The organism is Capnocytophaga bilenii, from assembly GCF_017565765.1.
Classification (GTDB): domain Bacteria; phylum Bacteroidota; class Bacteroidia; order Flavobacteriales; family Flavobacteriaceae; genus Capnocytophaga; species Capnocytophaga bilenii.
This window is the reverse complement of sequence record NZ_JAGDYP010000006.1, coordinates 1-57,671: the sequence shown is the minus strand read 5'-3', so window position 1 is coordinate 57,671 and position 57,671 is coordinate 1. Positions and strand designations below refer to the sequence as shown.

Here is a 57,671-nt window from a genome sequence, read left to right as displayed (position 1 = left end):
GCTCGTGGTTGGGTAATTTCACTGCAGAATACGCACTGAGCAAAAATCTGTTAGCATCGTATTATTTGCAGTACAATTTCTCAAAATCAGCGATATCTACAGCCTTCCCAATGACCACCCTCAGATCGGGAATATCTGTAAAATATACGTTTAATTAGTAGTTACACTAACACCTTGGATACCTACAAAACAATAACAACAGCCATAGAAGAAGTAATTTTTAAGGAAAAGAGTAGCAAGTTTTTAGGCTACGCTTTTCCTATTACTACCGAAGACGAGGTAAAAATACATCTGGAGGCTGTTAAAAAGAAACATTTCTCAGCACGACACTGGTGCTATGCTTGGCAATTAGGCTATGGCAGAAATGAACGCTATCGCGCTAATGACGATGGCGAGCCCAATAACACGGCTGGTATCCCTATTCACGGACAAATACTATCATTTGGGCTTACCAATGTATTGGTAATTGTGGTGCGCTATTTTGGAGGTATCAAATTAGGTGTTGGCGGACTGGTACAGGCTTACAAAACTACAGCCCAACTCACTCTGCAAGAGGCTGAAATTGAAGAACGCCTCATTACCGAAACTTTAATCCTAACTTTTGACTATCCGCTGATGAACAAGGTAATGCGAGTAGTAAAAGAACAAAACCTTACTATCACAACACAACACCTCACCGAGCAATGTGAGCTCCACTTGGCTATACGCACTACCGACTATCCCAGAGTAAAAGAAATCTTCCAAAATATATATGAGGTAAAAGTAGCTGATTAGCATTTATATAACTATGATACACGTAGCATTAGCAAGTTTTGGTATGAGCGGGAAGGTATTCCACGCTCCTTTTATTACCCATCATCCTCATTTTCAGCTTTCGGCTGTAGTAGAGCGTCATTGCAACGAATCTAGACAATTATACCCGCAAAGTAGGCTTTATCGTAGCGTAGAAGAAATGCTACAAGACCCTATTATTGATTTGGTAGTGGTAAATACCCCTGTACAAACACACTACGAATATGCTTACAAGGCACTGCTAGCAGGCAAAAATGTATTGGTAGAAAAACCTTTTACAGTTAGTGTTTCAGAAGCCGAACAGCTCACCCGCTTAGCGAAAGAGCAAGGAAAACTACTCATAGTATTCCAAAACAGACGTTATGATGGCGATTACCTAAAAGTAAAAGAAATAGTGCAAAGTGGCGTACTTGGGGAACTCAAAGAGGTAGAAATACGTTTCGACCGCTTTCGTAGCCAAATCAGTGCCAAAAAGCACAAAGAAACTGCCGAAGCTGGCGGTGGAGCTCTCTATGATTTAGGCGCTCACCTCATCGACCAAGCCTTGCAGCTATTTGGCAAACCTAATAAGGTATATGCCGATTTGGGGTATTTGCGCCCCAATACGCAAACTGATGATTATTTTGAACTCCTGCTACACTACGACCAACAGCTGCGCGTACGCCTTAAATCATCTACTTATGCCTTAGAGCGCCAATGGGAATACATACTGCACGGCACACACGGCTCATTCTTACAACAGCGTTTTGATGCTCAAGAAGCAGCACTTGTTGCCGGAGCTATCCCTGCTACCACAGCTTGGCTAGAACCTGTCACCCAGCCTAATGGCATTCTTCACACTCTCGAGGACGGACGCCTACCCACCACTGCCCAACACGGCAATTATATGCAGCTATACGAGGCTATTTATTTAGCACTCACCCAGCAAGCCCCCAACCCCATCCCCGCCGATGAAGTAATCGGTGTAATCGAGCTGATTACCCAACAACAAACCTGCACTGTATAATCACACTTTTAAAGAATTTTAGGAACACTCCCCCGCTGGCGCAAGCTTGCAGCTTGTGCCCAATTCAAAATTCAAAATTCCCCTCTGCTTCATTAACTTCATAAAACACCGAAAACTTTCCTTTAAAAAAACTTTCATAGTAGGCTTTTGCTTCTTCAAATACTTGTTCACTACTTTTAACTCTTCCTTGCTTTACATCTTCGCGTGCTAAGGCAATAGCACGTATATCCTCTTCTGTTATCTCATAAGGATTATGAGGTTCAGCCACTTCTACTCCTACACTAGCTAAGGCTTTAACTGCCAATTGATAATGCTGAAAATCTAAATTCTGTTTTAATACTATAGTGTTCATACGCTCTATTTTTTGGCAAAGATACAAAATAATTATGATTAATGCTTAATACTTAATAATACAATTACACACGGCGTTCCCCAATTCAAAATTCAAAACTCAAAATTCATAATTACAAAAAGTGCCCAAGAGATCGTCTCTTGAGCACTTTTTTATTGTTTTTGCCGATTGCACTAATTTCTCTTCAAGTATAACCAGCCTGCTTGTTTTTGTTTTTGGTTGTTCTCATCTACGTATTCTATAGTGTAGAAATAAGTACCTTGTGGCAGTTTATCACCAGCTTCTATAGTTACACGTCCGTCAGAACGACCTGTAAATACGTTGCGTACGTTGTCGTAGCCTTCCACTTCAAACACTTGTACGCCCCAACGGTTGAATATACGCACCACATTCTTAGGATAGTTCTCTATACCTGCTATATGGAAGTGTCTATTCCTATCATTACCGTCTACTGATACCCCGTTGTAAACAATCAAGTTGTTTTCTACCTTTATTCTTACAGTAGCCGTTACACACGCTCCGTTATTATTGCAAAGCTCATATACAAAAGCATCGTTGCCTATAAAGCTGCTATTAGGTGTGTATTCTATTGTGCCGTCTGGTTTCACGGTAGTGGTACCATTTAGCGGCACTGTTACCACGTTAGGCATTGCGCCGTGAGGTGTATCGTTAGCCAATACAGCTATAGTTACAGGCGTATTGCGTACGGTAGTAGCCTCATCATCAGCAGCTACAGGCACAGGAGTAGGGGTAGGCGTAGCTGCAGGTACTATTACCACTACGGTAGCGGTACCGCATATAGTAGTTGCTGGCACACACACATTATAAGGTATTTCGTAGCTACCTGCTGGCGTACCTGGCAATACCATCACCTCGCCCGAAGTGAGTTTTATATAAGGCTTGCCTGTTTCTGGCACTGGTGCTGTAAGCGTTACGCTAGTTATCAATGGGTTGCTGATGTTGTTCAGCTTGTCATTAGTAAGCACGTTGCCCACTACCATATTACCGGTATAAGTAAAGGTTTCGCCGTTCACTTCTATAGTAGGAGTAGCGGTAGGTGTTACCACGTTCACGTTTATAAGTGAAGTAGCACAAGCGCGGTCGCTACCACGGGTAGCACAAATAGTGTAAGATATCGTATAGAAGCCTACGGTAGTATTTGAAGCTACATCTATCGTACCATCACTATTGAGTGTAAAGCCTGTAGGGGTAGCTGTCGTCCAAGTAAACGACACAGTACCTGTGGTTACTGGCTGACCTTCCAATGTATCGTTTGCCAATACACTTGCTATATGTCCGCCTGTTTCAGCATTGATATTAACGGTACCATCAGGCACGGCTACTATGTTGATAGGCGTTGTAGGCGTAGCCGTAACACTTGTTACATTCACCGTTACGGTGGTTACGCTGCTGCAACCTGTAAGCGGAGCAATACCACACAAGCTATAGTTGATAGTATACGTACCCGTAGCCACACCACTTGGTATTACTACAAAACCTGTATTAGTATCTATATAAGGCTTATCGGTAGCAGTAGGTGTAGTTTGTATGGTTACACTTCCTACAGTAGCCGTAGCGGTACCAATGCGGTCATTAGTCAATACATTGCTTGTAGTAGTATAAGTAGTACTACTTACCGTAAGGGTAAAGGTATCAGCATTAGCGGTAATTGTTGGAGTTGCCGTTGGCGAACTTACGCTGGTTACCACTATGGTAGCCGTTGCTACCGAGCAGTTAGTACTATTTATATTTTCACAAAGCTGATAACTTACTTCATAAGTACCCGAAGATGTTCCTGCAGGTATAGTAATCGTACCATCAGTATGAGTTTGAACACCTGCTGGCACAGTAAGCCAAGTAAGCGTTACAGAAGCCGTATTAGGTGGTGTTACTCCATTATAGCTATCGTTAGCAAGTACGCTGCTAGTAGTACCACCTGCAACATTCGTTACTGTAAAGGTATCAGCTGCGGCTGTTAGAGTCGCTTGTCCCACTACTACAGTGGCAGTGGCTATACCCGAACAGTTAGTTGGGTTTAGTGCCTCGCAAATACTATAAGTTACTATATAAGTACCCGAAGCGGTGCCTGCTGGTACGGTAATAGTACCATCAGTATTGGTGCGGATACCCGTAGGAACGTTATGCCAATGAAGCGTTATAGAGGCTGTATTAGGAGGGGTAACCCCGTTGAGTGTATCGTTTGCCAATACACTACTTGTTGTTCCTCCATTAGCACCATTAGCAATATGGAAATTATCATTATTATCGCCACGTGCTATTATTAGCGAAACTCCTACAGCTACCGTTACCGTTGCCGATGAACAGTTGTTGCTATTCAAGACTTCGCAAATATGGTATGTAAGCGTATAAATACCCGATGGCGTTCCTGCTGGTATGGTAATCGTACCATTGGTATGAGTTTGTATACCTGTAGGTACAGTATCCCAAGCAAAAGTTATGGATGTATTACCCGATAAGCCAATAATACCATTATATTTATCGTTGTCAAGTACACTACCTGTAGTTGTTGCTACAGAACCATTAGCAACTGCAAAGTCGTTATCTACGGCTTCGATAAGCGCTTGTCCCACTACTATAGTAGCAGTCGCTACCGAGCAGTTGCTGCCATTCAAGTTTTCGCAAAGTTTGTAACCTACTTCATATGTACCCGAACGTGTTCCTGCTGGTATAGTAATCGTACCGTCTGTATTAGTTTGTATACCCGTTGGTACATTCGTCCAAGTAAGCGTTACCGAAGCATTACCTACCAAATTGATAGTGCCGTTGTACCTGTCGTTTTCAAGTACGCTGCTGGTAGTACCGCCGTTAGCTCCGTTGGTTACTGTAAAGGTATCAGCTGCGGCTGTCAAACTTGCTTGTCCCACTACAAGGGTAACTGTAGCTGCCGAGCAGTTGCTGCCATTCAAGTTTTCGCAAAGTTTGTAACCTACTTCATAAGTACCCGAACGTGTTCCTGCTGGTACAGTAATCGTACCGTCTGTATGGGTTTGTACCCCTGCTGGTACGTTTGTCCAAGTAAGGGTTACCGAAGCATTACCTACCAAATTGATAGTGCCGTTGTACCTGTCGTTTTCAAGTACGCTGCTGGTAGTACCGCCGTTAGCTCCGTTGGTTACTGTAAAGGTATCAGTGCTTGCTGTCAAACTTGCTTGTCCCACTACAAGGGTAACTGTAGCTGCCGAGCAGTTAGTACCATTCAACTGTTCGCAAATGCGGTAAGTGAGGGTATAAGTGCCTGCGGGTGTGCCTGCAGGTGCAGTAATCGTACCGTCTGTATTAGTTTGTATACCCGTTGGTACATTCGTCCACGTAAGCGTTACCGAGCTGGTGCTTGGGTTCGCATTTCCGTTGAGGGTATCGTTTGCCAATACACTACTTGTTGTTCCACCATTAGCTCCATTAGGTATGCTGAAGGAAGCACCTTCATCTTTATGCGCTACGATAAGCGAAACTCCTACAGCTATGGTTACAGTTGCTGCCGAACAGTTGCTGCTATTTAGGTTTTCGCAAATATGATATGTAAGCGTATAAATACCCGATGGCGTTCCTGCTGGTACGGTAATCGTACCATTGGTATGAGTTTGTATACCTGTAGGTACACTATCCCACGTAAGCGTTACCGAAGCATTGCCTACCAAACCTGTCGTGCCGTTGTAGCTGTCGTCTTCAAGTACGCTGCTGGTAGTACCTCCATTGGCTCCATTGCTTATTACATAGTCATTATCTGTAGCTTGTAGCGGTGCTTGTCCCACTACTATCGTAGCCGTTGCTACCGAGCAGTTGTTATTACCTACTATGTTTTCACAAAGCTTATAACCTACTTCGTAAGTACCCGAACGTGTTCCTGCAGGTATAGTAATCGTACCGTCTGTATGGGTTTGCACCCCTGCTGGTACGTTTGTCCAAGTAAGCGTTACCGAAGCATTGCCTACCAAATTGTTAGTGCCGTTGTAGCTGTCGTTTTCAAGTACGCTGCTCGTAGTACCTCCGTTAGCTCCGTTGGTTACTGTAAAGGTATCAGTGCTTGCTGTCAAACTTGCTTGTCCTACTACTATGGTAGCCGTTGCTACAGAGCAGTTGTTATTACCTACTATGTTTTCACAAAGCTGATAACCTACTTCATAAGTACCCGAACGTGTTCCTGCTGGTATGGTGATAGTACCGTCAGTATGGGTTTGTACCCCTGCTGGTACGTTTGTCCAAGTAAGCGTTACCGAAGCATTGCCTGCTAAACCTGTCGTGCCGTTGTAGCTGTCGTTTTCAAGTACGCTGCTCGTAGTACCTCCGTTAGCTCCGTTGCTTATGGTAAAGGTTTCCGATACCACCGAAAGACTTGCTTGTCCTACTACTATAGTAGCAGTTGCTACAGCACAATGGTTGTTGTTTAGGTTTTCGCAAAGTTTGTAACCTACTTCATATGTACCCGAACGTGTTCCTGCTGGTATAGTAATCCTACCGTCAGTATGGGTTTGTACCCCTGCTGGTACGTTTGTCCAAGTAAGCGTTACCGAAGCATTGCCCGCTAAACCTGTCGTGCCGTTATAGCTGTCGTTTTCAAGTACGCTGCTGGTAGTACCGCCGTTAGCTCCATTGCTTATGGTAAAGGTTTCCGATACCACCGAAAGACTTGCTTGCCCTACTACTATCGTAGCAGTCGCTACAGCACAATGGTTGTTGTTTAAGTTTTCGCAAAGCTTATAACCTACTTCATAAGTACCCGAACGTGTTCCTGCGGGTATGGTGATAGTACCGTCAGTATGGGTTTGCACCCCTGCTGGTACGTTTGTCCAAGTAAGCGTTACCGAAGCATTACCCGCTAAACCTGTAGTGCCGTTATAGCTGTCGTTTTCAAGTACGCTGCTGGTAGTACCGCCGTTAGCGCCATTGCTTATGGTAAAGGTTTCCGATACCACCGAAAGACTTGCTTGTCCCACTACTATGGTGATAGTAGCATTGTCGCAAACAGTGATTGATACTACATCGGCACATATTTTATACCCTATAGTATATGTACCCGATTTTGTACCTGCTGGTACTGTTACGGTACCATCGGCGTTGAGGGTAGGCGTTGCGCTGCCCGCTGCTCCTGTTGCTGGAGTGGTTACCGTCATACTTACGGTAGAAGCCGTAGCCGTTTGCGTACCTATCTGATCATTATCAAATATAGTTATAGTACTACTGCCTCCATTAGCCCCATTAGCGATGGTCACACTATCAGTATTAGCTTTTATATGTGCCAAAGTAATAGTGCGGGTTTCACTTACCGCATTGCCAAAGAGGTCGGTAGCGGTAAAGGTAACGGTTACTACCCCGCTGTGGTTGCACAAGTTGGCAGGTTTTACTGCGTTGTAATTATTGGTGATGCTCACCGTACCACAGCTATCAGTAGCTGTAGCGGTGCCCAACCACTCGGTGATGCTGGCAGTAGCGTTTTTGCAATCTATTACCAAAGGTGCTGGTGCTGTAAGGGTAGGCGTAGCAGTATCATCTACCGTTACGGTTACTACAGCACGCGGACTTTCGCAGCCGTTGCTATTTACATATACCACATAACCCGATACCGTTGTTTTAGTAGTTACGTGTGTATTGATAGTAGGTACCGTGCGGGTAGTAGTAGCCGTAGCGGTATCGTACCACTGCAAGGTGTGCCCTGCCAATGGCGCTACATAAGTAGTAAGCGATACCACCGTGCTGGTAGCAGTAGGGCAAAGGGTAACCGTAGCACTTACCGTAGGGGTAGCGGTAGGTCTATCGAGTAAGTTTACAATGAGTGGTGTTTTCTCACTTGGGCACTTACCTGTAGCCTGCAACGTATAGAAATACGAGTAACCTGTATTTACATTATCAGTATCTGCTTGCAAGTACCATTGGTTATTGTTACGGATAAATATCCTTACATCACCACCGGTTATCACACTCTTAAGCGCTGACACTTTAGGCGTTTCGCTTGGCATTCTGCACACCTCAAAGGTTTTAGCAGTAGCAGTAGTAACGTTAGTGTTTTTGATAAGCACCAAAGGTACTTTGATACTGCGGCATTTGCCTGAGTCTTTACTACTAAAGTAAAGCGCACTATTCCAATCTACAAAAACGTTTGTTCCAAGCGGTCTATTTTCATCATTCTTATAAATATATACATCTTGGTAATTATAGGCTGTTTGCAATTGATCTGCCAACTCGCCTACGGTTACCTCCTCACATATCGTAATAGACTTTGTTTCAGCAAGAGTTATCGTACTTTGCGCCCATCTTACCGAATATACCATAGAGTCGCACCAACTTGGTTTTTGCAACTTAAAGTATAAATCTGTATATGTATATACTTCACTATCGTTATTAGTATACTCATCTGCTGTAGTAGCCTCTCGTTTGTTATAAAGTTTTATTGTAAGAGAGGTATCGGTATATATCGCTCCCAAGGCATCTTTTACATTGCCCGCAGTAGTTACCAAATTGTTACGATAACCTAAAGAAGTACATACTTTTACTAACTCATTTTTCGCTTGCAAACGATTGCTAAGATTAAAGCTAAGAGTAGCCGATTCCGTTACACATTCATATACGTTTTTAGCATATCTATAGCCTGTATTAGTTTCTACTAAGGCATTATCGGCTTGCTCTACACCATCTTTATAAATCACTACTTTAGCGGCATCTACAGGGTCTACCAAAGCTTTCAAACTTGCTATTGTAGTAATATCACAACCATTATTAGCAAGCGTTTTGTTAGTTACAGCTTGTTCTCCTTGTATGGTAATAGTATAAACTTTGGTAGAACAATACGCTGCTTTGCTAAAGCGCAAATAGCGCACTTCAGTTTTTCCATTTGAAGTATCAAGCGAGGTACTACCCGGTAGTTCTGAGCTTTCAGTTAAAGCATTTGCATACGATGTATACCAATGAAACTCTGGCTGTATAGTCGTAATAGTAGGAGTCCCCTCAGTGATAAGAGTTTTTACCTCATTTAAAGTTACATTAGGATTACATATCTTTACAACGTCTTTAGGGTTGTAATTTATATAAGGTTTTACTGTTAGTTTAGCTTCCTGATGAGTTGCTACCGTACCACAAGGGTAAAGTATTTCATAGCGGAAAGTGTGAGTACCCCAGCCCATAGGACCTGGTAAGCACCTTGATAGCGTATCTTTATTTTATCATTGCTCATCACAGGTATCTCACCAGTAGTTTCTACCACACGAGTAGTTACATTAGCTGGCAAGGTCATCGATGGAATATTGAAGATACTCATTATATCAAAGTCTTCATTTGCTTCCACACATTTTATCGTTTCGGCATTTGTAGGCGAAATAGAAGGTATCACAACCGCTGGATCCTGAAACTGGTAAGGCTGAATCGCATCTGATATACAGCCTTGTACTACTGTTTGCAAAGGTATCTTAAGGCGTACTTTATAGCTATGGGTAAAGTCGTCATTGGTAAGTGCATTAATAGTATAGGTAGTACCTGTTCCTCTAAACGTATTAGGTGCATCATCAGAACGATACCATTCTATAGTTACATTAGGTCCCAAATCTGGAACAGTAAGTTGTGCCGATTGCCCCACACAATAGAACCTTTGATTTGCCTCTATTGTAGGAGTACGCACATTGGCAATAGTAATCTCACGTTCTTTAGCTGCCGGACAGCTATCGGTTACCTTAAATTTATAGGCATCATTAGGATTGTTTACATCCAAATCTAAGAAGAAACTATCTCCTGATTGTACTCGATTTATAGGAATAGTAACACCCGACCCCGAATCAACACGGTGTACAAGCTCATAGGTATAGGATGGCGTTCCCCCTTGTGGAATAACAACCAAGTGGTATTTACCATTTGAGCAGCCAAAGCCTACAATCTTAGGTTCTTCCAAATCGCCTTTAAATTCTTTTTCGGCAAGTACTTGCAAGCATATATTGTTACCATCCAAGTCATTCACACGGCGTATCACACGGAATTTCCCTTTTTTACCTAAGCCCCAATCTGTTGTTTTTGTAGTATAGGTACCAAAGTTCATTCGAGGACGAACGAACTCAATCCATTCTTGTCTTGATTCGTCATAACGTTGTATTACAAAAGAAGTATCTTGTCCATCTGTATTATACGCTCTATAATCACCAATAGTTGCTGATACAGTAGGCTCACAACCCGGTAAAAACGTAACCGAATAAGTTTGCCCTTTTAGTGTTACACTTGGTGTAATTGTTTTACCACACGCATTGGTAACGGTAAGTGAATAGTTTCCAAAAGGTAAATCACGCACATACCAATTATTCTCTTTTTCGTGATGACTTGCATTAAGCGTATAGGGCAGCGCAAGCGAAGTGCTTCCTATATTACCTGTATCACTACCGTTATAACGCACTATCTTTATTTGGGTAATAGGGCTTCCGTAGTTTCTTATTATGTGTATCGATCCCTTAGTAGTGCCTGTAAGCGTAAAACCATCACAACTACCTGATTCATAAACACCTAAATTAGTAGCTTGTGGATTAGCATTATTAACGGTAACAGCTGGCATTAGGTAGCTACGAGTACTGCTACAAGTAGCATCTACCAAGCGAAAACGGAAAGTATCGCCATTGCGCAAAAATCGGGGTTCTACTACCGTTATAAACGAATCGGAGTTATAACGTATAGCTTTTAAGTATTTGCCTTGTAGCAAAGTATTGGTAGTAGTACCCAATTGGTAAAAGCCTGCTCCTGCATAATCAAAACCTGATGGTGCAGTATCTACTACCAAATAGGTATCAAGCGTAGGAGTGTCTTCTCGAGAATAACCATCTCTATATCTTATCCTAAGCTGGGTTGTATGGCAAGAAGATGGATCATTCCCTCCTGTATCTATCTCTGTTTGTACATTTTCTATAGGATTATAAAGATCACTGCTAACAGCAGGGTAAGTTGTTATTACCCCACACATATCCAACTCTGCTCCTATTTGCCAAGTACCGTATTCTTTTGCAATACGATGTTCTCTAAGGCTGTTAGCTATGGTAAAACCTTCTCCTCCCCAACCTGGTAGCAATGATAGATAAGTATCGAAGTCTTCTTTATTTGTAATAGTATAAGTAGGAGTATAGTGTTTTCCTGAAGGAGAAGTAAGCAATACCTTAAAAGTAAAAGGATAAGAAAATGCATTAGAATTATAAGCATCTGTCACACTTGTACCCATAAACCAAAGACGGAAAAAGTCTACATAATCACAATTGTACTCTCTAGGTTTTATATAGGTACTAACGTGTGTAATACTAAAAGAACTGCTGTTAATAGTAATAGGCTGAGGATTTTCGTATCTTCCACAAAAATTCTCTACTTTCACGAAATAAGTACCAGGAGCTAAGCCTGTAAAAACATTAGAAGTTTGCTTTATTTTCCCTGGTATATCTACTCCTGCATTATCTTTCAACGTATAGTATACAGGATAGTTAGCTTGTGTAACATTCACTTTTATACCCAAGCCCGAAGAAGCACAAGTAGCAGGTAATTGTGTTGTTGTGAAAGCTATTGTTTTAATATCCTTATCAACTTTAATATCTACTGGATTAGTAGTAATAGTAACACCTCCCCGAACTGCTATAAGATTATATATACCAGCTTCTAATGATATAGCCCCTGAAAGAGAACGAGGTGCGCCATAGTTAGTTTCATCTTTCTTTTTGCAAAAGAAGTTATATTGGCTATTATCAGCACCAGGACCTACAAGGGTAAATCGTATCGCTCCACTGCTACCACACCATTCGTGTTCTACCCTATAGGCAAGCTGCAAGGTAGTAACAGGATTGATAGTATAGTCAAACCCTGTTTGGTAAGTACAGCCCCCATTAATAGCTTTTAGGGCAAACCTACGAGTGGTATTTACCGCTCCTACATTGATATAAACAAAGTCCTGCCCTGTTGCTGTATACGTATAAGAATACGTAGCCCCAAGGTTATCGGAAAAAATGTAGGTAGTGCCCTGCAAAGGGTACTTAATTGTAAAAGTAGCCGTTGCCCCTTGTGTTACTTTATCAAAGTACGACACGTGGGTTTCTTTTAAGGCTTTTTGTGTATTGGGGTCGCACGTTTGGGCATATACGCCGCTCGTTGCGAGTGCCAATACCATCAGCAGGGCTATCAAAAGCCCTTTAAAAGTTCCGTTTTTTAGTTTCTGTATCATTTATTTTATTTTTACAACAAGAATACAGTAAAGAATACACTATATTCCGCCGCAAAGATACAACATTTTCTCTCACCACCATAAAATTTTAACATTCTTTGTGATTTCGCCAATTCCTCCCACCAAACAATAGTCTGCTAAGGCTTCCAAACTCATTAACTCTTTAAGCAATTTCTTTTGAGGTGCTTCTAATGCTTTGTTGTTTTTCAGTAACATATTTATAAATGTATTGGTAGTAATTTTTACAAACAGCATCTGCTTCAGGAGAACGTTCTACAGCTTTTAAAATATCTTCTAATGAAAAATGTGTTTCTATAAAATCTATTTCTTTGTCTGTTCCTCGCATCAGTGTACGTGCTATCATAAAATATTTGCTATCTTTCAGGCTTAATTCTTCAAAACGACAATCCCAAAACACACGTGGGTGTATATGGGCTTTAAATTCTTTATCTAAATCGGTGCTATTCATAAATATATTTTTTTGCAAAGATAAGAAATAATATTTAATGAGGCTAATCGTTATTAGGTAGAGCCCCCGCTGGCGCAAGCTTGCAGCTTGTGCCAATTCAAAATTCAAAATTCATAATTCATAATTCATCTGATAATCAATCACTTTTATTCAAATTGTAGGGGCGATTTGCAAATCGCCCTCACAAAACAAAACTTTTCGGACACCCTCAATTCAAAATTCATAATTCAAAATTCATAATTCCTCACCCCCGCTCCCCCCTCTCTTTTGGAGCGGGGGAACGGGGGTGAGGATTAAAAAAAGTATAAAAGTATTTTAGTAACCCTATTCCAAGTTCAGAATAGATTAGCGGTCAGCTAAAGGCACGAAGGTTCTTTCTTTGGCACCCACATACACTTGGCGTGGTCGTCCTATAGGTTCGCCGCCTTGTCGCATTTCTTTCCATTGTGCAATCCACCCTGGTAGCCTGCCTATAGCAAAGAGTACGGTAAACATTTCCAACTGCATTCCTAAGGCTTTGTAAATAATGCCTGAATAGAAATCTACATTAGGGTACAAGTTGCGTGATTTGAAGTAGTCATCTTCAAGAGCTACTTTTTCCAAATGTTTAGCGATGTCCAGCATAGGGTCGGAGATACCCAAGGCGTGTAGTACCTCATCGGCAGCTACTTTAATGATTTTGGCACGAGGGTCAAAATTTTTATACACACGGTGTCCGAAGCCCATTAAGCGGAAGGGGTCGTTTTTATCTTTAGCTTTGCGTATAAATTTATCTACATCGCCACCATCGTCTTTTATTTCTTGTAGCATTTCTATCACAGCTTGGTTGGCGCCGCCGTGTAGTCGCCCCCAAAGGGCTGATACCCCAGAGGATATACTTGCAAAAAGTCCAGCTTCTGACGAACCTACGAGGCGTACAGTAGAGGTAGAGCAGTTTTGTTCGTGGTCGCCGTGAAGGATAAGAAGTTTGTTAAGCGACCTTACCACAGTAGGGTTAATTTTATAATCTTCGGTAGGGATAGCAAAGAAGAGCTGCAAGAGGTTTTCTATATATCCCATAGAGTTGTTGTAGTAATTTACAGGCAAGCCTTCGCGCTTGCGGTACACCCACGTAGCCACGATTGTAACTTTAGCAATAGCCTTACAAACAGCCTGATAGACATCTTTGGGGCAATTAACATCTACAGGAACAGGGTTGAAGGCAGTAAGGGCGCTGGTGAGCGAAGAAAGTACGCCCATAGGGTGTGCCGAGCGTGGGAAACCGTCCAAAATATGGCGAATATCCTCGTGAATGAGGGTATATTTGTGGATAGTTTTCTTAAAGTCCGCATATTGTTCGGCAGTGGGCAGTTCGCCGAAGATGAGCAGGTAAGCCACCTCTAAGAATTCGGCGTGAGCGGCAAGGTCTTCTATATTATAGCCACGATAGCGCAGGATACCGCGTTCGCCATCAAGGAAAGTAATTGCGCTTTTGCAGGCACCTGTGTTTTTAAAGCCAGAGTCTAAAGTTATAAAGCCCGTCAAGGCACGTAACTTTTCAATATTGATAGCTTTTTCGTTTTCAGAACCTACTTCAATAGGGAAAGCGTATTCTTTGCCATCAAGAATTAATTTTGCTGTATTTTCCATAGTGGTAATGTTTTTTGGGGTTATTTACTATTTTTTAATTTTCATTCGCAAAGGTACGAAAATATTTTGAAAGAAAAAATAATAAATAAAAATATTTTTTTCAGCTAAAAAGTTACGTTTTTAGTATTTTATAATAAATATAGCATAAATATTTAGAAAAATATAATATCAATAATTTAAGAGGGTTGTTGTTGCATTATTCGCAAAAAAGAAGGTATTATTTTTTTATTGCAATCGCAAAATTTAAAACCATTCTAAGTTACTACCCCCCCCGCTGGCACAAGCTTCCCCCCCCACTGCTTATCCTTCGCTCAACCTTCGCTCAACCTTCGCTCAACCTTCGCTCAACCTTCGCTCAAGGTTCACTCAAGGTTCGATGAGAAGAATTTTGAATTTTGAATTGATGGGACTTTTGGGACTTGTAGGACTTTGGGGAGTGCGAGCCGCACAGGCAGATTTTTGGGACTTGGAGAGGTGATGTTCTAGAAAAAGAGGCTGTCCGAAAAGTTTTGTTTCGTAAGGGCGATTTGCCAATCGCCCCTACAATGTGAATAAAAGTGATTGATTATCAGAGTGATTAATTAACATCCCCCCTTAACACATACTCCGCTGCGCCAGCTCGCGGACTTCCTTCAAAAGGGGGAGGTGTGGCGCAAGTGTGGTGCAATTATAAGAGCAATTAACTTTGGCAAACTCTGAAAGTTTGCCAAAGTGTGTGGCGTAATCGTGCTTTTAAAACTTTTCGGACAGCCTCAGTGTAGCGCATTAAACATTATTTTGTATCTTTGCAAAAAATATAAATATGTTATGAATAACACCGATTTAGATAAAGAATTTAAAGCTCACATACACCCACGAGTGTTTTGGGATTGTCGTTTTGAAGAATTGGATATAGAAAAGGACAAAATTTTCATCATTGGTAGAGTTTTAATGAGAGGAACAGATAAAGAAATACGTTTTATAGAAGATAATTTTTCATTACAAGAAATAAAAGAAGCAGTTGAAAGATCAACGGAAGTAGATGATATATGTGTGAACTATTATACAAAATTGTATTTGTATGAGAGTAGAAGAAAACAAAGCAGTAGAAGCACCTCAAAAGAAATTGCCCCGCTGGCGCAAGCTTGCAGCTTGTGCCCAATTCAAAATTCATAATTCATAATTCATAATTCTCCCCCACTCACCCCTTATCTTCCCCTTATCTTCCCTGAAGGTTTGGCGAATTTTGAATTTTAAATTAGCAAAAAACTAACAACTAATTTTTATCATTTGTCATTTATGATTATTTTCGTACCTTTGCGGTGTTCAATTAAAAAATATCATTGATGAAATACATTACTTTTCTGCTAGTGGCTATCGCTACAAGTGTATCTGCACAAAATATGCACTACCCTACTACCGACCTACAACTTAGCAACCTCAAAGGCAAAGTAAAAAGCTTGCGCGCTATCCCCTATACTGTGGCTAACGGCAAAAAGGCTGCTATAGAAACCGACCTTGATACGGTAGCTAAAATTGCAAACCTCGATAACCTCCAAAAAGACTACAACCCCGAAGGTTATACTACCCAAACTCGCTTCTTCTTACAAAACGGCGAACTTTATGGGCGTATGGAAAACCACTATATTCACGAAGGCAAACAGCTTATCGTGTCTCGCTATAACTCCGACAAAACAATGTATGCTTATTCGCCCGAAGGCTACCTCACTAAAGAAGCTACTTACTCACCTGGGGGCTTTCTAAAAAGCCACTACAACTACCAACGTGACGAAAATGGCAACGTTACCCAAGAAGATACCTACCGTATGAACTCTTTAGAAGGTAGTATTGTATATGCTTACGACAAAAAAGGAGACGCTATTGAAAAAAAATACCTTGCTAATGACGGCTCTTTGCTACAAGCTGAAAAAAACAAATACAACAAACAACATTTAGTAGTACAAACACGCAATTACAACAGCAAAAACGACCTTTTAAGCACCGTAAAACGCAAATACAACGAAAATAACGACTGTATCAGCTTAGAAGCTCATATAAAAATCCCTAAAAAAGAGAAAAATATAGTTACTTATAGCTATGTATATGACGCTCACGGCAATTGGACAAGCAAAACTACTTACATCAACGGCACTCCGCTGCAAATTATAGAACGTACTTTAGAATATTATGAGTAACATTCACTATTTTGGGGTACGACACCTTTCCCCCAGTGCCGCATACCACCTCATAGAATTTTTAGAAAAACACAAGCCTAAATGTATCTTGATAGAAGGTCCCAGCGATGCGACCCCTCTAATGGCACAAATCGCTCAAAAAAACGTAAAACCGCCTATCGCTATGCTGGGTTATACTACCGAACTGCCTATAGAAACGGTACTATACCCCTTTGCGTCATATTCGCCGGAATACCAAGCGATATGCTGGGGGGTAAAAAAGAAGGTTACACTGCGTTTTATAGACCTTCCTTCGGAAAATATGCTCAAACTGCGCCAAGAACAACCTAAAAATGAAGAGGAAAACCTAAAAGCTCATAATTTTTACCGCTATCACAACCAACTTTACAAAGAAGTAGCCGAACAAAGTGGCGAAACCGACTACGAAAACTATTGGGAACGCAACTACGAGCACAATCTACAACCTAATACCTTTGCCCCTACCCTCGCCTTGCAATCTGAAGAAATGCGAAAAATGGTAGTGGATAAAGAACAAGAAGAAGCTCCTTTTGACTTTTCGTATAACCTTATCCGTGAGGCTTATATGAAACGTGAAATACAAAAAGCTCTAAAAGAGTTTAAACCTGAAGAAATAGTGGTAATCGTGGGGGCTTATCACCTGATGGGGGTACAAAATGAATTGCCCCCAATGAGTGATGACGAACTTAAAAAGTTGCCCAAAGCTACTTCGCAACTTACCTTAATGCCTTATTCGTATTTACGCCTAAGCAGCCGCACGGGCTACGGAGCGGGCAACAATGCTCCTTACTACTACGAACTGATGTGGCGGGCTATGCAAAATGACTCTTTTGACGATTTGGCAGCTACCTACCTCACCAAAGTAGCACAACACCTACGCGCTCAGGGGCAAAATGCCTCTTCGGCAAGTGTTATTGAAGCGGTACGCCTTGCCAATGTGCTCTCGGCAATGAAAGGGGGCGCTTACCCTGTGCTGGAAGACCTTCACGATGCTGTGGTTACCTGCTTTGGCGGAGGCGGGCTATCGGGGGTGGCAGAAGCTATCAACAAAGTAGATATAGGTACGGCTATTGGTAGCTTGCCCGAAGGCGTAAGTCAGACTCCTGTGCAGGAAGATGTAAACCAAGAACTGAAACGCCTAAAACTTACTAACTACAAATCGGCAGTAGCACAAGACCTCACCCTCGACCTTCGCGAAAACATCAAAGTAAAAACTAAAGAAGCAGCGTTTATAGACCTGAATCGCTCTACTTTCTTACACCGCTTAGAGGCTTTGGGTATTCACTTTGCCTCTAAAAAACAAATTACACAAGATAAAGCTTCGTGGGCAGAACAATGGGTACTACAATGGTCGCCCGAAGTAGAAATAGAAATTGTAGAAGCCAACCTAAAAGGTGAAACCTTAGAAATTGCAGCTGCTTATTCTTTAAAAGAACAGCTAAACGAGTGCGAAAATATAGCACTTGTAGCCAAAATCATACGCCAAACGTGCCAATGCCAGCTCAGCGATATTTTTACCAATGCTCTCACTACCTTACAACGCCTTTTGGTAGATACCAACAGCTTTAGCGAAACGGCTCTTGCTGCCCAAGAGCTATCGGTACTAATACAATACGGCGACCTTCGTCAGTTTAACCTCGAACCGCTAAAACCGATACTACAACAGCTTTTCTTGCGCGCTGCTCTCTTGCTATGCGATGCGGCTACTTGCGATGATAAAGCTTCAAAACCTATTGTTGAGGCTATGAATGTAATGGAAGTTATCGCTGAACAACAATACGAAATAGTAGATACCGAAACTTGGCAAAAAGAACTCACCCACCTTGCATGGCGTGATGACCTGAATACCAAACTATCGGGTACTGCCTTTGCTATTCTTTTAGAACACAACCTTGCTACTGAAGAGGATTGCGCTCGTGAGGTATCATGCCGCCTATCGGCAGGTACGCCCGCCGACTTGGGGGCTGCTTGGTTTGAGGGCTTTTCGGGGCGTAACCGCTATGCGCTGCTATCGCGCACTGTAATATGGCGCGAATTGGATAATTACATCAAACAATTAGACGAGGAACAATTTATGCGCTCGGTAGTGTTCTTGCGCCGTGCCTTTGCGAGCTTTGAGCCTAACCAAAAAAACAGCATTGGCGAACTGCTGGCTGAACTATGGGGCACTAACAAAGAGACTACAGCTGAACGACTTCAAGAAATACTTAACGAAACAGAAACCTCAAAATTAGACGAGCTGAACGACTTTGACTTTGATTTTTAACTCATAACCAAAAAATAACTATAAAATGAAAGAAGTATTTGTACTCTACAGAAAACTACGCGAGCGACAGCTCAAGCTGCTCAATAGTTTTACCCCCGAAGAATTGGCTATTATCCCTGCGGGCTTTAAAAATAATATTCTTTGGAACTTGGCGCATTGTGTGGTTACCCAGCAGCTGTATTGCTATGGCAATAGTGGTTTGCCTACGCACATAAGTGCCGAATTTACAGAGCGTTACCGCAAAGGAACTGTTCCCGATGGGCATATCCCTACCCAAGAGGAGATTGACGAGGTAAAAACGTTGCTTATCAGTACCGTTACTCAGCTGGAAACCGACTACAATAAAGGGATTTTTCAGCACTATAACCACTATGTAACGGGCATAGAATACGAACTGAACAACATAGAAGAAGCTATTTACTTCAACATCTCACACGAAGGGGTACACTTGGGCAGTGTATTGGCACTGAAGTGTGCTATCTCACAACATAAGAGAGCGTAACAAATGGTAAAAATAAAAGTATGCGGAATGAGGCAACCGCAAAACATCGGCGATATAGCGGCACTTAACCCTGACTATATGGGGTTTATCTTCTATCCGCCCTCACCGCGCTTTTGCAGTGGCAGCCTCCCTACTCTACCCGATACTATACAAAAAGTAGGCGTTTTTGTGAATGCTTCCTTGCAATATATAGAGGAGAAGATAAATACTTATCAGCTCAATGCCTTGCAACTACACGGCGATGAGTCTGCTGCGTTTTGCCAACAGCTGAAACAGGCATACCCACAACTTGCAATTATTAAGGCTTTTGCCATAGGCGATAAGGCTCATTTTGAACCGCTTGCGCCTTACCTATCTGTTACCGATTACTTCCTATTTGATACCAAAGGAGCAAACTACGGGGGCAACGGCACTGTATTTAACTGGGATTTGCTAAGTAACTATCCTTATAAGCAGCCTATTTTCCTGAGTGGTGGCATCGGATTGAGCGAAATTAAGCCAATAAAAGCCTTGTTGTCTACAAAAATTCCTATCTTTGCACTCGATATCAACAGCAAATTTGAAACCTCACCTGGTGAGAAGGAGGTGGCACGTGTGAGGGAATTTATAAAGCACTTTCAATAAACAAAAAATACAAACCCAAATGAAAAAAAGTACTATCTTAAACCTGCTACTAATTCTGTTTGTTATTTCATTTTTCGTTACTCCCTTAGGCTACGAAAGCAAGATATTGCTACAGCGTATTTTTGCCAGTGGGGTAGATATTATTCCTGCCAACGAGGCAAAACAGTACAACTTCAACTGGAAACTCAAAGAACGCAATAATGAGGAATTTTACTTTGCAAGCAAAGGTAGCAAACCTGCTTTTGTGTATTACTTTGCTTCTTGGCGAGCTATCAGTATCGCCGACCTTTACGCAGTGGAAAAACTGTACGATTCTTATAAAGACAAAGTAGATTTCTATATCATTACCAACGAGCTACCCGCACCTGTAGAGGAGATGATGCAAAAACGCAATTTCCACTTTAAGGTTACTTACCTAATTATGCAAGAAAAAAACATTCCTTTCGACCCTGAAGAGATACCATCGGGGTATATCTTAGACAAAAACGGCTACTTACGTGCTGAAAAACAAGGGATTGCTCGCTGGAACAGCGATAAGGTACACGAGCTGATAGATAGCCTAATAGTGCAGTAATATTAGTTTTTTCAATCTTTTATCAAAAAAAATAAGCGTATAGATATTTTAAATTCAATCTAAAATATTACCTTTGCACCCAATAATAGACATTATAGTCGTTTTTATTACGCAACACAAGGCTGTCTATTTTAATTAATAACATACTACAGAGAAATGGCTAAATACACAGAAGAGGAACTTAAACAAGAATTAGAAAATAACGAATATAAATACGGCTTTTACACTGATATAGAATCGGATACCTTTCCCAAAGGGCTTAGTGAAGAGGTGGTAATAGCCTTATCTAAAAAGAAAAATGAACCTGAATGGATGACCGAATGGCGCTTGCAGGCTTACCGAGCTTGGAAGGCTATGGATGTACCCCCACATTGGGCTAATGTTAGCTTTGAAACTCCTGACTTTCAGGATATTGCTTACTACTCTGCCCCTAAACAAAAACCAAAGCTCAACAGTCTTGACGAGGTAGACCCTCAGCTGCTGGACACTTTTAAAAAATTGGGTATTTCACTAGAAGAGCAAAAGCGATTGGCAGGTGTAGAAGAGGAAAAACCTGCGGTAGCGATGGACGTGGTTATGGACTCGGTATCGGTAGCTACTACGTTCCAAAAAACATTGGCAGAGCGTGGTATTATCTTCTGCTCAATGTCGGAAGCTATCCAAAAACACCCTGATTTGGTGCGTAAATATTTGGGTACGGTTGTACCTCAAACTGATAATTTTTATGCGGCACTAAACTCGGCAGTCTTCTCGGATGGTTCTTTTTGTTATGTGCCTAAAGGAGTGCGATGCCCTATGGAGCTATCTACTTATTTCCGTATCAATCAGGCTGGTACTGGTCAGTTTGAGCGCACGTTGCTTATCGTAGATGAAGGCTCGTACGTGTCGTACTTAGAAGGTTGTACAGCCCCCAAGCGCGATGAAAACCAACTACACGCGGCTGTGGTAGAACTCATTGCTATGGAAGGTGGCGAAATAAAATATTCTACCGTACAAAACTGGTTCCCTGGTGATAAAGATGGTAAAGGTGGGGTGTACAACTTCGTTACTAAACGCGCCTTAGCCGAGAAAAACGCTAAAATATCTTGGACACAAGTAGAAACTGGGTCGGCTATTACGTGGAAATACCCTTCGGTAGTGCTAAAAGGGGATAATTCTATAGGCGAATTTTACTCTATAGCGGTTACAAACCACTTTCAGCAAGCTGATACAGGTACTAAAATGATACATTTGGGCAATAATACCAAATCTACTATTATTTCTAAAGGTATTTCAGCCGGAAAATCACAAAATAGCTATCGCGGACTGGTAAAAGTTATTCCACGTGCCCAAAATGCACGTAACTTCTCACAATGCGATTCTTTGCTTATGGGTAACGATTGTGGTGCTCATACATTTCCTTACATAGAGGCTCAAAACCCTACTGCCCAAATAGAACACGAAGCTACTACTTCTAAAATAGGTGAAGACCAGATTTTTTACTGCAACCAACGTGGTATTGATACCGAAAAAGCTATTTCGCTTATCGTAAATGGTTTTGGTAAGGAGGTACTGAACAAACTTCCTATGGAATTTGCTGTAGAAGCTCAAAAACTTTTAGAGATTTCATTGGAAGGAAGTGTAGGATAACAACTTATTAATCATTAATTATCAAAATATGATACTCTCACCCTCATTATTAGCCGCCGACTTTGGCAACCTACAGCAGGCTATTGAAATGGTAAACAATAGCGAAGCTGATTGGTTTCATATAGATATTATGGACGGCGTATTTGTGCCTAATATCTCGTATGGTATGCCTGTGCTTGAAGTTATCAAAAAACATGCTAAAAAGCCTTTAGATGTGCATCTTATGATTATTGACCCCGATCGCTATATCAGTACTTTTGCCAAGCTGGGTAGTGACATTCTTACGGTTCATTACGAGGCTTGTACGCACCTGCACCGCACATTGCAGGCTATTAAGGCTGAAGGTATGAAAGCTGGGGTAGCTCTTAACCCTCATACCCCTGTAGCGGTATTGGAAGATATTATTGAAGATGTAGATGAAGTGCTCCTAATGAGTGTAAACCCAGGCTTTGGCGGACAGAAGTTTATAGAAAACACCTATAAAAAGGTGCAACAAGCTAAAAAACTCATAGTAGAATCGGGCTCTAATGCACTTATAGAAATCGATGGAGGTGTTACCCTCAATAATGCACAAGCCCTCATCAAAGCAGGTGCTGATGCCTTAGTAGCTGGTAGTTTTATTTTTAGTGCGCCCAACCCTGCACTCACCATCAGCGAGCTTAAAAAGATAGGACTATAGTTCTTCTTGTATAATATCTTTATACTCTGCCCAAAAGGCTTCAAATTGCAGCATTGTATCGTACAAAAATACCATTGTTTGTTGCCAAGTAGCCTTATTATGAATACTTACCCCTTCTAACTCTACATACACACCACTGATTTCTTTACCATTATCTAACACCAAATGAGAATCATAAACAACTTTGGGGAGGTAATCATTGGTAAGAATAGCTTGTAATGACAACAATTTGTTATAATAAAAATCACGGGTATCTACATTGCTATCTTCAATAGCAAGTAGTACCCGCGCTTTTTTAGTATCAAATAAAAACTTAAAACTAAAATCCTTGATTTTAGTATCGTAGAGTGTCCATTTATAAGGAAAAGACTTTCCAAAAGAAATCCAGAAGTCTTCTCGTAGTTTTTTTGCTTCGGCTTTACTATACAAAGTAGTACTTGTTAAATATTTATTATTTTAATTTGCTCACACTTATTCCGTATCAAATACAGCTCTTATTCACTACTATTGGCTCTTGCTTCCAATTCAGCTTGAAATTCCTCTATCACAGGCTTCATTGTACTCTCTGGCAAGTCTGAAATCCGAATATACATAAGTCCGTCTACAGAGTTATTAAACATCGGATCTACATTAAAGGCTATAACCTTAGCATTCTGTTTGATATATTTCTTTATCAGTACAGGTAAGCGCAAGCTACCAGGTTCTAATTCATCTATGATTTTATCAAACTTATTCAAATCGGCTTTGGTTTCGTCAAAAATAAAGTCTTTATCCTCGTCCTTCAGTTTCACTTTAAACGCCTTTTTAGGTCGCACGTATTGTGCTATATAAGGGTCGTAAAAGTTCGATTTCATAAACTCTATCATCAATGACTTTGAAAAGTTTGAAAACTGATTGCTAATACTCACACTTCCCAACAAAAACGAATGTTCGGGATAGCGCAAAGTAGTATGTGCAATACCTTTCCAAAGCAAGAAAAGCGGCATAGGCTTTTGCTGATATTCCGATACGATAAAAGCACGCCCCATTTCTATGGTTTTGCTCATCATATCGTATAGTTCAGGCTCAAAGCGGAATAAATCGTGGGTATAAAAGCCTTCTATGCCATATTTAGGAAAAATCTCGGCACCCAACCCCATTCGGTAAGCCCCTACCAAGCGTTTAGCATCGTTATCCCACAAAAAAAGATGATGGTAATAGGTATCAAACTTATCTAAATCCGAAGAAGCATTAGTCCCCTCCCCTACTTCACGGAAGGTAATTTCCCTAAGCCTACCAATCTCTTTTATTATATTCGGAATTTCGGCATAAGGAGCTAAAAACACCTCATAATTGTTATTTTTTAGCAAGCGATAGTCTTTCTTGGTAATATAGGCTATTTCCTGTTCTATTAGTGTAGGTGCTATAGGTGCTTCTATCTGCTTAGGAGTTGCTGCAGACTTATTTACTTTTAGCACTTTTGGTAATGGCAAAAGCTTTTTATCCTGCTGAAAAGCATTTGCTAAAATATATGTTTTTTTACGTAGGAAATCAGTAAATGCATCTAATTGCTTATACTCTTCCTGCATAGCTACCGTAATAGGTTTCCCTATTCTTACGTTTATAGTACGTTGTTTTTGTGTAAGCAATTCCGAAGGCAATTTAGCTGTGCGTAAAGTACCGCTCAAGTTTGCCAAAAAGTAAAATAATTTACTGTTTTTAGCGTGAAAGTAGATAGGTATTATAGGTACTTTAGCCTTTTGAGCTAATTTCATTGCAGCCTCTTCCCAAGGCTTATCTACCACTATATCCTTATTTTTAATCACCGATACCTCACCCGCAGGAAAAATTCCTAACGGTTTACCTTCACGCAAGTGCATTATTGCCTGTTTAAAGCCCATTACGCTATTTTTCACATCTTTTCTATCCTCAAAAGGATTCACAGGCAATACATAAGGAGAGAGAGGCTTAATGCGCTGTAATAAGAAGTTAGCAATTATCTTAAAATCAGGGCGCTTTTCTGCCAATAATTTCAATAATAGTATACCATCTATTCCCCCTAATGGGTGGTTGGATATAGTAATAAAAGCACCCTCTTTAGGAATGTTCTTAAAGTCCTCTTCGGGTATTTCAAATTTTATTTCAAATTCATCAAGTAAAGCATTCAGAAAATCAACACCTTCCAGCTGCTTATTACGGTTGTAAATAGCATTTAGCTTATCCAGCTTAAGCATTTTCATCAGCACCCAGCCACCCAAAGTGCCAAGTGCCCCCATTTTATTCATATTAATGGCAGTAGCAAGGTCTTTCGCACTTACCAATCCTTTATCTTTCTGCATCTTATCTTCGGTTTATTCAGGTAGTATTCGTTTTATCTATTTCTTTGCTGACGCATTTTTATTCTCCTCAGTCTTGCCATCACCTCATCTCTGTACAACGCCTTAGAAGCTACCTTACCCACAGTAAGCCCCTGTACCAAAATAGAAAACAATACTACTATATAAGTTACCTGCAATAGTGTTTCTTTTATTGCAAAATTATCTGATTTCATAGAGAGCACCAATGCAATAGAAACACCGCCTCTGATGCCCCCCCACACCATTGTAATCAATGAGCCACGAGAGTAGGTACTCACTTTGCGCAAAATAGTTTTTGCAGGAATATAAATAGCCAGCGCACGCCCCAATAAGCAAACAATAATAGCCACTGCTCCCAGCAAAAACTGCCCTACTAAATTGTTTATCAACAACATCTCGAAACCTATAAATAAAAACAATATAGCATTCATTATCTCGTCCACTATCGCCCAAAACTTCTCTAAGTAATCCTTATTTTCTTCGCTACTTTCCTTTTTACCTACATTTCCTATAAAAAGCCCTGCTATCACCATTGCCAAAGGTGCCGATACGTGCGAAGCCTTTGCTATTAAAAAACCACCCATTACCACGGCAAGTGTGAGTAACACGCTCACGTGATAGTCGTTGGCAGCTTTCATCATTTGAGAAGCTATCCAGCCTAATAGTACCCCCAAGAAGATACCCCCTCCAGCTTCTAATAAAAACAACTTAGTAATTGCATTGAAAGAAGGTTCAAAAGTCGCATCGGTAGCCAAGCGGTGTACTACAGCAAACATTACTACCGCTACCCCATCGTTAAAGAGCGATTCACCCGTAATTTTTGCCTCAATACGTTTGGGTACTTTGGCTTGTTTTAATACACCAAGCACCACAATAGGGTCAGTAGGAGAAATAAGTGTTCCGAAGAGCAAGCAGTATAAGTAAGGAATTTCAATCCCCACCAAAGGAGCTATATAGTAAAGCAAAAGCGATATAAAGATAGCCGATAGCACTACACTCACTGTAGCATAAGTAATAATAGGCAATTTAAACGCTTTCAAATCTGATATATTAATGTGTAACGCCCCTGCAAAAAGTAAGAAGTTAAGCATCGCACCCATCAATATTTCGGTAAAATCAAAGCCCTGTAATAATGATTCCAATCTATGAGTAAGTCCTGCAAAAATATCACCTCCAAAAAGTCGTATTCCCACCGATACTATCATAGCAATCACCATAATACCTATCGTCATTGGCAATTTCACATAACGCACATTTACATACGAAAACACAGCCGCCAATACTATAATCACCGAAAAAGCGTAATATAACTCCATTGTCTCTTTATTTTTGGCAAAGTTACAAAAAAACTCAATACAAAAAAATCAAATGTTAAAAAACTTTTTTCAATTACGCCTTGCCCTTTGCTTATAAAGTTTCCAAAGGTCGTATTTCACAAATGGTTCTTGAGATGCCAATCTTCCTTTGCCTACCATTGTTTGTACTATAAGTTCCAGCCAAAAATCTTCTTCATTTTGTTCGGGATTATATTCTGCAAGGAGTGATATATCAAACATCGTTACCACTTTTTCTACACTAAAAGCATACCAATGGCTACGGAATTTTTCTATAATTTGATATGCTGTATTTCCCGTTTGGCGGTGTATTAATTTCAGAAGAATACGCCCCTCTGCAGGAGTAAGATTTTTTATTTGTTCTGTAAATTGCAACTCTATATGTTGTTGCATTTGCTGAAGATATTGCTCTTTTTCTTTTTTTGTACGAAGCGAGTCTAATGCCATTTCAATTACTCGCATTTTATCAGCCGCTATTACAGCGTAAGGATACACTTTGTACACCCTTTTCATCTGTCTTATAATATACGGCTTTTTCTCTAATAATTCTACTTTGAATTTTGCCCTTAGCAAGCTATCTACAATCTTTTTCAGCTTCTTTTCTTGCTCCAAAAGGCGTTTACTCGTTGCTCTTGCTTCTTCACTAGCGTCTTTTAGTGAAGGCACAACGCTATCTCGCACCTTTGTAGTATAAAATTCGGTGTCAAAATTCACAGATTTCCCAAAAGCAGAAAATGTGATGGCAAAAAATAAAATGAAGAAAGTAAAGGTTCTCATATTTTGGTGGTTTTTTTAATGTTTTTCTCAGCAACTAATGACTGTTTTCTTTTAGTCGTTGCCAACGGCGTTGTGTAAGTTCTGTAAAATCATAGCGCAAGGCAGGGACTTGCTCTTCCAATTCACCCGAACTAATAGCACGCAGCAGAATTTCCTCTATCCAATAATCTTCTTCTACATTCATTGGGTCGTAGCCTTTTTTCAGTGACAAGTCGTACAACCAAGCCGTTTTATTATACCAATAAGCATTCCAGCCATTACGCAAATCACGCACAAGGTCATAAGCCGTACGCCCTGTTTGTCTATGAATCAATTTTATGAGGATACGCCCTTGTGAGCGCGATAATTTTTTTAGCTCATCTGTAAAATGTTCCTCTATATAACGTTGTGTGCGCTTTACATACACTTTTTTCTGACGAGCACGCTGCATCGTATCCATAGTATGCTGCATTACACTCAGTCTATCAGCAGCCATTTTGGCATAAGGATATACCTTCTTTACACGGCGTTGCAATAGCAAGTAACGTTTTTGAGCCTCTAAATCGCTAAAAGAACGTTCTTTGCCAAACAGATTCACCTCTGTAAGCCGTATTGTATCGCCTGTATAAAACTCCTTATCAAATACAAATAACGTATCACGAGGCTGAGCAATTACTAAGGTAAAAGGCAATAGCAACAGATAAAACAATATCAATAGTCGTCCCATATAGTCTTTTTCCTTATATATCCTCAAAAATTATTCCATTTTTTTACCTAAAACGGACATTTTTATAGCTGTAATAGCTGCTTCTACCCCTTTATTTCCCAGCTTACCGCCACTCCTGTCAAGCGATTGTTGCATAGTGTTATCGGTAAGAACACAAAAAATAATAGGCACTTCACTTTGTGCAGCATTCAGCTGAGCAATACCCTGAGTAACACCCTGACATACAAAATCAAAGTGTTTGGTTTCGCCTTGTATTACGCAGCCTATCACAATGATAGCATCAACGGCAAGCGTACTGAGCATTCGTTTAGCCCCGTGCACCAGCTCAAAGCTACCGGGTACTTCCCAGCAGGTAATGTGCTCCTCTATTGCTCCACAATCTTTTAGGGTAGCAATAGCACCATCGCGCATACCATAGGTTACGCGTTCATTCCACTGCGAAGTAATAATCCCAAAGCGAAGTGCTTTCGCATTTGGGATTACTGTTTTATCGTAATTTGATAAATTTTTATTTTCTGTTGCCACTACGGTCTTATTTCTTTAATTATTCACTTATTTTTCCGATGAATATATCAATAGTACGAGCTTCTTCAGAAGCAGGAAATTCGTCTTTTATACGCTCGTAATATTTAAGCGCATCCTCTTTTTTACCTGAAAGAGTTGCTACAATACCAGCCTTTTTCAAGTACAAAGGAGTAATAAAGTCGTTATTGCTATGTTCAAAAGCTTTTTTATAGTAGTTCAATGCTTCAGCATTATTTTTCTGTTGCAAATATGCATCGCCTATATTTCCGTAAGCAAAAGCACCCAGCACATCATCATCGGCATCAAAAGCTTTTAGGTGTGTAATAGCGTTATTATAGTCTGCCAAGCGCATATAAGCCATACCCATACCATATTGAGCAAGGTTGGCAGCTTTGGTACCGCTGTAGTTTTCGGCAATTTGCTTATAGCCATATTTACCACCACCGCCATTGATAGATACTTTGAAAAGAGAGTCGCGCTCTTTGGCATTGGTAGCTTGCATAGCTTCGTCAAAAAACTGTTGAGCAAAGAAGAACTCATTAGCCGCTTTTTGTTCGTTAGGCGCTTTTACAAATTGTTGATAAAGCAAATAGCCTAATCCTATAACTGCAATCCCTATCAGTACCCCGATAATTGTTTTTTGGTTATTACGAACAAAATCTTCTGATTTTGAAGCACCTAAATCAAGAGCATCAAACACCTCCGCAGTAGTACTTTCAGTATGCAATTGTTGTTCTTGTTCTTCGTCTAAGTTTTCAACTTGTCTGTTTCTATTAGGTCTGTTGTTGTTTTTCTTATAAGTTGCCATATTTATAATTTTCATTAAAAGTTCGGCAAAAATACAACTTTTATTTTAATTAAAAAGAAAAAAAGTTTTTTTTTTGCTCACACTCGCATATTTCCTAATACTTGCACAAATACACCCATAACTATAAGCACTTTTATAGCCACATATAGCCAAGCGTAATGCACTTGTTTTTGGCTACTCCACAGCACTATTACAAATAGTAGTAGGTAAAGCACCATAAACTCAAAAAAATACACCAGCCTACCTACACTCATATAGTTAATAAGCACATACACAGGAATAAAGCAAAGCAATACCATCAGGGTTATCATTCCTTTTGCATAGCGTTCTCCATATACTACGGCTATGGTAGCGTAGTTGTGCGTTAAATCGCCTTTGATGTTTTGCAAATCTTTTGTAAATTCTCGTATCAGCATTAGCAGGTAAATTACCATAGCGTGGAAGAAAATAACAGTATCAAACTGGCGATAGTAAATAAACACTGCAAAAAAGGGAATTATAGAAAGTACTGCCGAAGTAATATTTCCTAAAAACAGTAACTTTTTAATGCGATGTGAATATAGCCACATTGCAAATATATAGCCCGAGAAGAACAATACAGCTCTAAAAGATACGTAGCTCGCTACAATTACTGAAAGAAAATTTAGCAAGAAATAAAGCGTTAGGCGTGTGTTTTGGCTTACGAGCAGGTCTATCATTGTTTTCAGTGGCTTATTTATCAGGTCTTTATCTTTATCGTAAAAACCATTAATAATATAACCTCCTGCTATTGCCAAAGCTCCTGCTATTACAAGCATCAGTAGAGAGTCATCAAACACTACCTCACGCCAACTCTTGTGCGACAGTACAAAGATAGCTGCTAAATACTGCGCTACACACACAAATGCTATATTATACCCTCGCACCAGCGAAAACACTCCTAAGAGTTTTAGCAAGGCACGTTTTTTTTTCATTATTTATAAATTAGGAGGCGTTGTCCTACTCGTACACTCTTTCCTTTAATCCTATTCCAACGCTTGATACTTGAAACACTCACCCCATAGCGAGTAGCTATTTTACCTAAATTGTCACTTTTCTTAACTGTATAAGTGATTTTTTTAGATGATGATTTGTATTGGTCGCCTGTTAAGACTTCGGGAAGTGGTTTTTCGCGTTTTGCTTTTTCTTCGTTCAAATAAGCATAAATAGTCTCTTCATTAGCAACAAACTTTCCTACCTCCGAAATAGGCAATCTCAAAGCGTAATTACGCCCTTCTACGTAAGGCACCACATCCAACTGGTACGAAGGATTAAAAAACTGAATATCTTGGATACTCATCCCTGTAATATCGGCAATACTTTTAAAAGGTATAGCTTGTTTTACCCTAATAGTATCGGTTTCAAACAAGTGATTAGTGCGCTTTTGGGGTTTAAAGCCGTGTTCTTTGGCATATTCAAAAATATAAAGCGTTGCCAAGAAAGCGGGTACATAACCTGCTGTTTCCTTAGGAAGATAGGGTCGCAGATTCCAATAATTTGTTTTCCCGTTGGAACGGCGCATAGCCTTGGTTACATTACCAGGACCTGAGTTATAGGCAGCCAATACCAAATCCCAATCGCCGAATATTTTGTAAAGCTCATTGAGGTAGCGTACTGCGGCTTTGGTAGCACGTAAAGGGTCACAACGCTCATCTACATAGTTATTCACTTCCAGTCCGTAACTTCTGCCTGTAGCATACATAAACTGCCATAAGCCCGTAGCTCCTGCTCTTGAACGTGCTTTAGGATTTAAAGCCGACTCTATTATTGCTAAATATTTAATTTCCAACGGAATTCTTTGGTTACTCATTTCCTGTTCAAACATAGGAAAGTAGTAATCACTCAAGCTCATTAGGCGTTCCAATGAGGAGCGTCTGTTTTTCAAAAACGACTTTATAACTTGTTCCAATACGGGGTTGTATTCAATGTTAAAAGGTGTTTTTTCATTGAGTTTCTCCAATCGTTCTTTTAGCACCTCGGTAGGAAGTTCGTTATAATCCACATCAGTAGGTACAGCCGCTACATCTTCACTCATTTGGAAGAAAAGATCGGAATTTGACAACTCTTGTAGCCATTTTTCATCGTATTTTTTAGCTTTTGGGTTGTCATTCAGCTTATTAAGCCCTTCTGTTTTATTTGTTATTGAAATATTTTTATTCCTGATGGTGTCTTTATGGGCTCCTTCGGCATTTTGTGCTATAACTGTATTAAAAGTTGATACACAAACCGTTAATGAAGCAATAATATATTTTTTTAAATCCATATCAAATATGTTTTTTAGCCTTTCAAGGGTACAAAGCTAATGATTTTTTCTAAGATATACAAATTTATTTTTCACCGTTGTTCCACATACAGTCCGCAGAAGTCTTATTTTGTAGAGGCAAATAGCAATTTACTCCTACAATGTAGAAAGTATTTGGCAAAGGGTGAGGTATATATAAAAAACTTTGGCAAAGCTTAAAGTTTTGCCAAAGTGTATGGTGTAATTGTACTTTCTAAAAACTTTCTTTAGGAACAGTAGTTTTTTTGTGACCGCAAGAGGATTCGAACCCCTAACCCTCAGAGCCGAAATCTGATGTTCTATCCAGTTGAACTATGCGGCCGCTCTATATTTTTACGCTAAAAGCTTTTTCACGATTTCCGAGATAAGCTTGCCATCGGCTTTTCCTGCCAATGCTTTACTTGCTACTCCCATTACTTTACCCATATCTTTAGCACTTGTAGCTCCTACATCGGCTATAAAGCCTTTTACAGCAGCTGTAATTTCTTCTTCGGTAAGCTGTTTTGGTAAGAATTTTTCTATCACTGCCATTTGTGCCAATTCAGGCTGCGCCAAATCTTCACGCCCTTGCTGGCTGTAAAGTGCGGCACTATCTTTGCGTTGTTTTACTAACTTTTGCAATAACTTCAGCTCATCAGCTTCTGTCAATTCTTCTGTAGCACCTGCCTCAGTTTTGGCTAATAATATTGCAGATTTGATAGCTCGTAAAGACTCTAAAGCAACTGTATTTTTCGCTTTCATAGCCTCTTTTAGCTCTTCCATTACTTTAGCTTGTAAACTCATCTTTTTATTATTTTTTTAGGTTGCAAATATACAACAATATTTTTAAATCACAATATTCACAGTTTTTTATTTCCACTGTAGGCTTTCCATTATTTTTCTGACATCTTTTTCTAAATAAGCACTTGCGGGCTGTATAGAGTCGTAATTGGGAATTGCCCTGAAATAAACAGAGCCTGATATAAAGTGTTTTACGCTATCGGTGGCATAGAATTGTGCTTGTGAAGCAGCATTGCCATACACTTGATAAAAACGCCCATATACACGAGTGGTGTCGTTTTCAAAAACGTTGGAGGCGATGTTATCTGCTTTTATGGTATGTCCGTAGGTGAAATTCTGTGCATCGGTAAGCAGTTTGCGTATGTTGTTATCTACGTTTTTATAGGTTAGATAGATAGTAGCGCGCATTGTGGGGTATTCTATATTCAAATCGCAGGAGTGGGGTTTGTATTTTAGTTCGGAAATGTCATTTGCCTGAAAGCTGAAGGGGCAGTTTGCCAGCTGTGTAATAGAGTGATAGGTAGCGGGGGCATAATCTAAGCGCAAAACGCCTTTGGGTTTTGGCAAAGTATCATTGCTACAGCCTATTAGTAAGCTTGTTGTAAGTATCAGTAAACAGGTAAATATCTTCATCGTTAATTTTGCGATTTGCTAATTTGTCAATTTTCTAATTTGCTAATTTTCTAATTTTCTCATTATGTAAGGTTAGTATAAAACCACACAACAAAAATAATACTTTTCTCATTATACTTTTATACTAAAAGGTTAATTAATGGGGCAAAGATACGAAAAAGTTGGTTATAACCAACTTTGGCAAACTTTTGAAGTTTGCCAAAGTGTGTGTTGTGATTATTTTTGTTCAGCTGCTTTTTTGTCGCAAGATTTTTTATCTTTAGCATCTTTTTTGCAGCAAGATTTTTTCTCACCGTCTTTTTTGCAGCAAGACTTTTTTTCACCGTCTTTTTTGCATTCTTTTTTCTCGCCGTCTTTATCGCAAGATTTTTTCACTGTTGCGTTTGCATTACCGTCTTGGTCGTAAGCTACGCTCATAGTTGTATTAGCTGAAAAAGTTGCGGCAGTTGCGCTTGCTCCAAAAGCAAACATTGCTGCCATTGCCATAAGTTTCAATGTGTTTTTCATATGTTTGAATTTATTAAAGTTACTGTTTTACAATATGGCACAAGCCATAGAGGCTACGCTTATATGTACTCCTTCTATATGACAAAGCTGTTCGTAACAACGTTCTATAGTAGAGCCTGTGGTGATAACATCATCTACCAGCAATAGGTGTTTCCCTTCAAGTTGTTCTTGCTGTTGCAAGGCAAATATATGATTGCTATCGTTATAGCGTTTCCAAACGAATTTATGGGTTTGGGTGGTATTGGAGGTTTGTTTTATCAGTACTTGTGCGTTATACGCTATGCCCATTGTTTTTGCTAATGTTTTGGCAAATAGGGTTACTTGGTTATAACCTCGCTTGCGGAGCTTGTGGGGGTGCATAGGCACGGGTACAACTACTTGGCAGGAAGCAAAGGCGGGAGTTTGTTGCAGGCGTAGTGCAAGCCATTTTCCTATATATTCGCCTATATATTCTTTGCCGTAGTACTTCAATTGATGTATCAAATGTTGTGCCAAATTGCCTTGTTCGAAGAAAAACAATGCAGTAGCTGCCTGTAACTTGCAATGTGAAGAAAGGAGCTGATACAAGGGGTTTTGGGGTGCTTGGTGATAATTGGTTTCGTGTAGCATTTCGCGGCAATGGAGGCAGAGGAAGTGTTCGTTATCGCGGAGCATACGTCCGCAGCCTATGCAGTATGTTGCCCAAAAAACAGATTTTATAAGCATAATGGTAATGTAATGATTAATGGTTATCCTTCGCTTATCCTTCGCTCATCCTTCGCTCAAGGTTCGCTCAAGGTTCGTTGTATTAGTAGTGACATTTGGCACACTCCAAACCGCCAATTTGTGCAACTGTTAGCTTGGCTACTTTCATTTTTTGGGCTAATTCTTTATGCACTTGCTCGTATTGGGTGTAATAGGCACTTTGGGTGGGCATTGTCTTGCGGTGGCATTCTATGCACCATCCCATCGTCAGGGGTGCGTGTTGCTGCATACGTTCCATTTGCTGTACCTCTCCGTGACACTGTTGGCAATCTATTTTGGCTACTTGTACGTGTTGTGAGTGGTTGAAGTAAGTAAAATCGGGGAGGTTGTGTATGCGTACCCACGTAAATTCATCAGTTTTATCGGTATAGCGAAAACGTTGTTCGTCCCAGCCTACGGCTTTGTATAGTTTTTTTATTTCGGCTGTATAAAAAGCTTTTGTATAGCCTTTGGTAGTATCTTCAGCACCTTCATATTGGGATATTACTTTGTGACACCCCATACAGGTGCGCAAGGCGGGAACTCCTGCTACCCTACCCTGTCGTGCGCCTGCGTGGCAGTATTGGCAGGCTATTTGGTTGTCGCCTGCGTGTATTTTATGGGAGAAGTGTATGGGCTGCACGGGTTCGTAGCCTTCATCTACGCCTATTTGCATCAAATAGGTATAGAGCAGGCAGGCGGCTGCTATGAATATTGCTATTAAAAGGGATATGATGAGGTATTTTTTCTGAATAAATTTCATAATTCACATTTCACAATTCTCTCTACTTGTTGTTTTGCTTTTTCTAAATCTATGTTTTCTATTACGGCATTAGATAGGGCTATGCGTTGTGCATCTGTCCATTGTTGTGCCATACGGGCTTTTACTTGGGCTTCGGTGCAATGGTCGCGTGCTATAACTCGTGCTATGCGTAGGTCTTCGGGAGCTACAACTGAGATGATAAAATCACAATCTTTATAGCTGCCACTTTCAAAAAGTATGGCTGCTTCTTTAATCACATAAGGTGTGTTTTGTTGCTGTACCCACTCCCTAAAATGAACTGCTAAGGCAGGATGTACTATTGCGTTTAGTTGCGCTAATTGATTGGCATCATTGAAGACGATTTGTGCGATATAGGCTTTGTTGTATTGCCCATTGATATAAGCGTTTTCGCCAAAGGTTTCTGTAATGCGCTGGCGCAGCTGAGCATTGGTAGCTATGAGTTTTTTAGCTTCGTCATCAGAATTATATACGGGGATACCTCTTGCTGCAAATTCTTTGGCTATGGTGCTTTTGCCGCTACCTATACCGCCTGTAAGTCCTATTATTTTCATTCTTTCCGTATTAAAAAATCTACTGTAGTTTCATTGAAGAAGGATATTTTTACTCTTTTTGCCTTGGTAGTGAGGCGCAAGGGGATACGATTGTCTCCTGAGGCTTCGGCTACATTGGCAGTTACGCTAACGTCATTGGGGGTAAGTGTTTTTAGCAGTTCTAAATCACCTGTACAGAGGAGTGTAATTTCATTGGGAAAGACCTTTATCTGACTGCCTGCGGGGGCATTTATTACCTGCACGGGCACTCGCAGGAGTTGCTCGCTCACTTTATCTACAAAAGCTTGCATAGCTACTTTGTGAGTATTGTAATGCAGCAATGGGGTGTTTTTCAGCGGATAGTCTTTTCTGAAATTTTCTTTGGCAATACGCCTTTGGTGGTAGGTGAAAGTAATTGCCCTGAGGGTATCAATGACCGCTTTGCTTCCCGATACGGTTACCGAGTCGGGCTCTATGCGCAGTTCTGTAAGTTGGTATTCTTTGGCGTACTCTACGTTTAGCTGTACTTGTACGGGCACGCGCTTGGTGTGCTTAGGAGATAGGTTTAGCTGTAGGGTGTCATTAACTACTGTGCGTATTCTGAAGTTGGACAAGTAGCTGTTATTGAGTTTGTCTTTACCGTTTTTGGTGAGGCAGTAGGAATGAGTATCTATGGGCTGCAAGTCCTGAAAGTCTATATGAAGTACAGGATTTTGGCTATAGGCTTTAAGCAAGGCAAAGCCATTGCCTTCGGCAAGGAGTTTCATATAATTGTTTTCGGGGGAGGGTATTAGGACTTTATCTGCTGGTAAGTTTGTGATTACCACAGGCACTGATAGCTCACGCAATAGGTTTTTAGAGAGTTTCATTGGTGTCCATAGGAACAAGGTAACTACCAAACAAACCACAAAAGTGAGTGTTCTGCTATCTCTCAAAAAAACGACTATTCTCTTCATTTTTTATCTAATGGCTAAGGGGTGAAAGTTGTTTTATTTCAGTATTTTTCTGATATAGTTTATATCGTGTATTGTTTTGTAGATTGCTTCGGCTTGCTCGTCGGCTATCATTGTTCTGAACTCTTGCAAGTTTTTTATATATTCATCAAGAGCCTTTAGTACGTTTGTTTTGTTTTCTAAAAATATAGGGCACCACATATGCGCATCACTTTTTGCCAGTCGCACAGTTGAGGCAAAACCTGTACTTGCCAAATCGAATATTTGTGATTCGTCTTTCTCTATTTCCAATACTGTTTTTCCCAGCATAAAGGAACTCACGTGTGAAAGGTGCGATACATAGGCTGTGTGCAGGTCGTGATTCTCGGCGTGCATTATCTTCACTCTCATATTCAGGGTTTTGGCTATATCTATAGCGCGGTCATAGAACTGCCATCCACTATCATCTATTTCACACAAAGCCATTACTTTGCCGTCAAAAAGGTCGTAAATAGCAGCTTCAGGACCTGAATGTTCTGTTCCTGCCATAGGGTGTGCGGCTACAAAGTGCTTGCGGTGTGGGTGTGCGGCTACTGCCTTGCATATACTATTTTTTACTGAGCCTACATCCATCACTAAGGTATTTTCGCCTACATAGTCTAACGCCTTGCAAACTACTGCTGCTATATGATTTACAGGCACTGCTACTATCACAAGTTCTGCAGTAGCGATAGCCTCATAGGTAGCTTCGTCATCTATTATGCCCAACTCTATTGCTTTTTGCAAGTGGGCAGCATTGTTGTCTATACCTAAAATTTTATAGTTCAATCGTTTTTTTAGTTCTAAACCCAATGAGCCTCCTATAAGCCCTAATCCTATAATAACTGCTGTTTTCATTTTTCTTAAAATGTATATACTACTATTTCAGTAGGCGTTTTTTCGGTTACTATCCACATTTGTTTATCGGTATTGATGTCTATAGCTATTTGGTTTGCTGATTCTACGGGGAAGTCTTTCACCAATTCGCCTTTTTCGTCATACAGATAGGTTTTTTGGATATTAGCATCGGTTACGGCTATATAATTCATTCCTCGCAAGCGGAAGAGCTGAGGACGCATATACTTGCCGTCCAACAGTTCTATTTTGCGCCAACCGAAGATGAGTAGGTTTCCTGTAAGTGCATAGCGCGTATAGCGATTAGCACCCCAATAGAACGGCGCTACATAGCCTTTTCGTTCTTTTTTTACCCCACCTTTTTCGTCTATAGATACCAAATAGCCGTCTTCGGTAGCAAAGGTAAAGAGATTGTTTATTACCGCTGGTGGGTTTTTAGAAAATTCATAACGGTCTTTCACTGTAATGCGATTCTCGCCATTGCGGTGCAGAATGTTGAACACTCCGTTTTTGGAGGGATATATGAGGTAATCTCTATCGCCTATGCGGTAATGCTGGGGTGTAAATAGTGGCAGCCCATTACTGCGCTGGAAGAAGCCTTTCACGGGCTGTCCTTTTCTATCTAAAAGGTGAAGCGTTTGGTTTTCGGCAAATAGGAAGCGGTATTCTCTATTTTGGTCATAGTCAAATACTTCTACTGGCGTGATATTGTTTTTATAGTATAATGGGAAAGGAGGTACTACATTGCCATTGCGGTCTAATACCCACACGGTTTTTTCAGTAGAGAATATCATCTGCAAGAATCCGTTTTTAAACAAATCTACCTGCTGTATCTCACCTTGTATTTTGCCGTCTAATTTTTTCTTCCAAAGTAGAGATCCCTTATTGTCTATGAGGTAAAGTTCGTTATTCACATCTTGCACTGCTATTTCAAGCTGTTTGGTGCGGTGGTTGGTGAGCAACATTGGGGGGGTAACCAATTGGTCATCTACAGTAAAGCGGAATTGCTCTCGCATTTCGTTGGTGAGTGTTTGCTGGGTTTGCTGTTGGCATACGAAGTTCAGCACGTAATAATCATTTTGTATGGTTTGCTGAAATAGAGCCCATCGATAATGTTCGGCTACAAAAGGATGTTTATTAGCAAAAGAAGTTTGGTCGTAAAGGTTTGCTACCTTAGTAATACTTGCTGAAGAAGCACTGCTTTCTGCCAGCAGCTGGTAAGCCTTGTTTGCCGACAACACATAGCCCCGCTGCATATCATTCACTACCGATACCAAAAGTTCTTTGGTAGGGGCAAATACCAAATGTTTTTCATATACTCCCACGTATTTTGGACTAAAATGGGGGTTGAAAATCCTAAAGAACACCAAAGGTTGTTCGCCAAGGTCATATATAGGAAAGTTATATTTGAAGTCTTCCGAGAGTATGGGCAGCCCATCCAAGGCTTGATCGGTATCATAAGTAGGAACGATAGCAAATTCACCATCTATTGTTTTGGCAAAAGCAACGCCATTAATAGCTTCCTCAAAGATACCATTTTGAGCCAAACTATCGTTTTGTACTATACGATTGGCATCTTCAAAAGAATAAATAGTAAGAGCCAGTGTACGCGCAGGGATTAGATCGGCGAGGCTATTAGGGTAAGGCGTTGTATGTTGCAAAGGGTGTGATTCGGTTGGGTTGCCCATACTGGTAATGCCACTATACCTGAAGCTATTATCATCTAAATACAAATCAAAAGCTACCCATTGGGGTAAGGTGGTAAGTATGTTCTGTTCAAAATACTGACTGAAATAGTGATTTGCAAGGGTAGTAGGTACAAACCAATTTGCTACACAATCGGTAGAAGCAAGAGCCTGTAGCTGTTGAAGTTCTTGTTGTTTAGTACTTTTTGGAGTTTTGGCAGGCTGCGTATAGTCGGTTATTTTATCGCTATCGCTTATGATAAGGTAATTATTAGCAAGTGTGTAGAACCATTCCTTGCCAAACTGCGCCTGCTTCTGTAGAGTGTTATTAGCGCCTTTCCACACGGTTATAGTATCTTTTTCTGTTATAGGTGTGATTGCTACAAACCGCTGATGGTTATCAATTGCTACCCAAATATCTACATCAGAGGGCATACTCTCTATAAGCTTCATTTCGTGCAAGTGAAATGTATGAGGGGGGAGTTGTTTCCAAAGTGTATTATTGGTAATAGCACTTAAAAAATTATCTTTGTGATTGATATGAAAAATCAGCTCGGCATTGTCAGGAAAAGAAAAGGGCTTTACTTTATTTTTCTTTTCCTGCCAATTACAAGCTGTAAAAGTGATAATAACAAGTATATATGTAATAAAATACCTCAAAATTATTATTATTTTATCTTGCCGCAAAGGTACAAATTATTTTAGGCAAATGCACTTTTTTTGGCAAAATTCTTTAGTAATATTAGGTGTAAAGCAGTTAGTAAATGTTCAGGGGGGTATGTGAGAGATTTGTTGTTGTTTAAAATCGTATATTACAACCAAAGCCAATGCCTCTGTATTCTATTGTATTATTGTTATACCGTCCTGTTGTTTCATATTCTATAAAAGAAGTATGCATAGAAAGGCTCATACTATAATACTTTCTTATCATAATGGGTACATTCACCCCAAATCGCAACTCAGCAGGCTCTTTTAAGCCATCAAAAGAGGCTATGGGCAACAAACTATTTAGCTGCAAAAACAAACCACCTGGATTTTCTTTTATAAAGTTAAAGCGCACAATTCCACCGTATTTTAAACCTATTGCCATAGGGTTATTGAAATGCCCTATGCCTATTACGGCACCCAAACTCAGCTTCTTTAGTAGTTGATAGTTCACACTAAAATCATTGTAGAGAATAGGAGTTTCCTCAATATTTCTAGAGGTATAGAAATATTCATCGGGCTTGAGAGGATTTTGCAGATAGTAGTATTCTTTAGCGGCTCCTTTTACAGGCATAACCCAGCCCATTTCACCTTGATAAAACAAACGCTTGCGTTTTCTCACGTATTCAGTATTTTCGGCTTTAGCAGGTTCGGTTGTGGACGTTACATTTTCAGTAGTTGCAGTAACTACTTCATTTTGGTTGGACTCATTTTTCTCTACTTCTTGAGCTGTAGCGAAATAGCTGCCAAATAGCAGCGTTAGATAAAGTACTTTTTTCATACAAATATTTTTTTTGAGGGCAAAGATAGTAAAAATTAGTAAATTAGCAAATTGGAGAATTAGCAAAAATGACAGGTTACATATTTCTGAGTGGGAGCATTTTTACTCTCTACAAAAGTCATTTGTAAAATATCACCTACTTAAGTATCGCAACTTCCTGATGCGCGTAATATAGCTCTGCTGGGCTACAGCACGCTTGTAGTCGTCTTCAATGATAGTAGTTATTTCGCGTTCGGGGTGGGTAATCAGAAGCAAGAAATCCACTTGCCCGTAGTCATCAGCGTGTCGCACTATGGCACCTTTGGTGGGCAAACTTCGGCTCAGCTGGTAGTATTCTTCTTTGTGTAGTTCGTAATCAGCTTTTACGGCAGCCACTACAGCGGGGTCTTTATATAAGTAGTTCAATAATAGTTTTTCTTTCAGATAGTCAACCCCCTCTAATCGCTTGCGCAAGGCGGCAAATTGCTCACGAAAATAGGCACCTATGCGCTTGGCTTGTTCGCGTGTTGTGTCGCCCCATTCTGGCGCATTGGGGTTTATAGGCGCTCCCACTACTACCGTAATAGCACCATCGTAAATAACAAAATCGCCCTTAGGCTGCACTTCCGAAGCCCCGTGTATATAAATAGGCACTATAGGCGTATGGCATTGCTGAGCAATATAAAAAGCCCCCTGATGAAACCGGTGTATCTGGTTGCTTTCTGAGCGTTTGCCTTCAGGGAATATCATTACCGAAATACCTCCTTTAAGATTAGCTTCTACCTGCGGCATCACACGTTCTATGCCTTCAGTAGCAGGAAAAAAGCCCATAGCACGCACATATTTTCCAAAAACTAACGAATTATATACCCACTTGTTCACCATATAACTTATTTTGTAAGTAAATAAGCCTATCGCGAGCGTATCAAGCCACGAACTATGGTTGGCTATCACTACAGAAGCCTCTTTTAATGTTACTTTATGAGGGTTTTCTACTCGTTTTCGTACAAAAATATTGCTGTAAAGCACCGAAGTAGTGAGCCAAGCAGCACAACGCCGCAACCACAAAGTGCGTTTGGGTGTGAAAAGTAATAACAATCTGCCTATATTAGATAGTACAACCGATAACACTACATAGTACAACATAGAGCAGATGCTGTAAAGCAACAAACGCAAACTGATAGGAGAAAGCCCCTTGCGAGGTCTATTACTGATGAAAAACCCAAAAATAGTAGGATAGAATACAAAAGTAATTACCAATGCTGTAAAAATACCTATCACCGATACCCCTGCTATTGATTTTAGTGCGGGGTGTTTGGCAAAAATAAGCGTACCTATAGCCAAAAAAGTAGTGATAGAAGCCAATACTACCGATAATTTATATACAGGCAATTCATTTTTGCCATCAGTATAGTCTTTTTGCAGTGCACAAGTCATAAAAATACTAAAATCAACCGAATGACCCAGCACAAGCGTACAAACAATCATACTGAATACGTTGAACTCTATTCCTACCCAACTCATTATTGCCGAAGTTACAACCCCTGTAATTGCAATAGGGATAAGGGTGAGTAATGCCAACTCTATACGCCTAAAAAACAATAGCAAAATCAAAAAAATAGCAACAGATGAATAATTTACGAGTAGCAATATATCGTCTTTTAGCTTACCTAAAAAAGTCTCACTTAGGTTCTTGCGGTCAATAGCGATCGCACTTCCTTTAGCCTCTACGCCTCGTATAAATGCAGAACGTTGGGCATCAGTAACTTTTATGAGGTTGGCGATAGTGTAAAAACCATCTTTCTCAGTAATAAAGTCCTCAAAAGGGATAGCCGTCAGTGCTTTGTAATCAGCAAGTGTGTGTAAAGTAGAGGGAACAACCTCTAAATGCTCCAAAAAAGGCTCGTAAGTATGTTCTTTGAAACCCAATGCACGCCCATAAGCAACCAGATTGTCACGCAATTGTGCTTTGCGCTCTGCACTCCAGAACGATTGCCAGCGGTCAATACGCCTTTGTTGCTCTGCCAATGGCAATACTACACTTCCTACCGAGCTAAATTGCTTTAGGCTGTCCTGTGCTTTGTATTGTTGTAGCTGTTGGTATAGCTCGTAATTGCGGGCAGCAGCCTCATCAAAACTATTGCCATAAGCCGCTGCGTATACCGATTTGTAACCACTATCCGTAATAGCCTCCAATTGTTGCTGCGCCTCCTTGTAGGACTTATTTATATAATTGATAGCAGCAATATCGCCGTTAAAACGTACTTTGTTGAAGAAGAAAAAACTCAGCACAATCAGCAGTAGGCAACTTGCTACAATCCATCGGTTGCGATGTAATGGGTAAGCCGCTACCTTGTCTAAAAAAGTAGTGCGTACAGCTACTGCGTTGTTACTTCGGTAAAAGTGCGGCACTAATACCAATGATAATAATGCCGATACCATAATGCCTACAAAAGCAAATACCCCCAAATCGCGCATTATTTCAGAGTCGACAAATAGCAAACACAAAAATGAAATAGCCGTAGTGATACTACTTAGCAAAATAGGTACAGTTACCGCACGATAAAGGCTACCTATGTCCCTACTTACCTTGTAGTGTGTCAGTATATGCAACGAGTAGTCAATAGTTACCCCCAATAGCACTGCCCCCAAACTGATAGAAATAGCCGAAATACTCCCCTTTAGCACATACAGCACCGATAGGGCTGTTAGCACCCCAAATACTGAAGGGATAAAAGCTATAAAAGGAATATATACACTGCGGTAGAAGAATACCAGCAGCAAGTAAAGCACCGATAATGAAATCAGTACAGTTGTAAGTATATCAGTTTTTATTTGCGTAGCATTGCCCACCGATATAAAAGGAGCACCAAAAAAATAAGTTTTTACCTTGCCCGAATATTCTTTGTTAAATTGTTGTTGAAGTTGTTCCAATAAAGCTACAAAGGCAGCATTGTGTTCAGTGTCATTGCCCTCATAGGTAGGATTGATAAAAAAAAGAAGATGTTTGCGGTCGGTAGTTGTAAGATAACCATCAGTAATAGTAAAGTTATCGTCTATATTTAGATTTTTCAGTTGAGCAAGTCCTCTGAAACTAAGCCCAAAAGGGTCATTGCGAAAATATTTTTGGGTTACCATACCCGCAGGTGTAAGCATTGTTTTGTAATGCAATTGCACCATTGCTTGCACGCTGTCAGCGGCTAACTTTTGTTCCAAGTAGTGGTAATCCTCATCGGTAAGAAATAGCGGTAAGTGAGCGTGTACAAATTGCCAAGTGTTATCTATGTCTTCTTCGTCTATAATACCTTGTACGCTCGCTATATAGCGGCTAAAAGAGGTAGTAGCAAGGCTATCGTTCAGCGCCTGTGCTACCTCCTGCATATCATCTAGAAGCGTACTGTCTTTAGCCGTCAGTACTACCGATATTTTATCCGAAAAATTGAGCTGTTTCAGTATTTTTGAAGTAAGCGTTGTTTTAGCATTTTGAGGAAGTACTTTGGTAATATCTTCCTCAAAATGCAATTGGGTAGCAGCATAAACCGCAATCAGTAGCCACGCCACAAAAAACGACACCGCAGCCCATTTATACGCTCTAATACTTTGATACAGACGATACAGCATAACGTATTTATCAATACCTTTTTCTTATTTTCCGCTCAATTGTTGTATACTCTTTTCAATAGTCGCTATTTTAGCCAATGCATCAGCTTCCTTTTTGCGTTCGTTATCCACTACCGCTGCAGGTGCCGAACTTACAAACTTCTCATTAGAAAGTTTCTTGCGCACTGAATTTAAAAAGCCCTGAGTATACACAAGCTCCTCCTGTAGTTTCTTTAACTCTTCTTCTACATTCACAGCCCCTTCCATCGGAATAAAGTACTCATTAGCCTTCACACGGAACGACATAGCCCCTTCTATAGCAGCCTTCACCTCCGTAATAGCCTCAAGACCTCCCATTTTAGTTATAACAACATTAAAACGAGAAGAGGTTTGTTCCTTATTCAATACCGAAACACTCAGCGGCGTTTTAAAAGGAATGTTTTTCTCTTTGCGTACCGTGCGGATACCCGCTATCACCTCAGCAGCAAAATCAAATTCGGCTAACAATTTTTCGTCATACGGCTGTACAGCAGGATAAGTAGCTACGATAAGAGCCTGCTCAGGAGTACGAGTTGCCAAGTTCTGCCATATCTCCTCTGTAAGGAATGGCATAAAAGGATGCAACAGCTTCAGTAAATTCTCAAAAGCCGCTACCACGCCCTCGTAAGTCGCCTTGTCCATAGGCTTGCCATATTCAGGTTTCACCATTTCTAAAAGCCACGCACAAAAGTCGTCCCAAGCAAGTTTATAAATAGCCATCAAGGCATCCGAAATACGATATTTCTCAAAATGGTCTTCCACCTCAGTGAGTACTGCATTAAATTTAGCGTCAAACCATTGCAAAGCAAGCCCAGCCGCAGCAGGTTGTGCTACGCTGTTATCCACCTGCCAACCTTTCACCAATTGAAAAGCATTCCAAAGTTTATTGCCGAAGCCTTTCCCTTGCTGGCAAAGCGCCTCGTCAAATAGCAAGTCATTACCCGCTGCCGATGAAAGCAACAAACCTACACGCACCCCATCAGCGCCATAGTCAGCTATCAGTTTAAGCGCATCAGGCGAGTTACCCAACGATTTCGACATCTTGCGGCGTTGCTTGTCGCGCACCAATCCCGTCAAATATACATTGCTAAACGGACGCGCCCCTTTGTACTCATAGCCAGCCACTATCATTCGTGTTACCCAGAAGAAAAGAATATCAGGACCCGTTACCAAATCGTTGGTAGGGTAGTAGTAGTTTATTTCAGGATTGTTAGGCTCTAAAATGCCATTAAAAACACTCATAGGCCATAACCAAGACGAAAACCACGTGTCAAGCGCATCCTCATCTTGTCGCAAATCATCTTCAGTAAGCTGTGCATTGCCACTCTTTTCTTTAGCCAAAACAAGTGCTTCAGCTTTCGTTTCAGCCACTACAAATTGGCTCTTACCCTCGCCGTAGTAGTAAGCAGGTATCTGTTGCCCCCACCATAGCTGACGCGAAATGTTCCAATCGCGTACGTTTTCTACCCAATGGCGATAAGTATTCTCAAATTTTTTAGGATATAATTTGATGCTCTCATCCTCCAATACCGCTTTTATAGCAGGCTGAATCAGCTTGTCCATTTTTAGGAACCACTGGTCAGAAAGGCGAGGTTCTATCACAGCCTTAGTGCGTTCTGAGGTGCCTACTTTATTTGTATAACTCTCTTTTTTAGCCAACAAACCCTTCTCTTCCAGTTCAGCAACTATTTCCTTGCGCACCACAAAGCGGTCTTTGCCAGCGTAGTGCAAACCATACTGATTCAGGCTTGCATCGTCATTAAAAATATCAATCACTTCCAGTTGGTGCTTGTCGCCCAACACCTTGTCGTTAGGGTCGTGAGCAGGAGTAACCTTTAGGCAGCCCGTACCAAATTCAGTGTCCACATATTCATCTTCAATAATCGGAATCACACGATTGCAGATAGGCACAATAGCCTTTTTGCCTTTCAGGTGCTGCCAACGCTCATCATTAGGGTTGATACAGATAGCTGTATCTCCAAAAATCGTCTCCGGACGTGTAGTAGCAATAATCAAGTAATCGTTTGTACCCTCAATTTGGTATTTCAAATGATACAAAAATCCTTGACGCTCTTCGTAAATCACCTCCTCGTCCGATAACGTAGTTTTAGCCTCAGGATCCCAGTTCACCATACGATGCCCACGATATATTTCACCTTTGTTGTACAAATCCACAAACACCTTTATTACCGAAGCCGACAAAGGAGCATCCATAGTAAATTTAGTGCGCTCCCAGTCGCACGAGCAACCCAATTTTTTGAGTTGTTCAAGAATAACGCCCCCATATTGGTGCGTCCATTCCCAAGCGTGTACGAGAAACTCCTCGCGAGTAAGGTCAGATTTTTTTATACCCTGTTCTTTTAGTTTTGCCACCACCTTAGCTTCTGTAGCTATCGAAGCGTGGTCAGTACCAGGCACCCAGCAAGCATTGAAACCTTTAAGGCGTGCACGGCGTATGAGCACATCCTGAATAGTATTGTTAAGCATATGTCCCATATGCAATACCCCCGTAACATTAGGAGGCGGAATTACAATAGTGTAAGGAGTACGATCATCGGGCGTAGAGTGAAAGTAATTATGGGTAAGCCAATAAGCATACCATTTTTCCTCTAAATCAGTAGGGTTATATTTCGTAGGTTCTGTCATATGTTAATTTATCTATTTGTCTTTAATTATCAAGATTTGTCAAATCAAGAAACATCTGCCGAATCTCTTCCTGTTCATCTTTTTCAGTTAGAAACTCAAATCCTGATTTCTGATAAAAAGGTAAAGCAGCTTTGTAAGCATCTACTGTAATTAATCTACAGGCTATCGTTTTGTTAAGCTCTATACAATCATCAACTATATTGTCAACAAGTATTCTGCCTAACCCCATCCCCTTATAAGTCTTGTCAATAGCCAAACGCCCTATTTTCACAGCAGGAACACTCTTCAAATGGCGTTTAGGATGAGGTATCAAATAGCTTAAGAACTTTTTGTATTTGCTTTTAGAAGGAAAATCTTCCTCTTTGAGTTGCAAACTATCATTTAGTATACTATAGTAGCCTAAAGTGCGTTCCTCATTTTCAACAATAAAAGTGGTAGCAAGTAATTCTTTTTGGTATAATAATGCTTTATTGAACAAAAAATCATTCAAATCATCATCTCCACAGTCAAAAGGTTTGATTGGGTAATTTTCTTTTAGTTGAAAGAAAGATAAACCCTCTAAGCTATTTCTTTTCAACATCAGGTCTTTCTTTAAAAATTGATTTTAAACGTTTTGCATTTTCACGAATACTTTCTCGTGTAATCCCTTTTTTCTCTAAGTTCTCTTTAAAGTTCGCCAACTTGTTGTAGAACTGAATCACTTCTTCACCCTCAAGCACAGGGGTAGGTAAAATATCTCTAGCCATAATATTTATTTGTCATTAATTATCAAGATTTGTCAAATCAAGAAACATCTGCCGAATCTCTTCCTGTTCATCTTTTTCAGTTAGAAACTCAAATCCTGATTTTATATAAAAAGGTAAAGCAGCTTTGTAAGCATCTACTGTAATTAATCTACAGGCTATCGTTTTGTTAAGTTCTATACAATCATCAACTATATTGTCAACAAGTATTCTGCCTAACCCCATCCCCTTATAAGTCTTGTCAATAGCCAAACGCCCTATTTTCACAGCAGGAACACTCTTCAAATGGCGTTTAGGATGAGGTATCAAATAGCTTAAGAACTTTTTGTATTTGCTTTTAGAAGGAAAATCTTCCTCTTTGAGTTGCAAACTATCACTTAGCACACTATAGTAGCCTAAAGTGCGTTCCTCATTTTCAACAATAAAAGTGGTAGCAAGTAATTCTTTTTGGTATAATAATGCTTTATTGAACAAAAAATCATTCAAATCATCATCGCCACAGTCAAAAGGTTTGATTGGGTAATTTTCTTTTAGTTGAAAGAAAGATAAACCCTCTAAGTTATTTTTTCTCAACATCAGGTCTTTCTTTAAAAATTGATTTTAAACGTTTTGCATTTTCACGAATACTTTCTCGTGTAATCCCTTTTTTCTCTAAGTTCTCTTTAAAGTTCGCCAACTTGTTGTAGAACTCAATCACATCATTTCCCTCCAAAATAGGAGTAGGTAAAATATCTCTAGCCATAGTATCTCTAAATTATTTTTGTTTGTCATCTTCTTTTTCTTCTTTCTTAAACAAAGCTTTTAAACGTTTTGCATCTTCTTGAATTACTTCCCAAGTAATCCCTTTTTTCTCTAAGTTCTCTTTAAAGTTCGCCAACTTGTTGTAGAACTCAATCACTTCTTCACCCTCAAGCACAGGGGTAGGTAAAATATCTCTAGCCATAATATCAAATAATTAATTCGTTAATCTCTTTTCAAACCACAAAAGTACTACTTTTTTCCAAACCACCCCAATTTTTATAAGGATTTTTACTAAGCATCGCATTGTAGTAGCGAGCATCGCCAGTAACCTCTTCTCCCAGCCATTCAGGGCGTTCAAAAGCAGTGTCTTTAGTAGCCAATTCTATTTCAGCAACTACAAGCCCCTCGTTATCTTTGTGAAACACATCCACCTCTATACAAGTATTTCCATTAGGCACCACATACCGAGTTTTGTCTATTACCCCCTCTTCACATAGTGCCAATAGTTGCACAGCCTCTTCAGCCTCTATAGGTTTTTCCCATTCAAAGCGAGTCGTCCCATCGCAGCTACTAGCCCCCTTAATGGTTATAAAACCTACATCACCTTTCAGTCGTACCCGCACAGTACGTTCAGGAGCCGAGCACAAATACCCCTGAGTAATACGCATCTTTTTAGTAGCCAATGTTTTAAAAACATCACCACACACCCTAAATTTCCTTTCAATCTCCTCCATATCCATTTATATTTTAAAACACACCCATTTTCTAATTTTCTAATTCCCTAATTTGCCAATTCCCCATTAAACTGCACCTCATATAAGTTCTTGTAGTAACCATTAGGCAGCTGCAGCAACTCATCGTGAGTGCCCACCTCCACAATTTCACCCTTGTCAAGTACAATTATTTTGTCAGCTTTTTTTATTGTTGTAAGGCGGTGAGCAATGATAATAGAAGTCCTTCCCTGAGTGATTTTCTCCGTAGCCTCCTGTATAAGTTGTTCCGAGTGCGAATCTACCGATGAAGTAGCCTCATCAAGTATCAATATTTCAGGGCTATGCACATACGCCCTCAAAAAAGCAATCAGCTGTCGTTGTCCTGCCGAAAGCATCGCACCCCGTTCCTTCACGTTGTAGTGGTATCCATTAGGGAGGCTACACAAGAAGTCGTGTACCCCAATACGTTTAGCAGCTTCCACTACCGCCTCCTCGCTGATAGCAGGATTTTTCAGCGTAATATTGTTCAAAATACTGTCTGCAAACAAAAATACATCTTGTAGTACAGTCGCAATATGATGGCGTAGCGAATCCAAAGTAAACTCCTTGATGTCCACCCCATCAATATAGATAGTCCCCCCTGTAAGGTCGTAAAAGCGATTCAGCAAATTCACTATCGTTGTTTTTCCAGCACCCGTAGCCCCCACTATAGCCACTGTTTCACCGCGTTTCACCGTAAAGCTAACCCCGTGCAATATCTCCTCATTGTCAATATATGCAAACCTCACATTTTCAAACCTTATACAATCTTTCAAGGGCAACAATTCTTTGGTGCCACCCTTTTCCATATCCTCTTTGCTTTCCAGTATGGCAAACACACGGTTCGAAGCGATAATCCCCATTTGTAAAGTGTTAAATTTATCTGCTATATGCCTAATAGGGCGAAACAATTGCTGCGAAAATTGTATGTATAAGAAAATATTACCAAGGTCATACAGCGAATTATTCACCAGCTGCATACCCCCAAACCACACAATCAGCGCAATAGTTACCGAGACCGCTAAGTCACTAATCGGAAAGAAAATAGAGTTATACCATATCGTTTTCAGCCACGCACGTTTGTGTTTTTCGTTTATTTGCCGAAAACGCTCCTGTTCGTGCTGTTCTTCAGCAAATAGCTGCAACACCTTCATCCCCGATATACGCTCTTGTACAAACGAGTTCAAGTTAGCCACCTCGTGGCGCACCTCCACAAAAGCTGCTTTCATCGAACGCTGAAACCACCGTGTCGCCAGCAATATCAGCGGAAGCACTGCAAAGCTGATAAGTGCCAATCGCCAGTCTATCACAAGCATCACCACTGCTATTACCAACATTTTCAGCAAGTCGCTCACCATTTCAAACAAACCCGAACTGAAAATCTCCCCAATCCGTTCCATATCATTCACCGCCCGTGTTACAAGCACCCCCACCGATGAGCGGTCAAAATAGCGCATCTTAAAGCGTAGCAAGTGGTTAAAAAGCCCAGCTCTGATGTCTCGTACCACTGTTTGTCCAAGCCAATTCGAGTAGTATGAAAACAAAAACTGCATCAGCACCTCAGCGCATAGCAAAGCCACCAGCCAATAAATAATCCGTACCAAACCCTCATAGTTCTTAGGTGTGATATAATTATCTATGGCAACCTTTATCAAATAAGGCTGAGCGGTCGAAAATAAAGATGATAAAATAACAAATGAAGCCACCGCCAAAAACACCCATTTATAAGGTTTTACAAAGTGCCAAAGCTGCTGAAAGGTTCCCTTCGCCGATTGTTTCTGAGTCATAAGCAATGTTTTAGGCTGCAAATATACAAAAATAAATAATTACCCACCCCACTCCAATTTGTCATTAGTCATTTGTTATTTAAAAAAAAATCCTACCTTTGCACTCATTATAAGCAAATTATTATGATGAATAAGAATACAGTATTAGGCTGGGCAGCTCTGGCAATGGTAGTGATAGCCCTTGTACTATTTGCTCTCGCCGCTTTCAAGTACAACGAAGTCGCAGGCTGGGGCTTTGGCACAGTAGGCGTGGGCTTTCTTGCTATAGCGTGGGTTTTCAACGCCCTCAAAGGAAGAGTGTAAAATAAGCAAACATTAAGAAGTAACTCCTTCAGATAAATCAGAAAAAAATAAATATATAAAAAATTTATGAATAAAATACCAGAAGAACACTATGTGAAACCATTCCAACAACAAACCTACCTCATCAATGGCAAATTACGCACTTGGAACGGCGATTTTACCAATATATACTCCACAATTTCCTCTACCGAGCAGTATGCACCCACATTGTTGGGGAGTGTACCCAATCTCGGCAAGGAACAAGCACTCGAAGCCCTACAATCAGCCTGCGATGCCTACAACAAAGGTAAAGGACTATGGCCTACAATGAAAGTCAAAGACCGCATCGCTGCACTCCTCAAGTTTGTCAAACTGATGGAAAAAAAACGCGATGAAGTGGTAAAACTAATGATGTGGGAAATCGGTAAAAGCCTCGCCGACTCTCGTAAAGAGTTCGACCGTACCACCGAATACATCTACGACACCATCGAAGCCTATAAAAAATTAGACAACGAATCTTCTAAGTTCCAACAACGCGATGGCGTATATGCCCTCATTCGCCGTGGTCCATTAGGCGTTGTCCTATGCCTCGGACCCTACAACTACCCACTCAACGAAACCTTTGCACTCATCATTCCTGCCCTCGTAATGGGCAACACCGTCATTTTCAAACCTGCCAAACACGGCGTACTACTTTTCTCTCCTATATTAGAAGCCTTCCAAGAAGCCTTCCCGCAAGGTGTTATCAATATTCTATACGGAAGAGGACGTACAGTAGCTCCCCCTATTATGCAAACCGGACGAATCGATGTGCTCGCCCTTATCGGAAATAGCAAAACAGCTATCGCCCTACAAGACGAACACCCCAACAAAAACCGACTCCGTTTAGTATTCGGATTAGAAGCCAAAAACCCAGGGGTTGTCCTCCCCGATGCCAACCTCGACTTTGCCGTAAGCGAATGCATCAAAGGAGCGCTATCATTCAACGGTCAGCGATGTACAGCACTCAAAATCCTATACGTACACCAAGATATTAAAGATGAATTTATCAAACGTTTCGCTGAAAAAGTAGATGAACTTAAATTCGGAAACCCTTGGGAAGACAACGTAATGCTCACACCACTACCCGAAGTAGAAAAACCAGCCTACATACAAGAGCTCATAGACGATGCCCTTGCCAAAGGTGCTACCATACAAAATAAAAAAGGAGGACAACGCACCGAGAATTTCATCTTCCCAGCAGTGTTGTACCCTGTAACCAAAGAAATGAGAGTCTATTCCGAAGAACAATTCGGGCCACTCGTGCCTATCAAATCTTTCACCCATAGCAGTGAGATTATCAACGAAATTGCCGACTCCAAATACGGGCAACAAATAAGCCTCTTTGGCGAAGACCCTAACACCTTAGCACCTCTTATTGATACCCTTGTCAATTTGGTATGCCGTGTCAATCTCAACAGCTTATGCCAACGAGGGCCTGATGTGTTCCCTTTCACTGGGCGAAAAGACTCTGCTGTAGGAACACTTAGCGTACACGATGCCCTACGCTCGTTTTCTATACGCACATTCGTATCCTTCCAAAACAACGATTACAATAGGCAAATAGTCGATAACCTACTAAATACCAACACCTCCAATTTCATCAATACCGACTATATATTGTAATCCCAATAACAAAAAACAACCTTCCCCCTTTATAACATACAAAAGCACCGCAAGCATAAAGGCAAGCGGTGCTTTTGTATAAGGTTATTATAGGTTATTTAGCAGTTATATAACTTTGATAAGTAGGAAGCAATGCTTTATAAGCCGCTACACTACTTGCAGGCACATAGATATGCTGAATCCTATTTTCCTCAAAAATAGTTTTACTATTCTTATCACTTTTTATCGGAGGTGTAGTCCCTTCAAAAGTAATGGTAGTGAGACGATTATCCTGAAAAGCCCGTTCTTTTACTTCTTTAATAGTAGCAGGGATAGTAAGAGTAGCTAATTTATTGTGATCGAAAGCACTTTTTCCAATTACCTGTACACTATTAGGAATGTTAACTGAAGTTAATTCACCAACAAGAAAAGCTTCATCTTCTATAGTAACCACCGAATTAGGTATGGTAATCGTAGTAAATGCGTTTGCTTGAAAAGCATTCTTAGGAATAATAGTAATACTATTAGAAATAACTACGGATTTCAAAGCATTAAATGCAAAAGCTCCTTCGCCTATACTCACTACACTATTAGGTAATATAAGAGAACTTATCCCTCTATTCATAAAGGCTTCTTTCCCTATATGAGTTACTTTATTAGGGATTGGAATTATTATTTCATTCAGTATAGACTCTGCTGTGAAGAAATCGGTAGCAAAAGCTCTATCGCCAATAGTAAGTAGGTTTTCAGGCAAAACAACAGTTATCAAACTTTTCTTATCCTCAAAAGCATAGTTACCAATAGCGGTTACATTTTTCAGCACTGGGTCAGCCTGCATATCAAGGTTTTTAGTCTTATTATTTTTCCACTTCACCAATGTTTTACCGTCAGGGCTTAGTTCATAGTCAGCAGCGGTGATAGGTTGGTCAGGTTCTTCCTCTTCCTTATTACCCCCTAAACCAATATAAGTAGTAGGCCATCCAGTAGCGGTTTTAGGCCCGTAAAGGCGTTTGTTGACGGTATCTATATACCAGTCACCTTCTTTACCTTTGTCAGCGGCAGGAGCACCATTGCCAGAATGTATTTTAGTGCCTGCCTCACCAGCAGCACCATTATTACCGGGCGCACCTTTTAGGCTTACAGGAGTGCCCCAGCCCTCAGCGGTCTTAGGCCCATAAAAATCATAGACAGGAAGTCTCAAATAATAATCACCTACATTACCCAAAGTAGCGGTAGGAGTTTCAGTACCCGAAAGAATAGTATTCCCTTTTTGTACTTCTACAATTGTTTTTTCTTTAGTGCAGTTCACCAATGCCATAGGAGCTGCTATCGCCATCACGATATAAATAAAATTCTTCATTTTTCTAATATTTAATATTTTCTTCTTCTGATTCAAAAAGAATACTTAATGACTGGATCATTGTAATAAGTTCTTCAAATAGCTTTCTAATATCGTCTGGCTCAGAAATTGAAAGGTTCTTTCTTGGAATCCCTAATCTTGTAGCGAGCTCATCTAAATCAATCCCCTCTCCACCATTAGTTGCAGGTAAAATGATTAAAGCAACAAAATAATTTTCAGGAGTAACACCCGAAGCTTCCATTTTTGCCTTAATTTTTGCCACAAGTTCATCAAGAGTGATTGCAGGAAATTCTGCTTCTCTATTCTGAATAAAATCAGAATTAAATAGTGGGAATAACCATAGTTCTGCAAATAAATCAATAACAATGGTTCTAAGTTTTTGTTTCCTTTTAGGGGTATTTTCACCCGTTTGAGGAAGTTCTTTTTCAACTAACCTAATATCGTGAACAACCCCATTTATTGGTTTCTTAAAAAGAAGATTCCATCGTTCTTTATCTAACCGGCTACGTAGATACTTTGCTACATAGTACTCTATGAGAGTTTGGGGAGGAGTAAATGTATAAGGACTGGTCTCAAAAATATCAGGTTCGTTATATTGGTCTGCAATCTCTATACTTTTTTTCAGCAACTCGTAAATATCCATTATAAAGTTACTTAAACTTTTTTTCATTCCCTCCTCTATACCATTAAAAACTTGGGTATAACCTTCACTTATACAATCAAAATCTGGAAATTCACTCTTAATCCTTTCCTTTATTGATCCATTTTTTGCATCTTTTATATTTGTAATTAATGCTGCCATTATTCTTTAGTTTTAACTTTTTTCTAATTATACTATTTCAATTCAACCCTCACTATAAAGTTGTTTCAGCATTCCATTCTTCTATTTGATATCTTAAAAAAAATGGAAACTCAGAATACTTTTTATAGGTCTATTACTTTTAATTTTAAAAGATATAGTACTTTTACAATTGTTTGTTTGCTAAGATTAGGGAGAGGAAAAAGTGCTTTTACCCTCTCCCTTTTATGTTCTTTGTAATAAATGTATTACACTAGTTTTTGAAGCACTGCAAACTCTTCCTCTGTAAGGCTTTCACTATACAATCCCTGTGTTTGCCAAAGACCACTTTCCTTAACCTTTGGTTCAGTAGAAAAATTACCTAACCACCCTTCAGATGCTTTTATTTCACCTGCTTTAGCTGCATTAGAAAGAGTTCCAATGAGTTTTTTCTCCCATTTTTTACGATCTTTTTCCTCTTCTACTGCAAAAACTACAAAAGTTACTTTTTTTCTAATGTGAGCTACAGCTTCCTTAGTTATTTGTGCTTCAAGTACCGAATCTACTTTCCCTGCCACTTTTTCCTGCGCTTCTTTTGCAGTGGCATTTACATTCCAAACTTCAAAATAAGGATTATTTTCCTTATTTAGTAAAGCATCACCCACTCTTTGAAGGAAAATGCTACGGTTTTTGTTTTCGTTTACATAATGTTCTTCTAAGCGTTTGAAAAGGTTGTTGTCTCCATTGTGAGTTCCCACTCTCACTATACGATCTAAACCTTCAAAAGTTTCTCCTTCCTCAAACATTACATAAATGCCATTAGCTGGAATTTGTTCCTTTTCCGCTTCAAAAGGATAACTAAAACATTCAAGCGAGTTAAATAACTCGTGTAATCTCAATGTTAATGATTTCTGCATACTATTTAAATTTTCATTTTCAAATGTTAAATATTGTAGGCGCTGACCTATCCTCATTCCTTTTAAAGGAAGTTCAATATTTGTCAAACAATCCTTAATAGGTTCTATATATTTTTCGCCCGCGAAGACAATAAATTTATCTTCCTTAAGATTAGCAACCTCTCTTAATTGCTCTATAACCTTTACTCCCCAAGCAGTTCTATCTTCCTTACGCATTTTATTAAGTGTTTCATTGTAAGGCTCTATCACTTTATCAAGAGGCAATAGATGATGCTTAGCCGAAAGTATATAGATAGCATCATCAGGCACTAATTTTTTAGCATATGCCAAACTTTTTCTAAATAGAGGACTTTTATACATCTTTTCAGCCTCTATTGCTGTATTTTCTTTCTGAGAAACACACGAAATAAGTACAATTGTTTTCATATTTTGCTATGTTTTAAATATTTAATCATTATTGCTTTTCACTTTATATATCATACAAAAACACTCTTTATTTACTATTTTTAGCAACTTTATTTTGTTATAAATATAACATATCTCATAACTGTCAGATTTTCAGTATAATAAACATTTTACTTTTATATACTTTAAACTAAAAAATTCAGTACAAATCTATATTTGCCTGCAAAAATAAAAAATGTAATCCTTTATAAACTTAAATTCCCCCCGCTGGCGCAAGCTTGCAGCTTGTGCCCAATTCAAAATTCACAATTCACAATTCTCTCCCCGTCCTACCCGTCCCACAATTCAAAATTCCCCCAATTCAAAATTATTAACTTTTCACATCGCAAAATTAGACCCCACAACAAAAATAAAAAAGTCCAATCCTTTACAATAATTGTGTAAAAGTTTTGTCCAAATTTGTACAAATAAATTTTTTGTTATATTTTTGCTGCCCAATTTTTTCATATCTCCCCTTTTAGATATACAAACTCTATAGGATAAACGAAGATTTAACCACTAACAAGTAAAATTGCCCGTACGGCTCGCACCTAACCACTAACACCTAAATCAAAATGGATTACCAACAGCATATTACAAAACTACAAACAGAAGTTAATCGTGCCTTTGGGCGCACCGTAACCTCTGTATATGATTTTGAACAACTCGCCGAGAAAATACAACTTTCCGTACAAACCCTACGCCGCTTCTATGGCAAAATAGATAAAGATAAACAACTCAGTATTTCAAGCTTAAACCTCATTTGCAACTACATAGGTTATGCCGATTGGCAAAGCTTCTGCAACCCTATTGCCTATAGTCAGCCCAATACCCACAGCCTTATCAACGCCTTTTATGATACGGTAGCCTTCTCAGGAGCCACTTTTTTCGATCAGAAATTGCGCGATACCCACGAAGCCTATGCCGAACTCATCCTCAAAGATATTCCCTACGCCTACAGCTTTTTAGAACGTTATAAGGCACATCCCGTTATTACCCAATCACTATACCCTTGGTTCCCCTACTACGACCAGATGGCACACATTCTATGTTAATATCCAAATTTTAAAAGGTATTTTTTTTGATTTTTTTGTATTTTAGAACAAATTTTTGCCCAAAACATCACCTATAGCTTAATTTATTTAAGCTATTATTTTATTGTTATTCAAATATTTAAGAGTATTAATACACTCTTTTTCCTCTTATGCTACGGTAGCATATTTATATATGTCTACATAAGGAGTTCCTCTCTTGATTACTGCAAAAGCAATATTTACAAGTTTAAACTTTATGTTATTGCTTATCAGCAAAATATGCTTCCCTTGC

General features: G+C 40.0%; 50 protein-coding genes and 1 tRNA gene (1 of these 51 running past the window's edge). 14 read left to right on the top strand and 37 right to left on the bottom strand.

Features of this window, described 5'->3' with window-relative positions; all coding sequences use genetic code 11:
- The 3 genes in view from sov to J4N46_RS08605 are tightly spaced (at most 16 nt apart) and all read left to right on the top strand, a layout consistent with a single transcriptional unit that may run on beyond the window.
- A protein-coding gene (sov, locus tag J4N46_RS08615; RefSeq protein WP_208058962.1) for a T9SS outer membrane translocon Sov/SprA crosses the window boundary here: on the top strand, window positions 1-158 show its end. 6,937 nt of this gene lie to the left of the window's left edge; 158 of the gene's 7,095 nt are visible here — the last part of the coding sequence; its start codon lies beyond the left edge, outside the window; its stop codon occupies window positions 156-158.
- A 16-nt stretch (window positions 159-174) separates the two neighbouring features.
- Window positions 175-774: an IMPACT family protein gene (locus J4N46_RS08610; RefSeq protein ID WP_208058961.1), complete on the top strand. Its 600-nt coding sequence runs from the start codon at window positions 175-177 to the stop codon at window positions 772-774.
- 13 nt (window positions 775-787) lie between these two features.
- The gene (locus tag J4N46_RS08605; protein WP_208058960.1) at window positions 788-1,798 is read left to right on the top strand and encodes a Gfo/Idh/MocA family protein; all 1,011 of its coding nucleotides are present in this window, start codon (window positions 788-790) and stop codon (window positions 1,796-1,798) included.
- Window positions 1,799-1,862: 64 nt separating this feature from the next.
- Here the strand turns inward: J4N46_RS08605 and J4N46_RS08600 are convergent, their stop codons facing one another.
- The 5 genes from J4N46_RS08600 to J4N46_RS08580 all read right to left on the bottom strand — a co-directional run bounded on the left by J4N46_RS08600 (window position 1,863) and on the right by J4N46_RS08580 (window position 14,428).
- Window positions 1,863-2,150 carry a toxin-antitoxin system, antitoxin component gene (locus J4N46_RS08600; protein WP_236013901.1) on the bottom strand — a complete coding sequence of 96 codons (288 nt, stop codon included), beginning with the start codon at window positions 2,148-2,150 and terminating at the stop codon, window positions 1,863-1,865.
- Between the two features lie 173 nt (window positions 2,151-2,323).
- Window positions 2,324-9,286 (bottom strand): T9SS type B sorting domain-containing protein, encoded by a 6,963-nt coding sequence (locus tag J4N46_RS08595; protein ID WP_208058959.1) that lies wholly within the window; start codon window positions 9,284-9,286, stop codon window positions 2,324-2,326.
- The gene (locus J4N46_RS08590) at window positions 9,229-12,330 is read right to left on the bottom strand and encodes a hypothetical protein (protein ID WP_208058958.1); all 3,102 of its coding nucleotides are present in this window, start codon (window positions 12,328-12,330) and stop codon (window positions 9,229-9,231) included. Before J4N46_RS08590 ends, J4N46_RS08595 begins: the two co-directional genes overlap by 58 nt.
- Window positions 12,331-12,493: 163 nt before the next feature.
- Window positions 12,494-12,799, bottom strand: coding sequence for a DUF6922 domain-containing protein (locus tag J4N46_RS08585; RefSeq protein WP_208058957.1), 306 nt, complete (start codon window positions 12,797-12,799; stop codon window positions 12,494-12,496).
- A 345-nt stretch (window positions 12,800-13,144) separates the two neighbouring features.
- Complete coding sequence (locus tag J4N46_RS08580) at window positions 13,145-14,428, bottom strand: citrate synthase (RefSeq protein ID WP_208058956.1); 1,284 nt, start codon at window positions 14,426-14,428, stop codon at window positions 13,145-13,147.
- Window positions 14,429-15,235: 807 nt separating this feature from the next.
- On the opposite strand from J4N46_RS08580, the gene J4N46_RS08575 reads away from it, so the two are divergent.
- The 8 genes from J4N46_RS08575 to rpe all read left to right on the top strand — a co-directional run bounded on the left by J4N46_RS08575 (window position 15,236) and on the right by rpe (window position 22,894).
- On the top strand, window positions 15,236-15,583 hold the full coding sequence (locus J4N46_RS08575; RefSeq protein WP_208058955.1) for a DUF6922 domain-containing protein: 348 nt from the start codon (window positions 15,236-15,238) through the stop codon (window positions 15,581-15,583).
- A gap of 170 nt (window positions 15,584-15,753) precedes the next feature.
- Complete coding sequence (locus J4N46_RS08570; protein ID WP_208058954.1) at window positions 15,754-16,602, top strand: hypothetical protein; 849 nt, start codon at window positions 15,754-15,756, stop codon at window positions 16,600-16,602.
- A complete protein-coding gene (locus J4N46_RS08565; RefSeq protein ID WP_208058953.1) occupies window positions 16,595-18,886 on the top strand; it encodes a DUF5682 family protein in 2,292 nt (763 codons plus the stop codon). Before J4N46_RS08570 ends, J4N46_RS08565 begins: the two co-directional genes overlap by 8 nt.
- Before the next feature lie 25 nt (window positions 18,887-18,911).
- Window positions 18,912-19,388, top strand: a complete 477-nt coding sequence (locus J4N46_RS08560; protein WP_208058952.1) for a DinB family protein — start codon at window positions 18,912-18,914, stop codon at window positions 19,386-19,388.
- Window positions 19,389-19,415: 27 nt separating this feature from the next.
- The gene (locus J4N46_RS08555; protein ID WP_236013900.1) at window positions 19,416-20,012 is read left to right on the top strand and encodes a phosphoribosylanthranilate isomerase; all 597 of its coding nucleotides are present in this window, start codon (window positions 19,416-19,418) and stop codon (window positions 20,010-20,012) included.
- A gap of 19 nt (window positions 20,013-20,031) precedes the next feature.
- Window positions 20,032-20,586: a TlpA family protein disulfide reductase gene (locus J4N46_RS08550; RefSeq protein WP_009416660.1), complete on the top strand. Its 555-nt coding sequence runs from the start codon at window positions 20,032-20,034 to the stop codon at window positions 20,584-20,586.
- A gap of 156 nt (window positions 20,587-20,742) precedes the next feature.
- Entirely contained in the window at window positions 20,743-22,215 is a 1,473-nt protein-coding gene (gene sufB, locus J4N46_RS08545; RefSeq protein ID WP_208058950.1) for a Fe-S cluster assembly protein SufB, read from the top strand.
- Between the two features lie 28 nt (window positions 22,216-22,243).
- Window positions 22,244-22,894: a ribulose-phosphate 3-epimerase gene (gene rpe / locus J4N46_RS08540; protein ID WP_208058949.1), complete on the top strand. Its 651-nt coding sequence runs from the start codon at window positions 22,244-22,246 to the stop codon at window positions 22,892-22,894.
- Here rpe and J4N46_RS08535 read toward each other — a convergent pair.
- From J4N46_RS08535 to J4N46_RS08395, 29 genes are all read right to left on the bottom strand, one after another.
- On the bottom strand, window positions 22,889-23,323 hold the full coding sequence (locus J4N46_RS08535; RefSeq protein WP_208058948.1) for a DUF4268 domain-containing protein: 435 nt from the start codon (window positions 23,321-23,323) through the stop codon (window positions 22,889-22,891). The genes rpe and J4N46_RS08535 overlap by 6 nt on opposite strands.
- A 65-nt stretch (window positions 23,324-23,388) precedes the next feature.
- Entirely contained in the window at window positions 23,389-25,212 is a 1,824-nt protein-coding gene (locus J4N46_RS08530) for a GNAT family N-acyltransferase (RefSeq protein WP_208058947.1), read from the bottom strand.
- A gap of 32 nt (window positions 25,213-25,244) precedes the next feature.
- A complete protein-coding gene (locus tag J4N46_RS08525; protein ID WP_009416665.1) occupies window positions 25,245-26,546 on the bottom strand; it encodes a cation:proton antiporter in 1,302 nt (433 codons plus the stop codon).
- 69 nt (window positions 26,547-26,615) lie between these two features.
- Complete coding sequence (locus J4N46_RS08520) at window positions 26,616-27,341, bottom strand: DUF4294 domain-containing protein (RefSeq protein WP_208058946.1); 726 nt, start codon at window positions 27,339-27,341, stop codon at window positions 26,616-26,618.
- Window positions 27,342-27,375: 34 nt separating this feature from the next.
- Window positions 27,376-28,047 carry a DUF4294 domain-containing protein gene (locus tag J4N46_RS08515; RefSeq protein ID WP_009416667.1) on the bottom strand — a complete coding sequence of 224 codons (672 nt, stop codon included), beginning with the start codon at window positions 28,045-28,047 and terminating at the stop codon, window positions 27,376-27,378.
- 30 nt (window positions 28,048-28,077) lie between these two features.
- Window positions 28,078-28,572 carry a 6,7-dimethyl-8-ribityllumazine synthase gene (gene ribH, locus J4N46_RS08510; RefSeq protein ID WP_009416668.1) on the bottom strand — a complete coding sequence of 165 codons (495 nt, stop codon included), beginning with the start codon at window positions 28,570-28,572 and terminating at the stop codon, window positions 28,078-28,080.
- A gap of 19 nt (window positions 28,573-28,591) precedes the next feature.
- Entirely contained in the window at window positions 28,592-29,380 is a 789-nt protein-coding gene (locus J4N46_RS08505) for a tetratricopeptide repeat protein (RefSeq protein WP_208058945.1), read from the bottom strand.
- 77 nt (window positions 29,381-29,457) lie between these two features.
- Window positions 29,458-30,333 carry a geranylgeranylglycerol-phosphate geranylgeranyltransferase gene (locus J4N46_RS08500; protein ID WP_208058944.1) on the bottom strand — a complete coding sequence of 292 codons (876 nt, stop codon included), beginning with the start codon at window positions 30,331-30,333 and terminating at the stop codon, window positions 29,458-29,460.
- A complete protein-coding gene (locus J4N46_RS08495; RefSeq protein ID WP_208058943.1) occupies window positions 30,333-31,661 on the bottom strand; it encodes a lytic transglycosylase domain-containing protein in 1,329 nt (442 codons plus the stop codon). The genes J4N46_RS08500 and J4N46_RS08495 overlap by 1 nt, the downstream gene beginning before the upstream one ends.
- 266 nt (window positions 31,662-31,927) lie before the next feature.
- Window positions 31,928-32,001: transfer RNA gene (locus J4N46_RS08490), tRNA-Arg, on the bottom strand.
- Window positions 32,002-32,012: 11 nt separating this feature from the next.
- Complete coding sequence (locus J4N46_RS08485) at window positions 32,013-32,462, bottom strand: GatB/YqeY domain-containing protein (RefSeq protein ID WP_208058942.1); 450 nt, start codon at window positions 32,460-32,462, stop codon at window positions 32,013-32,015.
- 66 nt (window positions 32,463-32,528) lie between these two features.
- The gene (gldD, locus tag J4N46_RS08480) at window positions 32,529-33,092 is read right to left on the bottom strand and encodes a gliding motility lipoprotein GldD (RefSeq protein WP_009416674.1); all 564 of its coding nucleotides are present in this window, start codon (window positions 33,090-33,092) and stop codon (window positions 32,529-32,531) included.
- A 216-nt stretch (window positions 33,093-33,308) separates the two neighbouring features.
- Window positions 33,309-33,599: a hypothetical protein gene (locus J4N46_RS08475; protein ID WP_208058941.1), complete on the bottom strand. Its 291-nt coding sequence runs from the start codon at window positions 33,597-33,599 to the stop codon at window positions 33,309-33,311.
- Between the two features lie 27 nt (window positions 33,600-33,626).
- On the bottom strand, window positions 33,627-34,304 hold the full coding sequence (locus tag J4N46_RS08470) for a ComF family protein (protein WP_236013899.1): 678 nt from the start codon (window positions 34,302-34,304) through the stop codon (window positions 33,627-33,629).
- Window positions 34,305-34,386: 82 nt separating this feature from the next.
- On the bottom strand, window positions 34,387-35,085 hold the full coding sequence (locus J4N46_RS08465; protein WP_208058940.1) for a cytochrome c3 family protein: 699 nt from the start codon (window positions 35,083-35,085) through the stop codon (window positions 34,387-34,389).
- Window positions 35,082-35,657: a dephospho-CoA kinase gene (gene coaE / locus J4N46_RS08460; protein ID WP_208058939.1), complete on the bottom strand. Its 576-nt coding sequence runs from the start codon at window positions 35,655-35,657 to the stop codon at window positions 35,082-35,084. Before coaE ends, J4N46_RS08465 begins: the two co-directional genes overlap by 4 nt.
- A complete protein-coding gene (locus J4N46_RS08455; protein ID WP_208058938.1) occupies window positions 35,654-36,592 on the bottom strand; it encodes a CdaR family protein in 939 nt (312 codons plus the stop codon). Before J4N46_RS08455 ends, coaE begins: the two co-directional genes overlap by 4 nt.
- A gap of 33 nt (window positions 36,593-36,625) precedes the next feature.
- The gene (locus J4N46_RS08450) at window positions 36,626-37,465 is read right to left on the bottom strand and encodes a prephenate dehydrogenase (protein ID WP_208058937.1); all 840 of its coding nucleotides are present in this window, start codon (window positions 37,463-37,465) and stop codon (window positions 36,626-36,628) included.
- A gap of 5 nt (window positions 37,466-37,470) precedes the next feature.
- On the bottom strand, window positions 37,471-39,807 hold the full coding sequence (locus J4N46_RS08445; RefSeq protein ID WP_236013898.1) for a DUF1801 domain-containing protein: 2,337 nt from the start codon (window positions 39,805-39,807) through the stop codon (window positions 37,471-37,473).
- Window positions 39,808-39,946: 139 nt separating this feature from the next.
- Window positions 39,947-40,633: a hypothetical protein gene (locus J4N46_RS08440; RefSeq protein ID WP_208058935.1), complete on the bottom strand. Its 687-nt coding sequence runs from the start codon at window positions 40,631-40,633 to the stop codon at window positions 39,947-39,949.
- Window positions 40,634-40,765: 132 nt separating this feature from the next.
- Window positions 40,766-44,233: a 1-acyl-sn-glycerol-3-phosphate acyltransferase gene (locus tag J4N46_RS08435; protein WP_208058934.1), complete on the bottom strand. Its 3,468-nt coding sequence runs from the start codon at window positions 44,231-44,233 to the stop codon at window positions 40,766-40,768.
- Between the two features lie 24 nt (window positions 44,234-44,257).
- Window positions 44,258-46,897, bottom strand: coding sequence for a valine--tRNA ligase (locus tag J4N46_RS08430; protein ID WP_208058933.1), 2,640 nt, complete (start codon window positions 46,895-46,897; stop codon window positions 44,258-44,260).
- 22 nt (window positions 46,898-46,919) lie between these two features.
- On the bottom strand, window positions 46,920-47,477 hold the full coding sequence (locus J4N46_RS08425) for a GNAT family N-acetyltransferase (RefSeq protein ID WP_208058932.1): 558 nt from the start codon (window positions 47,475-47,477) through the stop codon (window positions 46,920-46,922).
- A complete protein-coding gene (locus J4N46_RS08420) occupies window positions 47,461-47,643 on the bottom strand; it encodes a hypothetical protein (RefSeq protein ID WP_208058931.1) in 183 nt (60 codons plus the stop codon). Before J4N46_RS08420 ends, J4N46_RS08425 begins: the two co-directional genes overlap by 17 nt.
- A 15-nt stretch (window positions 47,644-47,658) precedes the next feature.
- The gene (locus J4N46_RS08415) at window positions 47,659-48,216 is read right to left on the bottom strand and encodes a GNAT family N-acetyltransferase (protein ID WP_208058930.1); all 558 of its coding nucleotides are present in this window, start codon (window positions 48,214-48,216) and stop codon (window positions 47,659-47,661) included.
- Window positions 48,200-48,382, bottom strand: coding sequence for a hypothetical protein (locus J4N46_RS08410; RefSeq protein WP_208058929.1), 183 nt, complete (start codon window positions 48,380-48,382; stop codon window positions 48,200-48,202). Before J4N46_RS08410 ends, J4N46_RS08415 begins: the two co-directional genes overlap by 17 nt.
- 12 nt (window positions 48,383-48,394) lie before the next feature.
- Window positions 48,395-48,583: a hypothetical protein gene (locus J4N46_RS08405; RefSeq protein ID WP_208058928.1), complete on the bottom strand. Its 189-nt coding sequence runs from the start codon at window positions 48,581-48,583 to the stop codon at window positions 48,395-48,397.
- A 31-nt stretch (window positions 48,584-48,614) separates the two neighbouring features.
- Window positions 48,615-49,115, bottom strand: a complete 501-nt coding sequence (locus J4N46_RS08400; protein ID WP_236013894.1) for a CYTH domain-containing protein — start codon at window positions 49,113-49,115, stop codon at window positions 48,615-48,617.
- A gap of 47 nt (window positions 49,116-49,162) precedes the next feature.
- Entirely contained in the window at window positions 49,163-50,920 is a 1,758-nt protein-coding gene (locus tag J4N46_RS08395) for an ABC transporter ATP-binding protein (RefSeq protein ID WP_208058926.1), read from the bottom strand.
- Between the two features lie 126 nt (window positions 50,921-51,046).
- Between J4N46_RS08395 and J4N46_RS08390 the strand changes: the two genes are divergently transcribed.
- Together J4N46_RS08390 and J4N46_RS08385 are read left to right on the top strand one after the other, a co-directional pair.
- Window positions 51,047-51,223, top strand: coding sequence for a CAL67264 family membrane protein (locus J4N46_RS08390; RefSeq protein ID WP_208058925.1), 177 nt, complete (start codon window positions 51,047-51,049; stop codon window positions 51,221-51,223).
- Between the two features lie 66 nt (window positions 51,224-51,289).
- Window positions 51,290-52,867: an NADP-dependent glyceraldehyde-3-phosphate dehydrogenase gene (locus J4N46_RS08385; RefSeq protein WP_208058924.1), complete on the top strand. Its 1,578-nt coding sequence runs from the start codon at window positions 51,290-51,292 to the stop codon at window positions 52,865-52,867.
- A gap of 94 nt (window positions 52,868-52,961) precedes the next feature.
- Here J4N46_RS08385 and J4N46_RS08380 read toward each other — a convergent pair whose 3' ends face one another.
- The 3 genes from J4N46_RS08380 to J4N46_RS08370 all read right to left on the bottom strand — a co-directional run bounded on the left by J4N46_RS08380 (window position 52,962) and on the right by J4N46_RS08370 (window position 56,327).
- Window positions 52,962-54,206, bottom strand: a complete 1,245-nt coding sequence (locus J4N46_RS08380; RefSeq protein ID WP_208058923.1) for a leucine-rich repeat domain-containing protein — start codon at window positions 54,204-54,206, stop codon at window positions 52,962-52,964.
- A 4-nt stretch (window positions 54,207-54,210) separates the two neighbouring features.
- On the bottom strand, window positions 54,211-55,008 hold the full coding sequence (locus J4N46_RS08375) for a hypothetical protein (RefSeq protein ID WP_208058922.1): 798 nt from the start codon (window positions 55,006-55,008) through the stop codon (window positions 54,211-54,213).
- 245 nt (window positions 55,009-55,253) lie between these two features.
- A complete protein-coding gene (locus J4N46_RS08370; protein ID WP_208058921.1) occupies window positions 55,254-56,327 on the bottom strand; it encodes a DUF6884 domain-containing protein in 1,074 nt (357 codons plus the stop codon).
- 593 nt (window positions 56,328-56,920) lie between these two features.
- Here J4N46_RS08370 and J4N46_RS08365 point away from each other — a divergent pair.
- Window positions 56,921-57,400, top strand: a complete 480-nt coding sequence (locus J4N46_RS08365) for a hypothetical protein (protein WP_236013892.1) — start codon at window positions 56,921-56,923, stop codon at window positions 57,398-57,400.
- Window positions 57,401-57,671: the final 271 nt, after the last annotated feature.

Excerpts from the sequence above, each read along its gene's own strand:
- J4N46_RS08580 (WP_208058956.1), bottom strand. The coding sequence starts at position 14,428 with ATGGAAAATACAGCAAAATTAATTCTTGATGGCAAAGAATACGCTTTC.
- J4N46_RS08515 (WP_009416667.1), bottom strand. The coding sequence starts at position 28,047 with ATGGGACGACTATTGATATTGTTTTATCTGTTGCTATTGCCTTTTACC.
- J4N46_RS08365 (WP_236013892.1), top strand. The coding sequence starts at position 56,921 with ATGGATTACCAACAGCATATTACAAAACTACAAACAGAAGTTAATCGT.
- J4N46_RS08435 (WP_208058934.1), bottom strand. The coding sequence starts at position 44,233 with ATGCTGTATCGTCTGTATCAAAGTATTAGAGCGTATAAATGGGCTGCG.
- J4N46_RS08465 (WP_208058940.1), bottom strand. The coding sequence starts at position 35,085 with ATGAAATTTATTCAGAAAAAATACCTCATCATATCCCTTTTAATAGCA.
- J4N46_RS08375 (WP_208058922.1), bottom strand. The coding sequence starts at position 55,008 with ATGGCAGCATTAATTACAAATATAAAAGATGCAAAAAATGGATCAATA.
- J4N46_RS08485 (WP_208058942.1), bottom strand. The coding sequence starts at position 32,462 with ATGAGTTTACAAGCTAAAGTAATGGAAGAGCTAAAAGAGGCTATGAAA.
- J4N46_RS08605 (WP_208058960.1), top strand. The coding sequence starts at position 788 with ATGATACACGTAGCATTAGCAAGTTTTGGTATGAGCGGGAAGGTATTC.
- J4N46_RS08440 (WP_208058935.1), bottom strand. The coding sequence starts at position 40,633 with ATGAAAAAAGTACTTTATCTAACGCTGCTATTTGGCAGCTATTTCGCT.
- J4N46_RS08475 (WP_208058941.1), bottom strand. The coding sequence starts at position 33,599 with ATGAAAAACACATTGAAACTTATGGCAATGGCAGCAATGTTTGCTTTT.
- J4N46_RS08585 (WP_208058957.1), bottom strand. The coding sequence starts at position 12,799 with ATGAATAGCACCGATTTAGATAAAGAATTTAAAGCCCATATACACCCA.
- sufB (WP_208058950.1), top strand. The coding sequence starts at position 20,743 with ATGGCTAAATACACAGAAGAGGAACTTAAACAAGAATTAGAAAATAAC.
- J4N46_RS08405 (WP_208058928.1), bottom strand. The coding sequence starts at position 48,583 with ATGGCTAGAGATATTTTACCTACCCCTGTGCTTGAGGGTGAAGAAGTG.
- J4N46_RS08395 (WP_208058926.1), bottom strand. The coding sequence starts at position 50,920 with ATGACTCAGAAACAATCGGCGAAGGGAACCTTTCAGCAGCTTTGGCAC.
- J4N46_RS08390 (WP_208058925.1), top strand. The coding sequence starts at position 51,047 with ATGAATAAGAATACAGTATTAGGCTGGGCAGCTCTGGCAATGGTAGTG.
- J4N46_RS08530 (WP_208058947.1), bottom strand. The coding sequence starts at position 25,212 with ATGCAGAAAGATAAAGGATTGGTAAGTGCGAAAGACCTTGCTACTGCC.
- J4N46_RS08550 (WP_009416660.1), top strand. The coding sequence starts at position 20,032 with ATGAAAAAAAGTACTATCTTAAACCTGCTACTAATTCTGTTTGTTATT.
- J4N46_RS08570 (WP_208058954.1), top strand. The coding sequence starts at position 15,754 with ATGAAATACATTACTTTTCTGCTAGTGGCTATCGCTACAAGTGTATCT.
- J4N46_RS08500 (WP_208058944.1), bottom strand. The coding sequence starts at position 30,333 with ATGAAAAAAAAACGTGCCTTGCTAAAACTCTTAGGAGTGTTTTCGCTG.
- J4N46_RS08560 (WP_208058952.1), top strand. The coding sequence starts at position 18,912 with ATGAAAGAAGTATTTGTACTCTACAGAAAACTACGCGAGCGACAGCTC.
- J4N46_RS08455 (WP_208058938.1), bottom strand. The coding sequence starts at position 36,592 with ATGAAGAGAATAGTCGTTTTTTTGAGAGATAGCAGAACACTCACTTTT.
- rpe (WP_208058949.1), top strand. The coding sequence starts at position 22,244 with ATGATACTCTCACCCTCATTATTAGCCGCCGACTTTGGCAACCTACAG.
- J4N46_RS08600 (WP_236013901.1), bottom strand. The coding sequence starts at position 2,150 with ATGAACACTATAGTATTAAAACAGAATTTAGATTTTCAGCATTATCAA.
- J4N46_RS08590 (WP_208058958.1), bottom strand. The coding sequence starts at position 12,330 with ATGATACAGAAACTAAAAAACGGAACTTTTAAAGGGCTTTTGATAGCC.
- J4N46_RS08420 (WP_208058931.1), bottom strand. The coding sequence starts at position 47,643 with ATGGCTAGAGATATTTTACCTACCCCTGTGCTTGAGGGTGAAGAAGTG.
- J4N46_RS08575 (WP_208058955.1), top strand. The coding sequence starts at position 15,236 with ATGAATAACACCGATTTAGATAAAGAATTTAAAGCTCACATACACCCA.
- J4N46_RS08565 (WP_208058953.1), top strand. The coding sequence starts at position 16,595 with ATGAGTAACATTCACTATTTTGGGGTACGACACCTTTCCCCCAGTGCC.
- J4N46_RS08450 (WP_208058937.1), bottom strand. The coding sequence starts at position 37,465 with ATGAAAACAGCAGTTATTATAGGATTAGGGCTTATAGGAGGCTCATTG.
- J4N46_RS08470 (WP_236013899.1), bottom strand. The coding sequence starts at position 34,304 with ATGCTTATAAAATCTGTTTTTTGGGCAACATACTGCATAGGCTGCGGA.
- J4N46_RS08595 (WP_208058959.1), bottom strand. The coding sequence starts at position 9,286 with ATGGGCTGGGGTACTCACACTTTCCGCTATGAAATACTTTACCCTTGT.
- J4N46_RS08400 (WP_236013894.1), bottom strand. The coding sequence starts at position 49,115 with ATGGAGGAGATTGAAAGGAAATTTAGGGTGTGTGGTGATGTTTTTAAA.
- J4N46_RS08415 (WP_208058930.1), bottom strand. The coding sequence starts at position 48,216 with ATGTTGAGAAAAAATAACTTAGAGGGTTTATCTTTCTTTCAACTAAAA.
- J4N46_RS08410 (WP_208058929.1), bottom strand. The coding sequence starts at position 48,382 with ATGGCTAGAGATATTTTACCTACTCCTATTTTGGAGGGAAATGATGTG.
- J4N46_RS08370 (WP_208058921.1), bottom strand. The coding sequence starts at position 56,327 with ATGAAAACAATTGTACTTATTTCGTGTGTTTCTCAGAAAGAAAATACA.
- J4N46_RS08520 (WP_208058946.1), bottom strand. The coding sequence starts at position 27,341 with ATGAGAACCTTTACTTTCTTCATTTTATTTTTTGCCATCACATTTTCT.
- J4N46_RS08525 (WP_009416665.1), bottom strand. The coding sequence starts at position 26,546 with ATGGAGTTATATTACGCTTTTTCGGTGATTATAGTATTGGCGGCTGTG.
- J4N46_RS08495 (WP_208058943.1), bottom strand. The coding sequence starts at position 31,661 with ATGGATTTAAAAAAATATATTATTGCTTCATTAACGGTTTGTGTATCA.
- J4N46_RS08425 (WP_208058932.1), bottom strand. The coding sequence starts at position 47,477 with ATGTTGAAAAGAAATAGCTTAGAGGGTTTATCTTTCTTTCAACTAAAA.
- gldD (WP_009416674.1), bottom strand. The coding sequence starts at position 33,092 with ATGAAGATATTTACCTGTTTACTGATACTTACAACAAGCTTACTAATA.
- J4N46_RS08430 (WP_208058933.1), bottom strand. The coding sequence starts at position 46,897 with ATGACAGAACCTACGAAATATAACCCTACTGATTTAGAGGAAAAATGG.
- J4N46_RS08555 (WP_236013900.1), top strand. The coding sequence starts at position 19,416 with ATGAGGCAACCGCAAAACATCGGCGATATAGCGGCACTTAACCCTGAC.
- J4N46_RS08505 (WP_208058945.1), bottom strand. The coding sequence starts at position 29,380 with ATGGCAACTTATAAGAAAAACAACAACAGACCTAATAGAAACAGACAA.
- J4N46_RS08380 (WP_208058923.1), bottom strand. The coding sequence starts at position 54,206 with ATGAAGAATTTTATTTATATCGTGATGGCGATAGCAGCTCCTATGGCA.
- J4N46_RS08385 (WP_208058924.1), top strand. The coding sequence starts at position 51,290 with ATGAATAAAATACCAGAAGAACACTATGTGAAACCATTCCAACAACAA.
- coaE (WP_208058939.1), bottom strand. The coding sequence starts at position 35,657 with ATGAAAATAATAGGACTTACAGGCGGTATAGGTAGCGGCAAAAGCACC.